Genomic DNA, 57,671 nt, shown 5'->3' on the forward strand with positions numbered 1-57,671 from the left:
AACGCCTTGCACCGGCCGTCCACGGCCAGCCCCCGCTGACGGCTGAACTCCAGGAACATGCCGGGGCTGGCCATCACGGTCGCCCCGCCGGCCAGCGCCCGGTCGCACTCCCCCCGGCGCAGCGCCTGCACCGCGAGGTGCAGGGCCACCAGCGAGGAGGAACACGCCGTGTCCACCGTGACCGCCGGGCCCTCAAGACCCAGCGTGTACGCGATACGCCCGGAGGCGACGCTGGAGTGCTTGCCCGTGAGCAGGTGGCCCTCGAAGCCCGCGGGCGCGCGGTGCAGCGGGCCCGCGTAGTCCTGGGCGAAGGCCCCGACGAACACGCCGGTCAGGCTGGACCGCAGGGAGTCGGGGAGGATGCCGGCGCCTTCCAGCGCCTCCCAAGACGTCTCGAGCAGCAGCCGCTGCTGCGGGTCCATCGCCAGCGCCTCACGCGGCGAGATCCCGAAGAACTCCGCGTCGAAGTCCCCGGCGCCGTACAGGAACCCGCCCTGCTTGGTGTACGTCGTGCCGCGGTGTTCCGGGTCCTGGTGGTACAGCCCCTCCAGGTCCCAACCGCGGTCGGCGGGGAACTCGCCGACCGCGTCGCGGCCCTGCGTCACCAGGTCCCACAGGGCGCCGGGGGTGTCCACCCCGCCGGGGAACCGGCATGCCATACCGACGATCGCGACCGGCTCGGGGTGCTCGAGGGCGTGCAGCCGCTCCCGGGTCTTCCGCAGATCGACGGTGACGCGCCGCAGGTACTCGACCAGTTGCTGCTCGTCGTTTGCCACGTGTGCCAACCCCTCGGAAAGTGTGTGGACTCAAGCGAGTTCCTGGTCGATGAAACTGAGCAGCTCGCCGACCGAGGCCGTCTCCAGATGCGCGGTGTCGCCGCCCTCGCGGCCGGGGCGGGCCATCCGCGCCGCCAGGGCCTTCAGACGTGTCTCGAACTCGGCCCGCAGCTCCTCGCCGTCGGGCACATCGGTCAGCGCCGTCTCCAGCTTCTCCAGTTCCGCCAGGCCCGCGGGCGGCGCCTCGGCGGGTGCCAGTTCGGCGTGCAGGTGCCGGGCGACGCGCGCCGGCGTCGGGTGGTCGAAGAGCAGTGCGGGGGCCAGCCGCAGGCCCGTCGCCGCGATCAGCCGGTTGCGCAGTTCGACGGAGGTGAGGGAGTCGTAGCCCAGGTCCCGGAACGGCAGGTCCACGTCGACGGTGGCCGCGCCGCCGCGCCCCAGGACCACGGCCGTGTGCTCGCGTACCAGGTCCACTACGGCCCGCTCCTGTTCCGATCGCGGCAGTTCGGCGAGCCGTCGGCGCAGGTCCGGCGGGGCGGCGGTGGCCTGCCGCGGTGCCGCGAGGGGCACCAGGGACCGCAGCACGACGGGTGCGCCCTCCCCCTGGGCCCGGATCGCGGACAGGTCCCAGGCGGTCGGCACCAGGGTCGGCTCGTCGAGTGCGAGCGCCGCGTCGAGCAGCGCGAGGCCGTCCGGTGTGCTCAGCGGCACCAGGCCCGAACGCTTCATCCGCGCCCGGTCGGCCTGGCCGAGCACCGAGCCGCCCATGCCGTCCTCGTTCTGCCACCAGCCCCAGGCCAGCGACACCGCCGCGAGTCCACGGGCCCGGCGCTGCTGGGCCAGTGCGTCCAGGTAGGCGTTCGCGGCGGCGTAGTTGGCCTGGCCGGGGCCGCCGAGGGTGCCCATCACCGAGGAGAAGAGGACGAACGCGCTCAGGTTCTGGTCCGCGGTCAGCTCGTGCAGGTTCTCAGCGGCCAGTGCCTTGGGGCGCAGCACCCGGTCCAGGCGCTCGGGGGTCAGATCGGCGACCACTCCGTCGTCCAGGACGCCTGCGGCGTGCACGACCGCGGTCAGCTCCACGCCGTCGAGGACCGCGGTGAGCGCGTCCCGGTCGGCGGCATCGCAGGCCACGAGGTCCACGTGCGCGCCGAGGCCGGCGAGTTCCGCGACGAGTTCGGCGGCCGCGGGGGCTTCGGCGCCGCGCCGGCTGGTCAGCAGCAGCCGTCGTACGCCGTGTTCGGTGACCAGGTGGCGTGCGGTGGCCCGGCCGAGCGCCCCGGTGGCGCCCGTGATCAGCACGGTGCCGCTCTTGTCGTGCGTGCCGTCGGCGAAGGGCGCCGGCGGCATGGTGAGGACCACTTTGCCGAGGTGCCGGGCCTGGCTCAGGTACCGGAAGGCGTCCGCGGCCCGCCGTACGTCCCACACGGTCACCGGCAGGGGACCGAGCGCGCCCCTCGCGAAGAGGGTCATCAACTCGGCGAACATCGCGGCGATGCGCTCCGGCGCCACCTCGAGCAGATCGAACGCCTGGTAGCCGACGCCGGGATGGTCCTTCGCGACGGCGTCCACGGCACGGATGTCCGTCTTGCCCATCTCCACAAACCGGCCGCCCGGGCCGAGGAGACGCAGGGACGCGTCCACGAACTCACCGGCCAGCGAGTTGAGCACGACGTCCACCCCCGGGGCGAACCGCTGCTCGAACTCCAGGGTCCGCGAGGAGGACAGCTGGTCCTGCCCCAGTCCCAGGTCCCGCAGCGCCGACCACTTGCCCGTCCCGGCCGTGGCCCGCACCTCGGCGCCCAGATGGCGGGCCAGTTGGACGGCGGCCATCCCCACCCCGCCCGCGGCGGCGTGGATCAGCACCTTCTCCCCGGGGCGCAGCCCCGCCAGCTCCTTCAGGGCGTAGTACGCCGTGAGGAACACCAGCGGTGTCGCGGCGGCCTGCGTGTCGCTCCACCCGTCGGGTACGGGGGCCAGCATGCGGTGGTCGGCCACCGCGGTGGGACCGAAGGCGCCGGGGAACATGCCCATCACCCGATCGCCCGGCGCGAGCCCGGTGACCTCGCCACCGACCTCGGTGACCACGCCCGCGCCTTCCTGGCCGAGCAGTCCGGCCTCGCCCGGATACATCCCGAGGGTGCTGAGCACGTCGCGGAAGTTCACCCCCGCGGCGCGGACGGCGATCCGTACCTGGTGCGGGGCGAGCGGCTCGGACACCTCCGGGCAGGGCAGCAGCGCCAGCGCGTCGAGGGTGCCCCGCCGGGGGGCCGAGAGGCGCCAGGCGTCCGTCCCGGCGGGTGGGACGAGACCGGTCGGGCGGGTCAGCCGCGGTACCCGCGCACTGCCGCGGCGCAGGGCCGTCTGCGGCTCGCCGGTGGCGAGGGCCGCCGCGAGCGCGGCGTACGACTCCCGCGTCCCGTCCACGTCCACCAGCGCGAACCGGCCCGGGTGTTCGGACTGCGCGGAGCGCACCAGGCCCCATACGGCGGCCGCGTCGGGGGCGGGCGTCTCGCCGGGCTCGGTGGCGACGGCGCCGCGGGTCACCACGACGAGGCGTGCCTCGTCCCCGGGTGCCACGCCGAGCCAGCCCTGCACCAGGGTCAGTGCCTCCTGTGCCTGTGCGGCGACGCCCACGGCGACATCGGCGGGGAGCGCCACCGGCTTCGTCCCCGCGGCCGCGAGCGCCGCGCCGAGTGCGTCGACGGCGGCCGCACGGTCCCCGGCGGTCGTGGCGGCGTACAGCGCGACCTCTGTCAACGGGCGTTCGTCCAGGGGGCGTTCGGGCCAGTCGATCCGGTGCAGCGCGTCCTGTGCCGGGCCGCGCAACTGGCCCGCGGTCACCGGGCGCAGGACCAGTTCGTCGATCGTGGCGACCGTGCGTCCCTCGCCGTAGACGGTGACGGCGACCGTGTGCGCTCCGGTGCGCCGCAGCCGTACCCGCACCGTGTCCGGGCACGGTGTGTGCTGTGTGACACCGGTGAAGGAGAACGGCATCAGCGCGCCGCCGCTCTCGGCCGCGAGGTGCGCGACACCCGCGTGCAGCGCGGCGTCGAGCACCGCGGGGTGCAGGCCGACCGGCTGCGCCGGTGCCTGGCGGGGCAGACGCACGTCCGCGAACACGTCGTCGCCGCCGCGCCAGGCCGCGCGCATCCCGCGGAACGCCGGGCCGTACCCGTGGCCGAGCCGGTCGAGCCGGTCGTACAGCTCGTCGGCCGGCGTCGCCTCGACGCCGGCCGGCGGCCACGGCCCCAGCCAGGCGTCGGCGGCGGTCTCGGAGGCGCTGTCGAGGAACCCGTCGGCGTGCCGGGTCCACGGCATGTCGGCCCGCGGCCGTGAGCACAGGGTCAGCGGGCGGCGGCCGTCCTGTTCGGCTCCCGCCACCAACTGCACCGTGACGGCGCCGGACTCGGGCAGCGTCAACGGGGCGTACACAGTCAGTTCGCCGACGCGCGGGAGGCCCAGGTGCAGTCCGGCGTGCAGCGCGAGGTCGACCATCGCGGCGCCGGGCAGCACCACCGACCCGTGCACCGCGTGGTCGTTGAGCCAGGGCTGGGCGCGCCGGGACAGGCTCGCGGTGAAGAGCACTTCCCCGGAGAGGGCCGACTCCACCGCCGCCCCCAGCAGCGGATGGTCCGTCGCGGTGAGCCCGAGCCCCGTGGCGTTCGCCGCGGCCCGCGCGGGCGCCAGCCAGTACCGCCGGCGTCGCAACACGGTCGCCGGAAGATCCACGCGCCGGGCCCCGGCGAACCGTCGCGCCCAGTCCACGGCGACCCCCCGGGTGTGGGCTCGGCCCAGCGCCTCGGCCAGCGTCGCGCTCTCGTCGCGGTCGGCGCGCAGGGTCGGGACGAAGGCGGCGTCACCCTCCTCGGCGAGGCAGGCGTCGCCCAACGCGGACAGCACGCCGTCCGGCCCGGCCTCCAGGAAGGTGCGGGCGCCCTCGGCGTACAGCCTGCGCACCGCGTCGTGGAAGCGGACCGGGGCCCGTACCTGGGTCACCCAGTAGTCGGCGTCGAACTCCGTGCGCGGTTCACCGGTGACCGTGGAGACCAGCGGGATGCGCGCCGTGTCGTACCGCAGGGTCCTCGCGACGGCGCGGAAGTCCGCCAGCATGCCGTCCATGAGGGGCGAGTGGAACGCGTGGCTGACCCGCAGCCGTTTGGTCCTGCGCCCCTGGTTCCGCAGTTCGTCGGCGACGGCGGCCACCGCCTCGTCCGTGCCGGAGACCACGGTCGCCCGTGGGCCGTTGAGTCCCGCGATCGAGACGTCGTTCTCGCGCCCGGCCAGCAGCGGCGCCACCTCCGCCTCGCTCGCCTCCAGCGCCACCATCGCACCGCCCTCGGGCAGCGCCTGCATCAGCTTGCCCCGGGCCGCGATGAGCGCGCACGCGTCGGCGAGGGACAGCACGCCTGCCGCGTGCGCCGCGGCGATCTCGCCGATCGAGTGCCCGGCGACGAGGCCGGGGCGTACCCCCCAGTGTTCGAGCAGCCGGAACAGGGCCGTCTCGACGGCGAACAGCGCGGTCTGGGTGTACGCGGTCCGGTCCAGCAGCGGCCGGCCGTCCGGGCCGGTCTCGCCGTCGAAGACGACGGCGCGCATCGGCCGGTCCAGATGCGGGTCCAAGTGTGCCCAGACCTCTTCCAGGGCCTGCGCGAACACCGGTTGGCTGTGCGCCAGTTCGCGCCCCATCGCCAGGCGCTGGGCGCCCTGGCCGGTGAACAGCAGGGCGAGCGGCCCCGGCGTCCCCCGGACCACACCCTGGGCCAGGCCGGGCACGGACGCGCCCTCGGCCAGGGCCCGCAGCCGTTCGACCACCTGCGCGTCGAGCCGGTCGTCCGCCCCGTGCACCAAGGCGGCCCGGTGTTCGTACTGGGTCCGGGTGACGGCGAGCGAGAGTGCCACGTCGGCGGGGTGCGTCTCGGGCCGGCGGACGAGGAGTTCGTGCAGGTGTCCGGCCTGGGCGGCCACCGCTTCGGGGGACTTGCCCGACAGCAGCCAGGGCACCGGCCCGAGCGGGTGCCGGGCGGGCTGCTCGGGAGCCCGGGGTGCCTGCTCCACGATGAGGTGCGCGTTGGTGCCGCTGATGCCGAAGGACGACACGGCGGCCCGGCGCGGCCGGCCGGTGCGCGGCCAGGAGACCTGCTCGGTCAGCAGCGCCATGCCGCCCGACGACCAGTCGACGTGCGGGGTCGGCTCGTCGACGTGCAGGGTGCGCGGCAGGACACCGTGCCGCATGGCCAGCACCATCTTGATCACACCGCCGACTCCGGCGGCGGCCTGGCTGTGGCCGATGTTCGACTTCAGCGAGCCGAGCAGCAGGGGCCGGTCGGGGGTGTGCCCGCGTCCGTAGGTGGCGAGCAGGGCGCCCGCCTCGATCGGGTCGCCGAGGGCGGTGCCGGTGCCGTGCGCCTCGACGGCGTCCACCTCGTCGGCACTCAGGCGGGCGGCGGTCAGCGTCTGGCGGATCACGCGTTCCTGGGAGGGGCCGTGGGGTGCGCTCAGGCCGTTGCTGGCGCCGTCCTGGTTGACGGCGCTGCCACGGATCACGGCGAGCACCGGGTGGCCGAGCCGTGTCGCGTCCGAGAGCCGCTCCAGCAGGAGCATGCCGGCGCCTTCGGCCCAGGCGGTGCCGTCGGCCGCGGCCGCGAACGCTTTGCAGCGGCCGTCCGGCGCGAGACCGCGCTGCCTGCTGAACTCGACGAACATGCCCGGATTGGCCATGACCGTCACACCGCCGGCCAGGGCCATCGTGCACTCGCCCTGCCGCAGCGCCTGCGCCGCGAGGTGTACGGCGACCAGCGACGAGGAGCAGGCCGTGTCGATCGTGACGGCGGCACCGCGCAGGCCCAGCGTGTAGGCCACCCGGCCGGAGGCGACGCTCGGGGTGTTGCCGGTCAGGAGGTAGCCGTCGGCACCCTCGACCGGTTCGTGCAGGCGCGGTCCGTAGTCCTGCGCCATCGCGCCGACGAACACCCCGGTGCGGCTGCCGCGCAGCGACGCCGGGTCGATGCCGGCCCGCTCGACGGCCTCCCAGGAGGTCTCCAGGAGCAGCCGCTGCTGCGGGTCCATGGCGAGTGCCTCGCGCGGCGAGATGCCGAAGAACTCCGGGTCGAAGCGGTCGGGGTGGTCCAGGAACCCGCCCTGGGCGAGATAGGTGCGTCCCGGCCGGTCCGGGTCGGGATCGTACAGCTCCTCCAGGTTCCAGCCCCGGTCGGTGGGGAAGTTCCCGATCGCGTCCACTCCCTGGGTGACCAGCTCCCACAGGTCCTCGGGCGATGCCACCCCGCCGGGGTAGCGGCAGCTCATCGCGACGATCGCGATCGGGTCGTCGCCGTGGGCGGTCCGCGTGCTCTCCTGGTCGGCACCGTCGGGGTCCGTCCGCCGCCCCGCCGAGCGCAGGTGGTCGATCAGCGCCTCGGGCGAGGGGTGGTCGTAGACGAGCGACGCGGGCAGGTCCAGGCCCGTCGCGGCGCACAGCGAGGCGCGGAACTCGATGGCGGTGTGCGAGTCGAACCCCAGGTCCTTGAAGGTGCGGCCGAGATCGACCGCGTCAGGGGTGGCATGGCCGAGCGCGAGCGCCACCTGGGTGCCGACCAGCTCGCGCAGCAGCCGGTCCTGGTCGGTCCGGCTCAGTGCGGCGAGCCGGCCGGGCAGCGTGGCGGGCGCGGTGTCCGAGGGCGCGCCGGTCCGCGGAGCGGGGGTCTCCGAGACCGGCGCGCCGGAGGGCCGTCCGGTCGCCGCGGCGAGGGGACGGCCGGCCTGGGGCAGCGTGTCCAGCCAGTGGCGCTCACGCTGGAAGGCGTAGGTCGGCAGCGTGGTGCGCCGCGGCTCGTGGGCGGCGAACGCAGGGCCGAAGTCGACGTGGGCGCCGTGCACATGGAGTCCGGCGAGTGCGGTGAGGAACGTACGGGCCTCGGGCCTGCCGTCACGCAGCGCGGGTACCAGGGCGGCCGGGTGGTCCTGCGTGCCGCCGTCGAGGCCCGCGCGGACCATCGGGACGAGCACGGCGTCGGGCCCCAGCTCCAGCCAGCGCGTGACGCCCCGCTCGGTGAGCGTGCGCACCCCGTCGGCGAACCGTACGGCGCCGCGCACATGGCGCACCCAGTACTGGGGTGAGCACAGCCGGTCCCCCGCGATCTGCCCGGTGAGGTCGGAGACGACCGGGATCCTCGGCGCACGGTAGGTGAGGCCCCGGGCGAGGTCCCCGAACTCCCGCAGCATGCCGTCCATGTGCGCCGAGTGGAACGCGTGGCTGGTGCGCAGTTCCCTGGTCCTGCGGCCACGGTCACGCCAGTGCCGGGCCACCGCGTGCACGGCGTCGCGGTCGCCGGAGACGACTACGGCGGCGGGCCCGTTGACGGCCGCGATGCCGGCCCGCGCCGCGTACGCGTCCAGGGCAGCGGCGACCTCCTCCTCGCCGGCCTCGATGGCGACCATGGCGCCGCCGGCGGGGGCGTCCTGCATGAGGCGTCCGCGGGCCGCCACCAGCGAGCAGGCGTCGGGCAGATCGAGGACACCCGCGGCGTGGGCGGCGGCCAGCTCACCGACCGAGTGGCCGATCAGCGCGTCGGGGACGACGCCGAACGCGTCGGCCGCCAGGCGGTACAGGGCGCTCTCCAGGGCGAACAGGGCCGGCTGTGTGTAGCGGGTCTGGTCGAGGGCCGCGGCCGGCGCCGTGCCGGGCGCGGCGAACAGGACGTCGCGCAGGGGGAGTTCGAGGTGCGGGGCGAAGTGGTCGCACGCCTCGTCGAGGGCGTCGGCGAACGCCGGGTAGGACGCGTACAGTTCGCGTCCCATGCCGGGGCGCTGGCTGCCCTGCCCGCTGAAGAGGAACGCGGTCGAGCCCGCGGGGGCTGCCCGGCCCGTGACGGTGTGGGCGGCGGCCGCGCCGTCGGCGACGGCACGCAGCCCCAGGTCGAACTCCGCCGCCGTCTCGGCCAGGACCACGGCCCGGTGGTCGAACACGGTCCTGCCGGTGAACAGCGAGTGCCCCACGTCCGCCGGGCGCCGGTGCGGGTCGGTGGCCACGAAGTCGCGCAGCCGGGCCGCCTGGTCGCGCAGCGCCGCCGCGCTGCGGCCGGACAGCAGCCACGGCACCGGGCCGGACGGTGCCGCCGCGTGGGGCGTGGTGGCGCCGGCGGTGCCGGTGCCGGTTTCCGGCGGGTCGGCCAGGACCAGGTGGCAGTTGGTGCCGCCCATGCCGAAGGAGCTGACGCCCGCCAGCAGCGGCTTGTCCGGGTGGGGCCAGGGACCGAGCCGGTCATGGACGCGCAGGTTCAGTTCACCGAAGGGGATCAGCGGGTTGGGCCTACGGAAGTTGAGGCTGGGCGGGAGGCTGCGGTGACGGATGCTCAGCGCGGTCTTGAGGAGTCCGACGATGCCCGCCGCGCCCTCCAGATGCCCCACGTTGGTCTTCGCCGAGCCCACGAGCAGCGGGTCGCCGCCGGTGCGCGGCGTGCCGAGCACCCGGCCGAGCGCGGCCGCCTCGAGCGGGTCGCCGACCTTGGTCCCGGTGCCGTGCAGTTCCACGTACTGCACGTCGGCGGGGTCCACCCCGGCACGCTCGTACGCCGTGCGCAGCACCTGCGCCTGGGTGTGCTGCCCGGGCACGGTCAGCCCGTCGGTGGCGCCGTCGTTGTTCACCGCGCCGCCGAGGATGACGCAGTACACGGGGTCTCCGTCCGCGAGCGCGCGTGCGAGCGGTTTGAGGACGACGAGGCCGCCGCCCTCGCCCCGGACGTAGCCGTTGGCCCGCGCGTCGAAGGTGAAGCAGCGGCCGTCGGGCGACAGCCCTCCGAAGCGGGCCATGCCCACGGCGCTGTCCGGTACGAGATTGAGGTTCACCCCGCCGGCGAGCGCGACCTCTGACTCCCCGCCGCGCAGGCTCTCGCAGGCGAGCTGGACCGCGACGAGGGAGGACGACTGGGCCGTGTCGACGGTCATGCTGGGGCCGCGCAGCCCCAGGGCGTACGAGACACGGTTCGCGATGATGCCGCGGTGCAGCCCGGTGACGGTGTGCGGGCCGGTGTTCCCGATGCCCTCGCGGTGCCACAGGGTGGCGTAGTCGTCCCAGATGGCGCCGACGAAGACACCGGTGCGGCTGCCGCTCAGGGAGCCCGGCACGATGCCGCCGTCCTCCAGGGCCTCCCAGGCCAGTTCGAGCACGAGGCGCTGCTGCGGGTCCATCGCCGCTGCCTCCCGGGGGGAGATCCCGAAAAAGCCCGCGTCGAACGTGTCGACGCGGTCGAGGAACGCGCCGAAACGGGCGTTCGCCGTGGCCGGCTCCCGCCGGGTGACCTCCGCGTGGTCCCATCGATCGGTGGGCACCTCGGCCACAGCGTCGGCGCCGCTGCGCAACAGGTCCCAGAAGGCGGCCGGTCCGGGCGCCTCGGGCAGCCGGCAGGACAGTCCGACGACCGCCACGGCGTCGCCGGTGCGCGGGGGTCGAGGTGCGGTGACGGAGTCTCGTGTGCTCGGCATGGCGGTCTGCGTCTCCCGGACTATGTGTGGAGCAGGTCGGAAACCGTGGCCGCGATCTTCTTGTCGGCCAGCATGGTCGCGTGCTCGACGTCGAACGCGAGTTCCCGGCCGACGGAGACCTGGTCGGCGCCCACGCCGGCGGCCCGGATCCCGTTGAGGCCGCTCGCGGGGCTGGAGGAGCTGATCGCCGTCGCGGACCGCCACCGTTCGAAGGGGTCCAGGTCTCCGGCGGCGGCGAGGTAGCCCATGAAGGACCCGAAGGCGTCGAAGAGTTCCGCACGCCGGGTGCGGTCGAGTCCCGCGCGGGTGAAGGCGGGCTCACCGACCTCCCGCACCAGCCGGGTCAGCCCTTGTTTGAGCGGCCCCACCTGCGGAGTTCGCTCGTAGCAGCGGCGCCCGGCGTCCCGCGCGGCCTCGATGTCCTCGGCGGGCAGCACGGACGACATGAACCCGACGATCTTCTGGAACTGCCACAGCAGGGTCTGGGCGACCGTGATCTCGGGGTCGAAGAGGAGCAGCAGCGGCTCACTGCCCTGGAGTTCGGCGACGCGCTCGGCGAGCGTGGCGGCGAACACCGAACCGGCGCAGTACCCCATCACCGCGCGCACCTCCGGACGCTCCCGCGCCACTTTCCCCGCCCAATGGTCCACGTACTCCTTTCCCGACCATTCGGCAGCCGCTTCGACGGCCGGCGGAATGGATTCCCAAACGGTCAGGTCGGTCGTGAGGTTGGCGACCAGATCCGAGAAACGTGCCTCCGGCCTGCCGGTCGTGTCAAAATCCACGGCAAGCACGACCGCGCCCGAATCGTCACCGTCCGCCAGCACTTTCCACTCGCCGGACTCACTCATCGAAACTCCTCGGTCGAGAGAACATCGGCCCCGGTTCGGGAGCGTAGAGGGGGCCGTCGGACGGGTGCGAGGTTTCCGATCCCCTATCCATCCCCTATCGTTCCCGGCTCGGGTGGCAAGGGGCGAGGTCCGCCGGATTAGGGGTACTGGCCACCTCGTGTTCCTCCTACGCTCGGGCGCAGTCGTCCCCGCCGTCGCAGCAGCCCGCATCTGGAGGATTCCGTGAACCGTACGGCGAATATCGCGCCGCATTCGGCCTCGTGGCCAGAGCGCGAGCTGACCCTGGCCGGCCGGAAGGAAGAGGCGCTCTGGCTTCTTGAGCGGCTCGCTCCCGAGAGCGCACCCAACAACCTGCCGCTCGCTTTTCAAGTGGACGGCAGGCTCAGCATTTCGGCGCTTCAGGAAGCATTCACCGTCCTCCTTCGACGCCATGAGGTCCTGCGCACCGTCTATTTCGCCGCCGGCGCCGATCTGACGAAGACCGTGCTGAGTTCCGAGGAATTCAGGGTGGACATCGAGGAGGTCGACGACTTCGCTCCCGCGCCGGATCGCCTGGCTGAGTCTCTGACGCCTTTCGTCGCCCGCCGGTTCACCTTCGACGGACGCCCTCTGGTACGGGCCGCGCTGCTTCGCCATCCCGGCGGGGACGTCCTGTGTTTCGTGTTCCACCACCTCGTCTACGACACGATCTCGAGCACCGTCCTCCTCGAAGAACTGACCTCCGCCTACGAGAGCACGGTCCAGGGCCAGGCGCCGGACGCCGGCCTGCTCGTGCCGGCCCGGATCCTGCGGGAGACCGAGCCGAGCGAGGAGAGCGTCGCGTTCTGGCGGGAGCGGATGGCCGGCTTCGACCCGCAGACCCTGGAGCTGCGCGTCGGGACACCCGGGGGGACGGAACCGACGCTGGTCGGCGCCCAGGTCACCCACACGCTGTCGCCCGAGGCGGCGGCGGCCGTCAAGCGGCTCCAGAAGGAGCTGCGTGCTCCCGAGGCGGTCGTCCTGCTGGCCGCCTACTTCCTGCTGCTCGCCGCGCACGGCGCGGGCCCCGACATCACCGTCGGATCACCGGTGAACGTCCGGCCCCCCGAGGCGCAACGGGCCATCGGCTACCACGTCAACGTCCTGCCGCTGCGGGTCCGGGTGGACCACAGCGAGAGCTTCCGGTCGCTGGTGCGCACCACCCGGGACACGTTCTTCGACGCGCTCGTGCACTCCCAGGTGCCCGTGGACAGCATCTCGGGCCTGGTGCCACGCGCGAACTCCTCGTGGCGGGACACCCTGTTCCGGCATCTGTTCAACTACGTACCGGACTTCGGGCTGCCCGACTTCGACATCGCCGGTCTGCGGGCCAGGCCGCTGGTGGCGCGCAACGGCTTCAGCAAGTTCGACCTCGAGTTCTTCGTGATGTCGTCCGACAGCGGCCTGCGCCTCATCGCCGTACACGACGCCACCGTGCTCGCCCATGACGATGTCAGCGCACTGCTGCACCGGTACGAGGCCCTCCTGCTGTCGTTCGCCGGGAGCGGTCCGGCGACGGAGGTGCCGACCGGGGAGCTGAGGATCTGGGGCGAGCGGGACCACGAGGTCGTCGCGGCGGCCAACGCGACGAGCGCCCCGCTGGATCCGGCGAGCGTGCTGGAGGCGGTGCACGGGCACGCGAGCACGGCGCCGCTGCGGGTGGCGGTGCAGCACGGACCGCGTGCCGTGACCTACCGCCGGCTCTGGGACGCGGCCGAGGCCACCTGCGAACTCCTGCGGGAGACCGGCGTCACCACGGGAGACGTCGTGGCCGTCGCCGCGGCCCGCAGTCCCGAACTCGTGGCCGCAGTCCTCGGCATCTGGCTGGCGGGCGGAGCCTATCTGCCGGTGGACCCGGAGCATCCGGCCGAGCGGGTGTCCTATCTGCTGTCCGACTCCAGGGCCGCGGTACTGCTCAGCGACCCGGGGTTCGACAGGACGGCCGGAAGCGGCATGGCGGCCCTGCGGCTGGTCCCGGTGGACGGGCCCGAGTCCCAGGGGTCCGTGGGCGAGCTGCGCCGGCGGCCCGCCCCCGACGATGCGGCGTACCTGATCTACACCTCCGGTTCGACGGGGCGTTCCAAGGGCGCGCTGATCACCCACGCCGGACTCGCCAACGTCGCGGCCCACTTCACCGAGCAACTGGGCGCGAGCAGCGACGACGCGATGCTGTGGATGACGACCTTCGCCTTCGACATGGCAGGCATCGAGCTGCACGTGCCGCTGTACTCCGGCGGCCGTATCGTGATCGCACCGGACGAGGCACGGACCCGGGGCGAAGTGCTGCGCGAGCTGATCGACCGCTACGAGCCCAGCATCCTCGAGGCCACCCCCACCACGTGGCGGCTGGTCCTGGACCAGGTCGCCGACCGGCTCGCGGGCCGCCGGGTCATCTGCGGGGGCGAGCCCGTCCCGGTCTCGCTGGCCCGTAGCCTCGTGCGGACCGGCTGCCAGGTGCATCACGCCTACGGGCCCACCGAGACCACCATCTGGTCGACGTCCTGCGTGGTGCCCGAAGACCTCGGTGATCACCTGGACGTGGGCCGTCCGATCCGCAACACCCAGGTCATGGTGCTCGACCCGAACGGTCGTGAACTGCCCGTCGGTGTCCGGGGCGAGGTGTGCATCGCCGGCCGCGGGGTGGCTCTCGGCTACCACGGCCGGCCCCTACTGACCGCGGACCGGTTCCGGGAGCACCCCGTGTACGGCCGCTACTACCGGACCGGGGACCTGGGCCAGTGGCGCGCGGACGGCAGTCTCGAACTGCTCGGCCGGGCGGACCGGCAGGTCAAGCTGCGCGGCAACCGGATCGAGCTGGGCGAGGTCGAGGCGGTCGTGCTCGGCCATCCGCGGGTGCGCGCCGCCGCCGCGCTCGTGACCGGCGATCTCAGTGCGGACGCCCGGCTCGTGGTGTTCGTCGAGACGACCGGCGAGGCGGACATCACCGGCGAGCTGTGGGAGCACGCGCGGGCCACCTTGCCGCGGTCGGCGATCCCCCAGGACTTCCTCGTCGTGGACGCGCTGCCCACCAACGCCAACCAGAAGGTCGACTACATCGCCCTGGCCCGTCTCGCCGGCGAGCGCGCGCCCGGGCGGGGCACCGCCGGGGCCGGACCGGAGCCGGCCGACGAGGTCGTACGTGAACTCCTGGCGCTGTGGCGCCGGTTGCTCGACCGCGACGACGTGACGGCGACGACGAACTTCTTCACGCACGGCGGTCACTCGCTGCTGGGCGCGCAACTTCTGCAGCACGTCGAGCGGTCCCTGGACGTCTCGGTGAAACTGGCGGACCTGTTCTCCGCCCCGACCCCGGCCGGCCTGGCCGAGCACATCCGCAGTGTGCGCGGCGGCGCGCAGTGACGCCGCCGTGGGCACCGACAACGTGAGGAACCCCGTCATGGAAACCGTCACCGAAGAGGTAACCGCTCCCCCGGTCCACCGGTCGGGCTCGTTCCGCGGCAACGGCTGGCTGGACATCCTGGCCCGCGATCCCGGCACTTCCGAGCTGTTCGTCTTCCCCCACCAGGGTGGCTGGGACGGCCCGAAGACCTTCGGCGACCCCGTCAAGGTCGGCGAAGGCTTCGACAACGTGCTCTGGCTCGGCGCCGGCGACTTCACGGGCAACGGGTACGCGGACATCGTCGTCATCTCCAAGGACGAGCAGGCCCTGGTCCATCTCAACCAGGGCGGCCTGAACGGCATGAGCACCTTCGCCGCCCCGCTGCGCTTCGGCGGGAAGCTGCCCGAGGTCACCTACGACACCATCGCGCTGGGCGACCTGACCGGCGACGGCCGGGCCGACATCGTGGGCCGCCTGCAGGGCACCGGCGAGGTGCACCGCATCGTCAACCGCGGTGCGGCCGGCGAAGAGGAGATATTCGCCCCGCCACTCCCCTTCGCCGTCCTCGACGAGACCGACATCCCGGTCGGCCTGGCGGACGTCACCGGCAGCGGGTACGAGGACCTTCTGGTCCTGCACGCGAGCGGCGAGCTCTCGGCGTACGAGGTCTACGCGCACGGCCGGGGCGAGGAGGGCGAGCCGGTCGGTGAGGGTGCCTGGCACGCGCTGGGCGCCGGGTGGGACCTGGCGACGAACCGGGTCCTGACCATCACCGACATCGACGGGGACGGGCATCCCGACCTGCTGGCTCTGCGGCACGACGGAACCCTGGTGGTCCACCGGCACAGCGGCGCCTTCGACGCCGACGCCCCCGGCGCCACGTTCCTGCCGCCGCAGTCCCTCGGTGACGGGTGGGGCCGGTTCGACATCATCAGTTGACCCGGACACCGGTGCCCGGTGGCGTGCCCCCCCCCACCACCGGGCACCGGCATGTCCGGACCAGGGCGACGGAGGCCGAGGGGACGGAGCGGCGGTTCGCCCGAGCTCTCTCAGCGAACAGGGGCAGCCGCGAGGATCTCGCCGACCAGCGGTGTGTTGTAGGCGTCGGAGACTCGCACGAGATGAGCGTGTTCGTCGGCCAGTTGTTCACCGCCGCCCATGACGACCGTGGCCGCGGGGTGGTCCGGGAGGTGCCGGCTCCTGCGGTTGTGCAGGCCGCGGCGCAGAGCCGCCGCCTCTGTCAGCGCCATCAGTTCCTGCTCGTCCAGGCCGGCCGCGCTGCCGCGCTCGCGTGCGGTGTCGATCAGCGCGGCGTCCACGTATCGGCGGATGCCTCGCTGCACGTCTCGGATCTCCGTCATCTGCCGAGATGCCACCCAGTGCAGGGACTTGGCGGGCCACCACCAGTGCAGGTCTTCTATCTGCACCTCTGGCTCGTCCGCCGTCACGGTGCGCCAGAGCGGATGGAGACGGCGGACGAGCCGCCAGGCGGTGACACGGGAGCCGACGGCGGGCACCGCGAAGCCGACGACCACGAGAAGCGCGCCCAACGAGGCACTCAGTGGTGCCAGGTCGTTGGCGAGCACGTCCAGGTCCACACCGCTCCAGCGGCCCACCATGCCGCCGAGCTTCGCGGCGCAGTACACCAGGATCGCCAAGGAGCCGTAGGCGATCAGCCACAGCCCTCTGGCCAGCCACGGACGTTCTGCCTGCAGCTCCGCCGCACAGCGGCGGCAGAGGGCGCCGAGGGAGGCCATGCAGGTGCCGAAGATGGCCAAATAGATGACCAGGAAGAGTTCTACGCCGGGATCGTCGGCGTAGACGGTGGTGAAGTCACTGGGATGTTCCACCTCGTAGGGGCGGTGGGTCGCGAAAGCCACGAGGGCGACCGTCCAGGCGGCCAGGGTGACGGCGATGATCCAGCGCGTGCGTTGCCGAGCGCGGGCGAAACCCGCCTTGCCATCGCTCAGCACCCAGCTCAGCAGCAGGACCCGGGCGCCGAGGACGAAGGCGACCGCGCTGGAATAGATGATGGCGATGGCCAGGTTGGCCACGCCGACCGCCTGATCGAACGCGCCGTACAGGCGAGGGCTGGACAACGTCATCACCAGGCCAACCGCGGCGATCATGCAGGAAACAAGGGCCAGGTTGGTGTTGGCACGGTCGCGCAGCCATGCCCGTGCCTTGTAGGTGGCCCCCGCCCAGGCGAAGCCTCCTATCGTCAGGTACAGGACGTCACGCACGACGCTGCGCTCCTCGCGGCGTGTGCTGCAGAACCGGGCCGAGCGTGGCGGCTATGTGCTGGGCCCTGCCGTGCAGAGCCGGGGACGGGGCAAGGTGGGGGCTGATCCGTTCCTCCAGCAAGCTGGCTACGATCTCGGCCTCCATCTCGGCGGGTTTGTCGTAGGCGTGGTGCCGCCAGAAGGCGGGGCCGATCCCCATGTGGCGCATGGCGACCCCGGTGTCCAGAGAGGGCGTCCACAGCGTGAGGGCCTCCTCGGCGACCGCGGGTTCCTTCTCGTGGCCCATGAGCAGATGCCCGAGTTCGTGCAGCTGCACGTGGACTTGGTGCCAGGCCGAGGTGTCCTGGTCGGCGCAGATCCATAACTCCCGCTCCAACAGGATGGTCATCCCGGAGGCGACACCGCCCAGCGGCATGGTGAGGGTGTGTACTGGTTGGCCCACCCGGTCGGCAACCAGATCGCAGACTTCCTCCAGACCGGCCTCCGGAGGAAGAAGAAGCTCGGCGACCACCGCTTCACAGCGTTTTCGTGCTTTCCTGATCTTCCGACTCATGCTCGCCCCGTATGTGCCAACGCCAGCGTCGCCGGCGTGGATTTTCCAGATACACAGAATGCCCTCGGGGATCCTTGGCCTGCTCGCCCGCGCTCTTTTCACGAGGGCTCACGCGGGTCTGCGGCCGGGTCAGCGGGAAGGCCCATCTGCTGCCGGAACTGGACGATGATCTCGGTGAGGCTGTCCTGCACCGCAGGCGGCAGACCGACCGCTCGCAGCGCGATGGCCCGTACGCGGGCGTCCCGCATCGCGGCCAGGACCGCGATCTCCTCCTCGGTCTTGGCCACCGCCTCCTCGCTCATCGTCCCGGACAGGAAGCCGTCGGGAACGCCGAAGAACCTGGAGAGCCTTTTCAGCAGGTCCAGGTCCGGCTTGCTGCGCCTGCCCCGCCGAAGCATGGAGAGATACTGCTCCGAGATCCGGACCTGCTCTGCGACGTAGGCGTTCGTGTACGGCTTGCCGGGAGGATGCATGTGTTCGAACAGGTAGTTGAGCCTGTCGGCGAGTCGGCCCTCAGCGGTCGGCACGGCCGGCGCCGTTCATGAGTGATGCCTCGGCCGACCCCCGCGGGTCTCCGCCGGGGCCGGTATCGAACACCACGTCCAGCGACAGCAGACCGCGGGAGCGAATGGACGGACGCCAACGCACCTGATCCCGCGGTACGGCCAAGGCCAGGCCCGGCATCCGGCGCAGCAACGTCTCGATGGCGATGGCGGTCTCCAGACGGGCCAGGGGTGCGCCCAGGCAGTAGTGGATGCCGTGGCCGAGGGCGAGGTGCCCTGCCGGGGCCCGGTGTATGTCGAGCCGGTCGGGCTGGTCGAAGCGGGTGGCATCACGGTTGGCGGAGGCCAGGGACAGCAGGACGGTCTCCCCGGCGGGAATGCGTACCGTACCGATCTCGATGTCTTCGGTAGGGAATCGGCGGATCGCGAGCGGTGCCGGCCCGTCGAACCGCATCAGTTCGTCCACCGCTTGCTCGATCAGACCGGGGTCCTCACGCAACTGGGCCGCTTGTCCGGGGTGGTCCAGCAAAGCGAGAACGGCATTGCCGATCAGATGGACGGTGTTCTCGAAGCCGGCGAACAGAATGAGGAAGGCCAGCGAGGTCAGCTCGGCCTCGGTGAGCCGGTCGTCTCCGTCGCAGGCGGCGATCAGATCGGTGAGCAGGTCGTCGCCGGGTTCGCGGCGCTTGTCGGAGACAAGGCGGGTGAAGAAGTGCCACAGGTGCGCGACCGCGTCTTTGGCCCGTTCCGGACGGGCGGGGTCGGGGGCGGTCAGCGCGTCGGTCCAAGCCCGGAAATCGGGGCGCGCGGAACGCGGAACGCCGAGCAGATCGCAGATCACGGCGATGGGCAGCGGAGCGGCGTAGGCGGCGATCAGGTCGGCGCGGCCGAGCGGGGCGACGGCGTCGATGAGTTCGTCGGCGATCCGCTGGATCGGTCCGCGCAGTCGTTCCACGCGGCGGCCGGTGAAGGCGGCGCCGACGAGGCGCCGCAGGCGCCGGTGGTCCGGCGGGTCCATGTTGAGGAGGTTGGCGTCCAGCGCGGGAGGAAGAGACATGCCTTGGTACTGGCCGGGCAGGGCGTTGCGGCGGTCGAGGGACAACCGCGGGTCCACGAAGGCCGCCTTGGCGTCGTCGTAGCGCGTCACGAGCCAGAACCGCCGGCCGTCCGGCCCGGTGACCGGGCACACCGGTGCCTCGTTCCGCAGTCGCGCCAGTGTCCCGTACGGGTCGGCGGACAGTGCCGCGGAGTCCTGGAGAGTGCCGTCCGGCATAGCGGGGTTACGTCCTTTCCTCAACTTCACGCCTGCGCCTCAGCTCGGCCGCTGCCCGTGGTTCAGACGGTCTTCGTATGATCCATTACCGTCACGAGTCACTGTCAAGGTCTGCGGTTCGAGCCTGGCCGAGACGGTTCGGTGGGCCTCCTGATCTTGTTGCCGCTCGATCTCCGCCGGACAGAACTCCGTCGGCGGTGACGATCCTCCGGCACACGGTCACGGAAGCGGCGTCGTGTCCGCCCGTCCCCGAGGGCGCGAGGTGGGCCGCGGACAGGGCCCGTCGGCGGGCTTGGTGAACACTTTGCTCCGCCGCCGGAGGGTCACGATTCAGCAGTCATCGCAGGTCGAGGCCCTCTGCGCCTTGTCATGTTTTCGTCAGACAGGGCCGCACCCACAGCCCGACTCAACTGGCAGTTGACATGTCTGCGCTTAGATCAAAGACTGTGATGGCACAGCGCTCGAGGAACCAGCAGTCATCGATCCCGCCTCGGAACGAGGACTTCCCTGCCGTCGCCCGGGAGGAGCATCACCCTCAGTTAAGGATCGTTCCCGACCAAAGGCCCTGAGTAGTGGAATCTCGTGCAGCAGAAGGACTCGGCCGAGCATTCACCACCCTCCGTCATATGACTGAGGTCACAGCGCCAGGGGCGGTCGGCCTGGCATTCGTGCGGCGACTTCGGCGCGGCGTTCTCATCGCCGCCCGCCCCCGGAGGGCGCCTTGGAGGAGTTGTGCGAGTCGGCGGCCGACTGCCACTCCCACTCCGTAATCCGCTCGATCGCCTCGGCCTGTTCCGCGAGGGTCACACCCCTGCGCAGGGACCAGAAGACGCACCTCCACAACCAGCCCGGCCGACTTCCCACACGAGGGCCGTGAAGCAAGCTGATCAGCGAACACCAGATCGATCCACCTGGCCGGCGGACCGCAGTGACACACCATCACCGCAGCTCACGACGGCCCTAAACAGTTAGCCAGTCACAGGGGGACCCAGGCAGTGAAACTGGTGGAACGGGAACTGCATCTCAGCTCACTCAAAAGCATGTTCGTGAACTCCATCGGCGGAGACAGCGGAGTGGCTGTTCTGACCGGACCGGTGGCGAGCGGAAAAAGCTCACTGGCACAGGCTCTCGTCGAGCACGCGCATGATCTCGGCGCGCTGGTCGTCCAGGCCCGGTGCTCGCCTTCCGAGGAGCAACTACGGCTCGAAACCGTACGGCAACTCGTCGACACGGTGCCGGAACCGAACAGCGTGATCGAAATCCCGCTCGGCCCCTCCTACAGTTCGCGTAGCTCAGCACAGGAAAAGACGCAGCATCGTCCCTCGCATCCCGGGCAGCTCACGGCACGCGATTTCTGCGGCTCGCTGCTCAAATTGTCCAGCGAACTTCCCGTGCTCGTGGTCGTGGACGATTTCGAATACGCCGACGAGGCTTCGGCCGAGTACCTCTCGTATCTGGTGCGCCGCATACGCAACTCAAGAATCATGGTCGTGATCGGGATCGGGAGCGGATCGGGACCCGACGCCATGCGCCGCACCGCCGAACTGCTGCGGAACCCCCACTGCTGTCTCATACGTCTGCGGCCCCTCTCCCGGATCGCCGTGCGCGACCTCCTCGTGTCACGGCTCGGCACCGGCATCGCGAAGCTGCTGGCCGACGAGTCCTACATGACCAGCGGAGGGAATCCACTGCTCCTTCACGCGCTGATCGACGACCTGATCTCGTCCGCCCAGGATCTGCGGCGCCCCGAGGACCTGAAACTGGTCGTGGCGGAGAACTACGAGCAGGCGGTGGTCACCTGCCTGTACGGCAGCGCACCGGGCCTGACCCGGGCGGCGACCGTCCTCGCGGTCCTGGGCAGCGCGCGTTTCCCCGAACTCGTCGAGCATCTGCTGGACCACGAGTTCGCCTCGTCCGAGCAGGCCGTCCAGCGGCTCACCGCGTCGGGCATCACCACGCCGGACGGCCGGTTCCGCCACCCGGTCGCCCGAGAGGCGGTACTCGCCGGCATCGACGGCGCCACCCGCACGGAACTGAACCTGCGGGCCGCACTCTGGCTGCACCAGAAGGCCGAGCCCGCACCGGAGATCGCCGGCCATCTGCTCGCGGCCGGCCGGGCGACCGAACGGTGGCAGATCACCGTGCTGCGCGAGGCCGCGGACGAGGCACTGCTGCGCCAGGACACGAAGCTGGCCATCTCCTGTCTGGAGCTGGCCCATGCCGCATGCACCGACGAGGCCGTACGCACAGAGCTGACCATAGAGCTGGCCGAAGTGGCGTGGCCCGACAGTCCGTCCATCGCCATGCGCCGGATGCTGCCCCTCCAGGCGCAGTTACGAGACCACGCGCTCGACAACCGGCACTCCCTGGCACTGGCCAGGACCCTGCTGCGCAGCGGCCGTTTCGACGCGGCGGAGGATGTGCTCGCACGGCTCGAACCGTCCCGCAGCGCACGCACATCGACGGACCTGTACATCTTCGACAAGTGGCTCGAGACGTCCTATCCCGAGTTCGGTCAGCGCTTCCGCAACGGCCCGGACGCCCCGTCGTCCCGCGTGCCGACGACACTGCCCACCGGCACCGAGGCGTATCTGCACGCCATCGAGATGCTCTCCGGAGTCCTGCGCTCGGACGCCCAGGACGAGGTCATCACCGTGGCCGAGGAGACGCTGCGCGACTACTCGGTCAACGACCGGACGATGGAGGCGGCCAGCACGCTCATCGCCGCGCTGTTCTACGCGGACCGCACCGACAGCGTGGCCGTGGAGTGCGAGCGGATCCTCGCCGAAGCCACCAAGCGCGGAGCCCCTGCCTGGGAGGCGGTGCTCTGCAGCCTCAAGGCCCAGATCGCCTTCCGGCAGGGGGACATGCCGGCCACCATGGAACTGGCCCGCCGCTCCCTGTCGGCCATGTCACCCCAGAGCTGGGGAGTCGGAATCGGGGTGCCGTTGGGGAGTCTCCTCATGGGAGCCGCGGTGGCCGCGGACCACGCCACGGCCGAGGAGGTGCTCCGTCACGAGGTGCCCGAAGCGGTCTTCGAGACGCGGTTCGGCATCCACTACCGCCACGCCCGCGGTACGTACTACCTGGTCACCGGTCGGCATCAGATGGCACTGAGGGAGCTGCTGACCTGCGGCGACCTCATGACGCAGTGGCAGATGGACGTCCCCAGCTTCGTGCCCTGGCGCCTGGACGCGGCCCAGGCGTATCTGCACCTCGGCCACCACACGGAGGCGGCGCAGTTGATCAACGAACAGATGCGTACGCACAAGTCGTTGAGCAGCAGGATCACCGGCATGGTGCTGCGCCTGCGGGCGGCCATGGAGCCGGCGGAGCGCCGGGGCATCCTGCTGCAGGACGCCGTGAAGCTCCTCGCCTCGACCGGGGACCGGCTCGAACTCGCGCGTGCCCTGGCGGACCAGACACAGGCCCATGCCGCCGCCGGCGACATGGTGGCCGCCGAGGAGAGCGAGCGGCGGGCCCTCGCCCTGATCGAGGACTGCGGTGCCGGGGCACTGCGGAACCTGCTGCAACGGCCGGGAACGGCCGAATACGGGCCGGCCGCGAACCGGCGCGACAGCCTGCTGCTGTCGGCCGCCGAACGCCGGGTGGCGGCGCTGGTGGCGCGCGGCTACACCAACCGGCAGGTGGCACGGCATCTGTACATCACCGACAGCACCGTCGAGCAGCACATGACACGCGTCTACCGCAAACTCAACGTCGCCCGCCGCGGGGACCTGCCCCAGTGGCTCGCCGACCTCGACGACGGGCCGTGACGCCCGCCGCGAACGGCGGTCACGGCCCGGCCGGGCCGGGGCACACGGGGCGACGATGGCCAGGGACCGCTTCGGGTCGCCCTTCTGCCGGATGGTCTCCCAGTACGGGGTGAGGTGCCGCAGGGTGTGTCGTCGGCCCGGTCGAAGACGACCATCAACCGCGGTACGCCGTCGAGTCGGTGCGGCGCTTCAGCTCGGAGCCGAGGCCGATGCGCCCGGGCCCAGTCATGGTTTGCTCAGGATCCAGATGTTGATCTCCCGTACTGGGCAGCGAGGTGGCGCTGCAGGTCGATGTGGCGAAACTGGTACACGGATCCGACCTGGCGCAGGATCCCGCGCTGCTTATGCGCGTCCCGCAGGAAGGACATCAAGGCGAACGGCAGTCGGTGCCGCACCGTCAGGTAGAGCCGGGGCAGAGTGAAGTGCAGCCACACCGACTTCGTCATTCCGACCAGGACTCCCAGAAGGAGGCCCACCAAGCTACCTGCCACGGCCCCGGTCCATGGGTCCACGAGCCAGCCTGCAGCCCCGCCCAGGAGCCCACCCACGAGGACAAGAGCGAAAAAGGTGTTGCGGTCAGGGCGGAGCACCTGACTCGGCCCCGTGACCGAGGTCAGGTCAGGTGTCTCCGGCCGGAGACCGACGGTCAGTACCCCCAGGAGTGCGCCCGCGATGGCCACCCTGGTCGTGTCCGCAGGGCCGGACGCCATGATGCGGGAGCCCTCCTTCAAGCCCTCGGCCAGGCCTCCGGGTTTTGTCCGTACACGGCCCCGGTGACGGCCAGAGCGATGAACGCGAGCAAGATCGCCCAGTAGCTTCCCACCGAGGCACCCCACACCAGCCTGGAGGGGGACAGGCGAAGCCCAGCACTGGGGACGACGGAAACCCCTCCGAACAGTTCAAGAAGTCTGGTGACGAACCGGCTGCCGTACCGGCTCACTCGCTGTCCCACACCCAATGTGAGGTCCGCCCAGTGCGCCTCGGCCCCGTATGCAGCGAGCGTCAAGAGCGCCACCCCTGCTGCGAGTGTGCCCCAAATTCCCCATTCGTCGAGCTTTCTGCTGAGGAGGAGTCCACCTACCAGCACGCCCGCAACTACGCCCGTGACCTTTCCCAAGGTCTGTGCCGAGACCAGACTGAGCAGGAATCCGACCGCGACTCCGCCCAGAACTGCGCCCAGGATCATGCTGGAGAGGCCTCCCGCGACCAGGCCCGCGACGGCACCCGGGATCCCGCCCAGGGCCAGACCCGCGACAAAGTGGGAAGGCGCGTGCGTGAGGTGTGGGAGTTCCCACCAGGCCAGGTCTGGGCTGCCGCTGTGCCGGTGCTCGAGAAAGTGAGCCAGGAAGACGAACGTCCGATGGGCCTGCTCCGCGCTCCAGCGGGGCGGACCGGGCGCGTCAGCGGCGTAGGGAGCCTGGATGAAGGCCCTGAACAAGTACTGGTCCACCGCTGAACGATGGGGAAACATCTGGCGATCGCACAGTTCGCTCGGGTGGGGTGCATGAACGCTGGGCGTTCCGGGACGGGCGTTGTAGATGGTACGGGCCAGCAACAGACCCTGCGGGGTGCTCAGTGCCTGCCCTACGGGTGAGGCGGTGCCCAGCTCGGAGGCCACGGCCTCCCACCGCCCGAGAGCCGGTGTACGTTCAGCTCCGGCGTTCCGGAGCAGACAGTCCGCCGCGTGGTCGGGTTCGACGGGGAGCAGCTGGATCGCGGCGGCACCGTTGAGGGGTACTCCCGGGTCGTGCCCGGTCATTGCCGTTCGATAGGAGGCAGTCCGAGAAGCCAGAACCACAGGCTGCCGGGGCGGCAGATCCCGGTTCAAGGCGTCCAGGAAGCGCCGGTGGAGGGCCGGAGGCAACTCGTCGAAGCCGTCGAGCAGTGCCATGACGCGACCCGTGTCCACCAGCCTTCGGGCCAGGTCCGCTGACGTGCCGTCGGAGATCGAGTCAGGGGCCGGTGCGTCCAAACCTGGGTAAGAGGTACGTAGTTGCTCGGCCATCCATGCGGCCAGCGGCTGGTTCAGCTGCCAGGAGGTGACGGAGAACAGCACAGGTACCGGTTCGTCACCGCTGTGCCGAGCGAGCAGATCCTGCAGTAGTCGTGTCAGCAGCACACTCTTGCCGGCGCCGGGCTAGTCGTAGCCCTTGTCCCCGTGCAGCTTGGCCGGGCGTCGGCGTCGTGGCCCGCGCGGTGAGCGGATCGGCGGGATGCCTCGCACGAGGGCTTGCATGGCTTGGCTGTCGTGGGTGTTGGCTGCGGATATCCCCACAGAGATGGGCAGGCCGCGGCGATCGACGATGAGGTGGATTTTCGATCCGCTCTTGCCACGGTCGGTCGGATTCGGTCCGGTCAGAGGCCCCCTCTGACCGCCCGGACGCTCACCGAGTCGATGGCACACCGCGCCCAGTCCAGCTCTCCCTGGCTGCCGAGTTCGTCGAGAATCAGCTCACCGTGGCGGAAATCCGGCGACTCCTGGCAACTGGCCATCACGCCGACGCACCTGCGGCACACCGGCCACGCGCTGAACTGGTCCCGCTGGCGCCGCCGTCACCAGGCCACCGCCCACCGCTGCCACTACCACCGTCGCACCCAAGGTCACGAATTCCCGCTACCTGACGTGGTGTCAGCCGAGTGCACTCCGAAACAGGCCACTGACCAGCAGCGATAGCGGACTGCGACTGGAGTGTTTACTCCAGCTGCAGATCGTGATCAGGTGCCGTGAGACGCTGCCTTCATGATCGCCAAACTGCAGTGCGTGGTGTTGGACTGTGTCGATGTCGTCGGGCTGTCCCAGTTCTACCAGTCGCTGCTCGGTGGCGTAGTGAACCAGCCGGATCCGCGGTGGTCACTCGGGGAGGGCTGGGCGACACTCCACACCGACAGCGGGTTCGTGCTGGCCTTCCAGCGCGTGGACACCTATCAGCCGCCGCGTTGGCCGGACTCCGCTCACCCTCAGCAGTTCCACCTCGATCTGGAGGTCAAGGACCTGGAACAAGCTCAGGGCGATGTCCTCGCGCACGGTGCCACGCTGCTCGACGCGGGTGATGGCCAGCGGAGTTGGCGCATCTTCGCGGACCCAGCAGGACATCCGTTCTGTCTCGTCCGGCACTGACAGGGGGACCCCGCACCGCATGCAGCACCTGCTGTCCCGGACCGTCTGGGATGCCGACGCCGTCCGTGATGACGTGCGCGAATACGTCCTTGAGCACCACCACGACGAGGCCCGGTGCCGGCCGTCGACGAGACCGGCGATGTGAAGAAGGGCACCCGCACCGTCGCCGTCCAGCGCCAGTACACCGGCACCGCGGACAGGATCGAGAACTCCCAGGTCGCCGTCTATCTTGTCAGCAGCACCATGAGCGAGGAGCAGACGCAAAATACCGGCAGCGCTTCGACGAGGGAATGCAGTCACTGATCGAAGACGTCAGGGCGGCTGCCAAAAAGGCAAGCACCCAGGACGAGGCGAGCGACCAGAACGCGGAATAGTGGCCCACGCCCCTGCTCCGCAGGGGTTCAGTACAGGCACCAGGACGCCGGCCGCGGCCCGGCTGCACCACTTCACGGGACGCGGTCCGGCGTCATTCCGGAGAAACGCGGAACTCGAATACGGGACGGTCCCACGGCACGGCGGGCGGGTCGGCGAGCGCGGTCCCGGTCCGCACCGCACCGGCGCGGCGGTAGAAGCCCTCGGCAGGTAGGTGCGACACGACCTTGACACGGTCGAGCCCGGCGGCACGGGCCTCGGACCGCATGTGCGCGACGAGCAGCCGTCCGATGCCCCTTCCCTGCGCCGCGTCGGCGACGAACAGCAGGTCGAGCTCCGGTGGGGCGAGGACGAGCGAGTAGAACCCGAGGACCGGGGCTCCCTGCTCGTCGGCGCCGACGGCTGCGAAGACGCGGTGGGCCTCGATGTAATCGGGCCCGACCCGGTAGCCCGCGACCGCGGCCGCGTACTGGCCCGCGTAGGCGCCCGAGCCGCGCACGAGCCGCGTGAGCCGTTTGGCGTCCCGTGCGACGGCCCTCCGTACCGTGACCGGCCGGCTGATCGGGGAAGTGCGTGAGCTCATCGGGCGAGTATGCCGCACCGGGGTGTGCTCGACGCCGGTCCGCGCCTGACCGACCCGCCCGGCACCCACGTCAAGAACATCCCCGGCACCGGCGAACGCGCCCGCGCGCAACGCGCCTCCGAAGGCCCCGGCCCGGCCGGCCGTCCGGGCACCCGCCTGCTCGGTGCACCCGATCTGCCCGCCGCCGCCCTCTCCACCAGCGTCGGCGGCATGGGCGCCCACTGGACCGGCGCCTGCCCCGCCCGGACGACGGCGAGCGCAATCCCTTCGTTGCCTCTCGGCCCTCTTCGACCGCGGACGGCCGGAAGGACCGACGGGTGGCCCCGATGCCGCTGGCCGTCCATCCGACGCCCCGACAGCGCCCACGCCTGGAGCGGCACCGACGTCGTCCTCGGCCGGCGGCGCACGACCCGCGCGGGGAGATCGCGGACCGCTGCCTGTGCCTGCGCGTCGTCCTGGACGCCGGCACCGTGACCGGGGTGACCGTACGGGACCTGGCCGACGGCGGGGAGAGGACCGTGACCGTCCGGGCGGTCGTCGTGGCCGCGGACGCCCTGCGGACCCCGCAGCTGCTGCACGCCTCCGGCATCCGCCCGCCTGCCCGGCGACGTCACCGCCCACCGCGCCGTCACCGGCCGCACCCGTGACGAGGACGGCGCCATCGTCCCGCAGAGCGGCGTCAGCTGGGTGCCCTACACCGACGCGCACCCCTTCCACGGGCAGGTGATGCGGCTCGACGCCTCCCCCGTCCCGCTCGCCGCCTCCCCCGTCCCGCTCGCCGCCTCCCTCGCCGCCGCGGACGACGGTGCCCTGGCGACGCGGCGCCCCGGCGGCTGAGGCGCTGGGTCCCAGGCCCGCAGTTCCCGGCCGCGGGGGTCGTCGATCCGGGTCCACTCGGCATCGATGCGCATCGTGGCCCGGCGCCCCGTGTCGTACGGGTCCCAGCCGGGGTCGCCGGTGGTGGCGAACCGGATCCAGGTGGCGTGCACGCGCGCCGCGAGATCCGCCGGGGGCTTGTCGGGGCCGAGCAGGCCGGTGGGGCCGTGCAGCCTCGGCAGGTGGGTGAGGTCGAAGACGAACGGCAGCTCGACCGCGTGCGCGGCGCCGAGCTGTCCGTCCAGGGCGTGCGAGCGCCAGGCGAACTCGTAGGCGAAGGTCGCGGACCCCGGGTGGGCGGCGTGGGCGGCGGCCAGGGCGCGGGTGCCCGCGCCGAACAGCGCGTCGCCCATGACGGCGGAGCGCAGTTCGCCGTGGGACGCCCCGGGCCGTGCCCGGCGGTACGTCTCGACGAGCCGCGCCGGGGCCGGGTGCGAGCGGGCCGCCGTGTCGTCCACGTCCCCGGCGGTCGAGGAGGCGTACCGGTCCACGGGAACCAGGTAGAGGCGGCCCTCCTCGGTGGTGGTGCCGATGAGCAGGTCGACGCCGGAGCCGTGTCCGGTGGCGACGGCGTCGGCGGGCTGGGTGTCCAGGACCAGGCTGAAGGGGCTCAGGCCGATCAGCGGGTCGTGGTGGGTGGCGGTGCGCAGGTCGATGCCCGCGAGCCGGGGGACGGCCGCCACCAGGCGTTCGTCGGAGAGGTCCGCGAAGGCGTCCGCGTGCGGCTCGACGCCCAGCACACCGGCGGCCGCCGAGGTGACGCGGGCGGCCTGTTCGGTGGTGAACGCGCCCAGGCCGCTGCCGCTCTGCACGATCGCCCGGCGGAACAGTCCGGCGGCCCCGGGCGTGGCGAGGACGCCGCCGACGACGGTGGCACCGGCCGACTGGCCGAAGAGCGTGACGTTGTCCGGGTCACCGCCGAAGCCGGCGATGTTCTCCCGCACCCAGCGCAGCGCGCCGACGACGTCGAGCAGGCCGCGGTTGGCGGGGGCACCCGGCAGATCGAGGAAACCGGCGATGCCGAGGCGGTAGTTGAGCGTGACGAGGACGACGCCGTCCCGGGCGAAGGCGGACCCGTCGTACAGCGCGGACCGCGTCGAACCGGCGACGAATCCGCCGCCGTGCACGAACACCATGACCGGCAGGCCGCCGCGCGCGGCCTCGGGTGTCCAGACGTTGACGGTGAGGTAGTCCTCGCCGCGGCTCCAGCCGGTGCCGAAGTAGGGGGTCATGTCGATGGTGCCGAGCCCGCGTTCGGACTGCGGCGCGTTGGGTCCGGGGGCCGTGGCGTCCCGTACGCCGTCCCAGGGCTCGTGCGGCCGGGGCGGCGCGAACCGGCCGGCTCCGCGGGGCGGGGCGGCGTAGGGGATGTTCAGGAAGACGGCGGTGCCGTCCTCCCGGCGCAGGCCGCGGACGGCGCCCTGTCCGGTGGTCACTACGGGGTGGTGGTTCATCTCTCGTGCCTTCCGCGTGCCGTGGGCTTCAGTGGTGCTCGGGGTACGGGGTGAAGGGCGCCCAGCCCTTGACGGCGAAGGTGCTTCCGTCGCGTACGACCTCGGTGGCGCCGTGGCCGCCCAGGTGGGCCGGGATCAGCAGGGCGTTGTTGTCGGCGGCCCAGCCCAGCACCTTGCGGCGGGTGGCGCGGGCTTCGGCCGGGTTCTCGCAGAAGCAGCTGTTGGCGTCCGGCTCCAGGATCTGTACCGGGCTGTGCAGCAGGTCGCCGACGAACACCGCGCGGTCCGTGCCGGAGGTGAGGGTCAGTACGGAGGAGCCGGGGGTGTGCCCGGGGGCCGCGTCCAGGCGCAGGTTGGCGTCGATCCGGTGGCTGTTCTCCCACAGCCGGGTCAGGCCGGCCCGGTGGACGGGGGCCACGCTGTCCTCGAAGACGTTCTGGTTGCCGCGGCCGAGCAGTGGCCGGTGGCCGTTCTCGGGGTTCCAGAAGTCGAAGTCGTCCTTGGGCATCAGGTAGGTGGCGTTGGGGAAGGTGGGGACCCACTGCCGGCCGTCCAGGTACGTGTTCCAGCCGACGTGGTCGACGTGGAGGTGCGTGTTGATGACGGCGTCCACGTCCTCGGGGCGGACGCCGGCCCGGGCGAGGGCGGCCAGGTAGTCCGTTTCGAGGTGGCTCCAGACCGGGGAGTAGGGACGCTCCTTGTGGTTGCCCACGCCGGTGTCGACGAGGATCGTCCTGCCCTCGCTGCGCAGCAGCCAGGTCTGGATCGCCGAATTCACGACGCCGGTCCCGGAATCCAGGAAGTGCGGGGCGAGCCAGTCGGCTTCCCAGATGTCGGCGGGGCTGTCCGGGAAGAACACGTCCGGCGTCATGCCGACGGGGCCGAAGTATTCCCATACCCGGGTGATGGAGACGTCGCCGAGGGTGATCTGCTGCATGGGGTGTCCTTGGTCGGTCGGAGGAGACGCACTCGGCCGGACGCGCGGCACCGCGCGGACGCCGGTCCGAGTGCCGCCCGGTGAAGGCCCGGGCGCTGCCTCCGACTTCATCGAGGACGCGGGCGCGGCACCAGACCCGCCCTTTCCTATCCACAGCCGGGTCAGGCTCGGTGCGACGAGGCGGCCCATACTCGGAGTCATGGGCGGAAAGACACAGCTCGGAGAGTTCCTGCGGACGCGGCGTTCCCAGCTGCGCCCGGCGGACGTCGGGGTACCCACCTACGGGGAACGACGGCGTGTGCCGGGGCTCCGGCGCGAGGAGCTGGCGCTGCTGGCGGGGGTGAGCGCCTCCTACTACACGCGGCTGGAGCAGGGACAGTCGCTGAGCGCGTCGCCCGAGGTGCTGGACGCGATCGCCGGGGCCCTGCGGCTGGACGAGTCCGAGCGGCGGTACCTGCACGACCTGGCCCGGGTGGACCGGCAGCGGCCCCGGGGCCGGCGTCCGGCGCCGGAGCGGGTGCCGGAGGAGACACGTCAGTTCCTGGACGTGCTCGGCGACGTCCCCGCGCTCGTGCTCGGCCGGCGCACCGACGTGCTGGCGTGGAACCGGCTGGGCCACGCCCTGTTCGCCGGGCACCTGGACTTCGCCGCCCCCGACCAGCCGGGGCGGCGTCCCAACATGGCCCGGCTGCTGTTCCTCGACGGCCATGTCCGTGACCTGTACGCGGACTGGCAGAGCAAGGCCAGGGCCATGGTCGGCAATCTGCGCCTGGTGGCGGCCCGGCACCCGGAGGACGCGGCGCTGCACGCGTTGCTGGGTGAACTGTCCGCGAAGAGCGGCGAGTTCGCCTCGATGTGGGCCGACCACCGGGTCCGGGCCTGTGCCATGGCCGGCTACGAGATGCGCCATCCGCTGGTCGGGCCGCTGACCGTCATCCAGCAGACCATGAGCAGCGGGCGAGGTCCCGCCGTCGTGGTCGCCACCACGGAGGCGGACTCGCCGTCGCGGGCCGCCCTCGCCCTGCTCGCCCAGGCCACCGGCGAGCGCGCCACCACCGAGGCCACCCCCCAGACCACCACCGAGACCACCACCGAGGCCACCCCCGAGGCCGCCCCCGAGGGTGCCGGCGAGGGTGCCGCGCGGGCCGGCCGGGACTGACGCCCGCGCCGTCCGCGGACGTTCTCCCTCGTCAGGCACCCTCACCCGGAAACTCTGAAAACGATTGTCATCGTGCTACGGTCGTCGCACGCTCAACCATTGACCCGCTCTTTACCCGGAGTGACCCCGTGCGCGTCCCTGCCCGTTTCCTGCCCGTCCCCGCGGTTCTCGCCTCCTCCGCCCTGCTCACCGGGTGCTTCGCGACCACGGAGGCCACCGGCACCGGCACCGGCGGCGGCGAGCGCATCCGCGTAGCGATGATGCAGCCGCCGCGGTCGGGCCTGTCCCCCCTCTCCGACGACGCGTTCAAGCTGTCCCGCTGGTCGACGGCCGAGACGCTCGTGAAACTGGACGCGGACGGTGACGCCGAACCGGCCCTGGCCACCGAGTGGAAGCAGTCCGGCCGGGCCTGGACCTTCACGCTCCGCGAGGACGTCACCTTCCACGACGGCACCGGGCTGACCGCCGAGGCCGTCGTCCGCTCCCTCACCAGGGCGGCCACCGCCTCCCCCAAGCCCCGCATCCTCGACGGCGTCGAGCTGACCGTGCGGGCGAAGGACGCCGGAACCGTGGTCGTCACCACCGCCGAGGGGGACCCTCTGGTCCCGCAGCGGCTCAGCTCCCCGCAGCTGTCGATCCTCGCGGCGAAGGCGTACCGGGGCAAGACGGTCGACCCGGTCGGCACCGGGACCGGTCCCTTCGAGCTGACCGAGGTCAACGGCACCTCCTCGGCCGCCCTGGACCGCTACGACGACTACTGGGGCGGCACGGCCAAGGCCCCCGGCATCGACGTGACGTTCGTGCCCGACGGCACCGCCCGCGCCGCCGCGCTGCGCAGCGGTGAGGCCGACATCGTCGAGGCCGTGCCCGTCTCGCAGGCCGCGCTGCTGGACGAGGAGCTGATCACCGAGGTCCCGATGCCGCGCACCAACACCCTCTACCTCAACACGGAGAAGGGCGCCTTCGAGGACCCCGCGCTGCGGGCGGCGGCCCGGGAGGCGATCGACGCCGAGTCGATCGTGAAGGGCGTCTACGAGGGCAGGGCCGACGTCGCCGAGGGACTGCTCGGGCCCGCGCTGCCGTGGGCGGCCGGCCTGCGCGAGCCGGTGAGCCGCGCGAAGGCGGGCGACCCGGACGGCCGGACCGTCACCATCGGCACCTTCACCGACCGTGCCGAACTGCCCGAGGTGGCCGCCGCGCTGCAACAGCAGCTCCAGAAGGCCGGGTTCAAGGTGAAGCTGGAGGTCCGCGAGTACGCCAACATCGAGTCCGACGCCCTGGCGGGCGCCTTCGACGCCTTCATCCTCTCCCGGGCCACCGTCCTGGACTCCGGCGACCCGGCCGCCTACCTCTACAGCGACTTCGCCTCCGACGGTTCCTTCAACATCCCCCAGCTCGCCGACCCGGCCGTGGACAAGGCCCTGCACAAGGCCGGTACGACGCCGACCGGTGACGCCCGGCGCCGGGCCGTCGTCGACGCCGAGGCCGCCGTGCTCGCCACCGACGCGGCCGTGCCGATGCTCCACGAGCGCGTGATCCAGGGTGACGCGGCCGACGTGGTCGGCGCGGCCCACGACCCGCGCGAGCGGGAGCTGGTCACGCTCGACACCCACGTCGAGTGAGGCCGTCCGCAGCGGGCGTGACCCGCGCCGTCTCCCTGGCCGCGGTCCTCGCCGCCGTCGGGCTGCTGCCCTGGCTCTCGGGCCGGGACCCGGCGCTGACCGTGCTGCGCGCCCGGTCCGCCGAGCAGGAGCCGACCGAGGAGGCCCTGGACGCGATCCGCCGGGACCTCGGCCTGGACGCCGGACCGCTCTCCCTGCTCGGCGACTGGGCGACCGGGCTGGTCCGCGGCGACCTCGGCACCTCGTGGGTGTCGGGGACGGAGATCCTGCCCTCGGTCGCCTCCGGGCTCCAGGTGTCCCTGGGGCTGATGGCCGCCGCGCTGACCGTGGCGGTGCTGCTGGCCGTGGCGCTGGTGGCGCCCGTACTGGTGCGGGGGCGGGGCTCGGGCGGGGCGTTCGCCGCCATGGCCGCCGCCGTGCCGGAGTTCCTCCTGGCCACCGTGGTGTTGCTGGTGTGCGGGGTGTGGCTGGGGTGGCTTCCGACGTCCGGCTGGCAGGGTCCCGCGTACATGGTGCTGCCCGCCCTCGCGCTCGGCGTCCCCGCGGGCGGCCTGCTCGGCCGGCTCGTGGCGGACGCGCTCCCCGCCGTGCTGGACGAACGGTGGGTGGAGCTGTGGCGGGGAGCGGGAGTGAGCCGCGCCCGGGTCTCGGCCGCCGCGCTGCGCCGCGTACTGCCCCCGCTGGTGCCGCAGTTCGGGATGGTCGCCGTCGGCCTGACCGGCGGGGCGGTCGCGGTGGAGGCCGTGTTCGCCGTGCCCGGCATCGGGCGTACCGCGCTGGGCGCGGCCAAGTCGCAGGACCTGCCGCTGCTTCAGGGCTCGGTCCTCGCCCTGCTCGCCCTGGGCCTGGTCACCGGCGCGCTGGCCGCCCTCGTACGGCGCCGGATGCTGGGGCCCGCCCTGCGCGAGGCCGGGCTGGTGCTGCCGCCCGCCCGCCCGGTCCGGGCGCACCCGGCGCTGCCGGCCCTCCTCGCCGCCGTGCTGCTGGTGGTGATCGGCTGGGGGCTGCTGCGCGACCCGTACGCCGTGGACACCACGGCCCGGCTGGCGGCGCCCTCCTGGGCCAACCCGCTGGGCACCGACGGGCTCGGCCGTGACGTGCTGGCCCGGCTCGGGCACGGGGCCGCCTCGACGGTCGGCACGGCGGCGGCCGTCTGCCTGCTGAGCCTGCTGGCCGGGCTGGCGCTGGGCTTCCTGCCCGGTGTGGCGGCGGGCGCGGCGGACATCGCCAACGCCCTGCCGCCGGTGATCGTCGGCATCCTGGTCGCGGCGGCGGCCGGTCCCGGCACCGGCGGCGCGGCCCTCGCCGTCGCGCTGATCTCCTGGCCGCCGCTGGCGGCGCACGCGGCGGCGCTGGTGCAGGAGGTGCGGGCGTCGGCGTTCCTGACCGCCCAACGCGCCATCGGCGCACCGCCGCTGTGGATCCTCACCCGGCACGTGCTGCCGTCCGTCGCCGCCCCGGTCGCCCGGCACGCCCTGCTGCGGCTGCCCGGCATCGCCCTCGCCCTGGCCTCCCTGGGCTTCCTGGGGCTGGGCGCCCAGCCGCCCGCCCCCGAGTGGGGCCTGCTCCTCGACGAGTCCCGGGCCTACATCGAACGCGCCCCCTGGGCCGCCCTGGCCCCGGCCGTCGCCCTGGCCCTGCTGGCCGGACTGGCCGTGTCGGGGGCGTCGTACGCGCAGGGCCGGGGCGCCCGGCGCACGTCCGGCCGCACTGTACGAAAGGAGACCGCCCATGCCGTCCGAGGCTCTGCTGTCGGTGCGTGACCTGCGGATCGCGTTCGGCCCGGTGGAGGTGGTGCGCGGGCTGTCCTTCGAGGTCCGGCCGCGTGAGGTGTTCGCCGTGGTCGGCGAGTCGGGCGCGGGCAAGTCGCTCACCGCCCGGGCGCTGCTCGGGATGGTGCCGCGCGGTGCGACGACCGGCGGCAGCGTGCGGCTGCGGGACGGTGCCGACCCCGTCGCCGGGCGCGGGCACCGGATCACCCTCGTTCCGCAGGACGCCCTGTCGGCCCTCTCCCCCGTCCACCCCGTGGGCGACCAGCTCGCCGCCGCCGTACGGTCGGTGCGGCGGGTCTCCCGCGGCGAGGCGCGCGCCCTGGCCGTGGCGGCGCTGGACCGGGTCGGCATCCCGGACGCCGCGCGCCGGGCCCGCGCCTACCCGCACGAGTACTCGGGCGGCATGCGGCAGCGCGCGGTGATCGCCATGGCGACGGTCAACGAGCCCGATGTCGTGGTCGCCGACGAGCCGACCACCGCGCTGGACGAGGAGCGCCGCGAGCAGGTGCTGCGGGTCCTGGCCGAGCAGCGGGAGGCGGTCGGCGCCGCGCTGGTCCTCGTCACCCACGACCTGGACGTCGTACGGGCCCACGCGGACCGCGTGCTGGTGATGTACGCGGGCCGCGCGGCCGAGACCGGGCCGGTCCGGCAGGTCCTGGACCGTCCGCGCGCCCCGTACACCGCGGGTCTGCTGGCCTCGCTCCCGCAGGACGGCCCCCGGCGCCGCCGGCTGCCCGCGCTGCCCGGCACCCCGCCCGCGCCGGACGCCCTCGGGCCGGGCTGCGCGTTCGCACCGCGCTGCCCGCTGGCGACGGACGTGTGCCACGACCACGAACCCGAACAACGCACCGTGGACGGCCGGCTGGTCGCCTGCCACCGCGCCGCCGACGTGCCCGACCCGCTCCGGGAGTTCGTGTGACCCACCCCCTGCTGGACGTCCGTGACCTGGTCGTCCGCTACGGCCCGGTGACCGCCGTGGACCGTCTCTCGTTCACGCTGGACGCCGGTGAGACCCTCGCCCTCAACGGCCCCTCCGGCTGCGGCAAGTCCTCCACCGCCCTCGCGGCGCTCCAGCTGCGCCGGCCCGACGGCGGGGAGGTCCGCTTCGAGGGGCGGGAGCTGACGTCCCTGACCGAACGGGAACTGCGTCCGCTGCGCCCGCGCATGCAGCCCGTCTTCCAGGACCCGTACGGCTCCCTCAGCCCCCGCCACCGCATCCGCGACGCGGTGGCCGAACCGCTGAAGCTGCACGGCATGTGGGACCGGACCGACGGTCCCGCCCGCGTGGCCGAGCTGCTCGACCGGGTCGGCCTCGACCCGTCGTACGGGGACCGGCGCCCGCACGAACTCTCCGGCGGCCAGTGCCAGCGGGCCGGGATCGCCCGCGCCCTCGCCTCCGGGCCGCGGCTGCTCGTCCTCGACGAGCCGGTGTCGGCGCTCGACGCCTCCGTGCGGGCCGGGGTGCTGAACCTGCTCGCCGACCTCCAGGACGAACTGGGCCTCGGGTACCTGTTCATCTGCCACGACCGGGCGGTCGTACGGCACTTCGCGGTCCGGGTGGTCGAGATGCGGGAGGGGCGGGCGGTCCGCGCCTGACGCCGGAACCGATCGTCCGGTCCGGCTCCCGGAGCGCGGCGGGTGAGCGCGGGGCGACGCCGGACGCGGGTCAGACGATCATGACCCGGCGTCCGCGCGCGTGGCCGGCCTGGCTGTCGGCGTGCGCCGCCGCGGCCTCGGCGAGCGGGTAGGACTTCTCGACCGGGATGTGCAGCCTGCCCCGCGCGATGAGGTCGACGGCCTCGGCGAGCGCGTCCGGCACGCTTCCGGCCACGCCGGAGAACCGGACCCCGAGATCCGGCGCGCCGAGGTCGGCGATGGAGATCACCTTCCGCGGATCCCCGGTCAGCTCGACGAGTTCGCGGAGCACGCCCGAGCCGGCCAGGTCGAGGGCCGCGTCGACAGGGCCGAGCCGGCGCACCCGCTCGACCCAGCCCTCGCCGTACGTCGTGGCGACGGCGCCCAGGCTCCGCAGGTACTCCTGGTTCGCGGCCCCGGCGGTGCCGATCACCGCGATGCCGCGGTCCCGGGCGATCTGCAGCACCGCTGATCCCACTCCCCCGGACGCGCCGCTGACGAGCAGCGTCTGTCCGGGCCGCACACCGACCTCGCGCAGGACGCGCAGCGCGGTCTCCACCACCGAGGGGTACCCGGCCGCCTCTTCGAACGTCAGCCCCTCGGGCATCCGGGCCCAGGCCGACAGCACGGCGAACTCGGCATAGGTGTCGGAGCCCTCCCCGAACACGCGGTCGCCGATCCCGACGCCCTCGACCCCCGCGCCGACCTCGTCCACCACCCCGGCGGCGTCCAGCCCGACTCCCGCGGGCAGCTCAGTCGGATGGGCCCCCAGGACCTGGCCCTCCCGGATCCTCCAGTCGACGGGGTTCACACCCGCCGCCCGCACGGCGACGCGTATCTGGCCGGGGCCCGCGTGGGGCTCCTCGGCGGCTATGAGACGCAGCACGTCCGGACCGCCGAATTCGGCGAAGCTCACTTTTCTCATGCCGGCGACCGTAGCACTAACCGTTAGCTTTTCGCATCTGTTCCATACTTGAGCTTGGTAGGGTCAGTGCATGACCGTGCCGACCGGACGCCGTGAGCGCAAGAAGGCCGCGACCCGCCAGAAGATCGCCGACACCGCGCTGCGGCTCTTCCTGGAGCGCGGGTACGACGCGGTGGGCATCCGTGACGTGGCCGCCGAGGCCGACGTGGCCGTCACCACGCTCTTCTCCCACTTCGCCTCGAAGGAGGCCCTGGTCTTCGAGCAGGACGACACCTTCGAGCAGCGCCTCACGCGAGCGGTCGCCGACCGGGCGCCGCACGAGCCGCTGATCCCCGCACTGCGCCGCGAGATCGAGGCCCTGGTGCGGCACTGCACGGCGGACAGCGCCGCTCCGGTCTGGCACCTGATCGACGAGACGCCCGCGCTGCGGAAGTACGAGGAGACGATGAGGCTGCGCCACGCGGAGACGCTGGCGACGGCCATCGCCGCCGACCCCGGGCTCTCCCGGTCCGTGACGGTGAGCCGGACGATCGCGAGGTTCGTGATCGACGCCCATGCGCTGGCCCGTGAGGCGGCCGATCCCGAGGCCGCGCTGGAGGAGATCTTCCGGATGATCGAGGCCGCCTGGGAGGTCACCCGTCCTTCCGGACACGGGTGAGCGGCCCGACGCGTGAGCCCGCCTCGCCAGGCCGCTGAACGGCCGGGCGGGGGCGGTCAGTCCGGGACCGACAGGCCGCTGAACGGCCGGGCGGGGGCGGTCAGTCCGGGACCGACAGGCCGCTGAACGGCCGGGCGGGGGCGGTCAGTCCGGGGCCGACAGGATCGCGCCCCGGGTGCCGTCCGCCGCGGGGAGAGCGTGGGCACGCGGCGCGTCCGCGAAGGGCACCAGGACGCGGGCGACACGCGGCGTCGACTCGCCCGCCCCCACGTGACGGGCCGGTGCGTCCAGCGCTCCGGCGCGAGGCCGGCCTACGCCGCCCGGTACGCCCGGAGGAAGGTCCGCACCCCCTCGACGATGAGCGGCCGCACGCGGGGATCCTCCGCGGCGTTGGCGGCGCCGAACCTGTTGAGCGCGACTCCGAAGGTCAGCGCGATGAACTGGTCGGCCGCGAGGCGGGCGTCGGGGACGTCGAGCAGCCCGGCCTCGGCGAAGGCGGCGAACCGCTCGGCGAGTGCCTCGTCAGGAGTGTCGGCCATCGGGTTCCCGCCCCGGTCCGACAGCGGGCCGGGGGTCGCGCGGACCAGTCGTTGCAGCGTCGCGTACTCCGCCGAGCCGAGCATGTCGGTCGAGATGCGCATGGAGAACTCGACCAGGACGTCTTCCAGACCGGCGGCTTCGGTGCGGTCGGTGAGGGTGTCGTCGAGGATGCGCCGGATCGTGCCGATCAGTGACTGGCCGACCGAGTCGACGACCGCGTGCAGCAGCGTCTGCTTGTCGCCGAAGTAGTCGTAGACCGTCCGCTTGGACACCTCGGCCCGGGCCGCGACCGCGTCGACGCTGGACCGGTCGAAGCCGTTGGCGAGGAACAACTCCCGGGCGGCGGAGAGGATCGCGGCCCGCTTCTGCGCGGACCCCTCACGCAGTGTCTTCGTGGTCGGCATGGACTCACCCTACCTCTTCTACACTGCACGGTGTAGTGTAGCCGCGGAACGACGACGCACCGTGCCCGGCGACGACGGCCACCGAGCCCGCGCCGGGCCGGCGACGAGGGAAAGGACGTTCATGACCGCGACAACCCTGGCTCCCCCGGTCCGTGTCGGGAAGCCCGCCGTCTGGGCTCTCGGCCTGCTGGCGGCCTCCACCGGGACCCTGGAGTCGGTGGTGACACCGACGCTCCCGCTGCTGCAACGCGAACTGTCGATGAGCCCCGCGCAAGGGGCCTTGCTCAGCATCACGATGCTCCTCACCGGCGCCCTCGTCACACCGGTCGCGGGCAGTCTCGGTGACCGCCACGGCGGGAAACGGGTCATGCTCCGGCTGATGGCGGTGGTGGCGACCGGCGGCCTGGTGTCCTCGCTGGCACCCAATCTGCCGGTGCTGCTGCTCGGCCAGGTCCTGGAGGGCGCGATGGTGGGCGCGATGCCGCTCTCGTTCATCCTGGTCCGCAAGCACCTCCCGGCCGGAGCGGCCCAGGTGGCCATCGGGGTGGTCAGCGGGCTGTTCGTGGGCGGCGGCATGCTGGGCACACTGATGGCCGGGCCCGTCGCGGAAGGGCTGTCCCGGCACTGGATGTTCGCGTTACCGACGATCGCGATCGTCGCGGCGACCCTGCTCGTGCACCGGCTGATGCCGGACGATCCGCCGGGCCGCGCGGACGCCAGGATCGACTGGCCCGGCCTGGCCCTCCTCAGCGGCATCCTGCTGACGCTCATGCTCGGGCTCGCGACGGCCCCCGAACTCGGCGGCCGGCCACTCGCACTGGGCGCCCTCGTCCTCGCCCTCGCCCTGCTCGTGACCGGATGGACCGTCGTCGAACGCCGGTCGCCCTCACCCATGGTCGACCTGCGCCTGGTGGCGAAGCCCGCGATCTGGAGCTCCTACGTGATCACGTTCGCCGTCTGCCTGGGCACGTCCGTGGCGATGTTCCTCGTCCCGCAGCTGTTCGCGGCCTCCGCCGACGGGTACGGCTTCGGGGCCGGCTCCACCGACATCGGACGGTACCTGCTGCCCGGCACCGTCGCGGGGGCGGTCAGCGGGCCGCTCGGCGGGGTCGTGGCGCGACGGTTCGGCGCACGTACCGCGGTCGCCGCCGGAATCGGCGTCATGACGGCCACATTGGTCGCCATGGCGTTCGTGCACACCGAGGTCTGGCACCTCGTCGTCGGCAAGACACTGGTCGCCCTGGCCAGTGGTGTCTGCATCACGGCGATGGTCGTCAAGACCGCCACCTCCGTCGATCACGGCAACACCGGCACCGCCACCAGCCTGGTCCTGGTGATCCGCGTGATCGGCATGGCCGCGGGCGCCCAGGTCAGCGGTGCCTTCCTCACCGCCGGGACCCTCCCCGGAGCGGACGACCCGGCCGAATCGGCCTTCGCCACCGGCTTCGTCATCGCCGGAGCCGTCACGGCGCTGTCCCTGCTCGCCGTCCGCGCGATGAACAAAGAAGTCAAGGCATGACACGGAGGAGTCAAGACATGACACAGGGGAAAGAAGCAATGACGCGAAAGGGACAGGACATGACCGCCACGCGCCCGTTGACGGGCATCCGTACCGCACGCGGGCGCGAGGTCCTGATATCGGGGGCCGGCATCGCGGGTTGCGCCCTCGCCTTCTGGCTGAACCGCCACGGGTACGCGGTCACGGTCGTGGAGAAGGCCGGCGCACCGCGTGACGGCGGTTACCCCATCGACGTACGCGGCACCGCGCTGGAGGTCGTCCGCAGGATGGGTCTCCTGCCACAACTCCGGGACGCCCACATCGACCTGCGCCGGATGACCTTCCTGGACGGGGACGGCGGCACGGTCGCCTCGGTCAGCCCGCAGGACGTCGTCGGCAGTGTCGCGGGACGGGACATCGAGGTGCGGCGCGGGGATCTGACCGGCGCCCTGTACGGGGCGGTCCGTGACGACGTGGAATTCCTGTTCGACGACTTCATCGACACCCTCGACCAGTCCGGCCACGGGGTCGACGTCACCTTCCGCGGGGGCGGCAGGCGTACGTTCGACATGGTCTTCGGCGCGGACGGTCTGCACTCCCGCACCCGGGAGCTCCTGTTCGGCTCCGAGGAGCGGTTCCACCGCTACCTCGGGTACTGCTTCGCCGTGTTCACCATGCGCAACACCCTCGGCCTCTCCCGCGAGATCACGATGTGGAACACCCCGGGCAGGGCCGCCGCGCTCTATGCCGTGGGGGACGACGACGAGGTGCACGCCTTCCTGAACTTCGCCCGCCCGGAACCACCGTTCGGCGCGATCCGTGCCCCGCAGGCCCGACAGGACCTGGTCTCCGCGGTCTTCGCCGACGCGGGCTGGGAGGTTCCGGGCATGATCGCGGCCATGCCCGACGCGGACGACCTGTTCATCGACGTGGTCAGCCAGATCCGGATGCCCCGCTGGTCCCGTGGCAGGGTCGCGCTGGTGGGCGACGCCGCGTACGCGCCCTCGTTCCTCACCGGACAGGGCACCAGCCTCGCGCTCGTCGGCGCGTACATGCTCGCCGGTTCGCTGGCCGCCGGCCGGGACGCCGCCGCGGGCTTCGCGGCCTACGAGGACACCACCCGCGGGTTCGTCACCCTGAACCAGGACCAGGTCGGCGCGGGCGAGGCCGCCCTCTTCCCCACCACCGCCCAGGCCCTGGAGCGGCGCAACACCATGCTGCGCGGCCTCGGAGCCCTGCCCTCCCGGGAGGAACGACCGGCCCACTCGGCCCTGACTCTGCCCGAGTTCGCGCCCCTGGGGTGACTCGGCGCATGCGCGCGCCTGACGTCACCGGGGAGGCGGAGTCTGATGATCCAAGGTTCCCTGAATTCAGGGTTATGTGTATCGTCAGGGCGTGCTGACTCTCGCTTCCGACATCGAGGTCCTGGCACGGTTCGGGCGCGCGCTCGCCGACCCGATCCGCTGCCGGATCCTGCTCGCCCTGCGTACGGCCCCGGCCTACCCCTCCGACCTCGCCGACGCCTTGGGAATCTCGCGTACCCGGCTGTCGAACCACTTGGCCTGTCTGCGCGACTGCGGCCTGGTCGTCGCGGTCCCGGACGGCCGGCGCACGCGCTACGAACTCGCCGACGACCGCCTCGGCCACGCCCTGGACGACCTGCGGACGGCCGTCGTGGCCGTCGCCGCGGACCGCACCTGCGCGGACACCGAGGAGAAGGGCTGCTGCTGAATGACCGCGCTGCCCCTCGCTTCCGGTCCCAGTCCCTCCCCTGAGGCTGGTCCTGGTCCCGACGCCAGTCCTGGTCCCGATGCGAGCACTTGTCCCGATGCGAGCACTTGTCCCGATGCGAGCACTTGTCCCGATGCCGGCCCTTGTCCCTGTTGCGGGGCCGGGGCCGGGCCCGACGCCGGCCCCGGCCCCGCTCGCCGTGACGCGCTGACCCGTCGCATACGGCTGCTGGTCGCCGCGACCATCGCCTACAACGTGATCGAGGCGGTCGTCGCCCTCACCGCGGGCACGATCGCCTCCTCGACCGCCCTGATCGGGTTCGGCCTGGACTCCGTGATCGAGGTGTCCTCCGCCGCCGCCGTCGCCTGGCAGTTCTCCGCCGGCGACCACGCCGTCCGCGAAGCGCGGGAGAGGACCACGCTCCGCGTCATCGCGGTGTCCTTCTTCGCGCTCGCCCTGTACGTCACCGTCGACTCCGTACGGGCGCTGACCGGCAACGGCGAAGCCGGACACTCGGTCCCCGGCATCGTTCTCGCCGCGCTCTCGCTGGCCGTCATGCCGTTCCTGTCCGCGGCCCAGCGCAAGGCCGGACGGGAGCTGGGCTCCGCCTCCGCCGTGGCCGACTCCAAACAGACACTGCTGTGCACCTACCTGTCCGCTGTGCTGCTGGTCGGCCTGCTCGCCCACCTCGCCCTCGGCTGGTCCTGGGCCGACCCCGCCGCCGCCCTCGTCATCGCGGTCATCGCGGTCAGGGAAGGCCGCGACGCCTGGCAGGGCAAGGGCTGCTGCGGGCGGCAGCCGGACACGTCCTCATGTGGCGTCCCCGGCTGAGGAGTTGCCGCCGAAGCAGGCGCGGACCCGGGACTTCAGCAGCTTCCCGGAGGCCGTGCGCGGCAGTTCGGGAGCCGCGCACCCGGTCAGGGTCGAGGCGGGCGCCCGCACGTGGGACGAGCACCGCACGCGGCACCTCTCCCCACGTGTCGTCGGCCACGCCGATCACCGCGCGGGCCGTAGCCAGGAGCAGCCATGGTCGGCGCCAACAGTCGCCACCGCTCACCTGTGCGGCATGCCGGAATCCGCGTCCGCGAGTGTCCCGAGGCCGGTCAGGGCGCCGACCGGGTCCAGGTCCGGGGTGCCCCGGGGCCACCAGTCGTCGCGGTCCGGCTCGGACTCGTAGGCGTACCACAGGCCGGTGCGGCCCAGGCGGAGCTGGAGGTGGCCGCTGGGGTGGGTGAGGCGGTTGCGCCACGGGCGGAAGGCGGGCAGGTCGGCGGCGAGCAGCAGGGGCCGGGCCCGGTCGAAGCGTCCGGCCGGCGGGTCCCAGGGTTCCTCCAGGACGCTGAGGCCCTCCGGGCCGCCCTGCCGCCAGGCGGCCACCGCGCGCGCCAGCTCGGCCGTGTCCCGGCCGGTCGCCCGGGCCAGGGAGGAGTAGAGGGCGCGGGTCGCCGCGGTCAGGCCGGAACCGGGGCGGGCGGCGGCCAGGCGCACGGCGTCCTGCCACAGCGTGAACCCGTCCACCGGGTCTCGCCCCGTGGTGAGCAGGGCGTGGGCGCGGGCGGCGGCGTCGGTGGCCAGCTGGTCCAGTGCGAAGGGGTCGGGACCGCCGGGGGCCGCCGGGTAGGCGGGCGGCTGTTCCGGGTGCGGGGGCGCGGGCAGCGGCGGCGGAAGGGGTGGGCGTACACGCGTGGCGAGGGCCTCGGTGGCGCGTACCCCTGGCAGGGGTTCCGGTTCCCGGCCCTGGACGGCGCGGGCCGCGCGGGCTGCACTCAGCCGGGACAGGGCGTCGAGCAGCTCCCGCTCGCCCCGGCCGCGCAGCAGGAGCAGGACGAACGGATCGGCGTCGAGCAGCCGTGCCGTCTGGTAGCAGAGGGCGGCGGCGTGCTTGCAGGGGTGGCCGGAGTCGGGGCAGTTGCACTCCGGAGCGAGGTCTCCGGGGCCGGGCAGCAGGGGGACGCCGCAGTCGGCCAGGGAGTGGGGCAGCTCCTTGTCGAGCAGGGCGGCGATGTGTCCGGGCCGCTCGGCGGCGGCGTCGAGGAACCGTTCCCAGTCCGCGTCGTCCAGCGTGCGCAGCCGTACCCGCACACGGTACGGACGGGGGCGGCTGCCCTGGACGTAGGCGAGGACGAGTCCGGGTGTGACGGTGATGGCGTCGACGTGGCCCCGCTCGGCGTACCCGCGTCCCCGCGCCAGCCGTCCGGCGTCCAGCGCGCCCTCCTCCAGCGCGGTGACCCACGCGTTGCCCCACCAGGTCTCGGCGAACCCCTGTCCGGCCGACGATCCCGGCGGGAACGCGGGGAAGGTGCGACGCAGCTCGCCGTCCCGGCCCGGGGCTGCCATGGAACGGGGGGTGCGTGGGGACGTGGACGTCGGTTCGGTGGCCGCCGACGCCCGGCCCGGGGCGGGGGGCGTGTCGTCGAGGGGGGCGGGGTCGCCAGAGACGCCGTAGTCAACGGGGGCACTGGGGGCACTGGGGGCACCGGAGTCAGCCGAGTGACCAGAGCCGCCGGAATCGCCCATGCCCCCCAGGTCGCTCACGTCGCCCAATTCGTCGAAGTCGCCCAAGTCGTCGAAGGGCGGGCGGAAGGCGTTCGCCAGCGCGGCCCGTACGGTGCGGGCGCGGGTGTCCGCGACGGTCTCGGGCCGGGCCGGGCGGCGTGCGGCAGCGGATGCGCGCGCGGGCGCGGGCACCTGGGACCGGCGTGCCTCCTGGCGGGCGGCCCGCAGCGCCTCTCGCGCGCCGTCCCCGGGACGGGCCCGCGTGGCGTCACCGCCGAGGGCGGCGACGGAGGAGGCGGCCGGGGTGGGCGGTGCCGCGTGCGCACCCCGGGCTTCGGTGACCGCCCCCGCGCTCCCGTCCGCGTCGGAGCCGGAGCCGGAGCCGGGGCCGGAGCCGGAGCCGGAGCCGGAGCCAAAGTCGGAGTCGGAGCCGGAGCCGGAGCCAAAGTGGGAGTCGGAGCCGGAGCCGGAGCCAAAGTGGGAGTCGGAGCCGGAGTCCGCGGACGTCATGTCCTCGTCTCCTCCGCGGTCGGCCGACGGCACCGTCCCGTCCCCGACGGGGGCGGCCGGTCCGGAGCCTCCCCTCGCGTCGACGTCGGCCGACGCGTCCCCGGGGCGAACTCGCGGGTTCCCGTGCGTGCCCGGCGCCACAGGTTCGCCGTCGGCGGGCGGCGTGGGGGCGGTGCGCCCCACGGCGGACACCGCACGGCGCAGTGCCGCGCGGGCGGCGTCGGCGGGGCGGGGGGCGTCGGCGGGGCGGGCGGCGTCGGCGGGCGGTCCCTGGGCCGGGTCGGCCGACGTCGGCGTCGGCGTCGATGTCGGCGTCGATGTCGGCGTCGGCTCCGCGGGCGGCGGCGTCGGTGCGGGCGGGGCCGGTTGTTCCCGCGTCGGCTCCGCCGCCCGTCCCCGTGCCGCGCGCAGGGCGCGGCGGGCCTCGTCGGCAGGACGGGGGGTCATGACGACCTCCGCAGGGACACCAGGTCGGACAACTCACGGTCGGTCAGTTCGGTGAGGGCCGACTCACCGGAGCCGAGGATCGCGTCGGCCAGTGCTCGCTTGGCGGTGAGCATCTCCGCGATGCGGTCCTCGACCGTGCCCTCGGTGACCAGGCGGTGGACCTGGACCGGCTGGGTCTGTCCGATGCGGTAGGCACGGTCGGTGGCCTGTTCCTCGACCGCCGGGTTCCACCAGCGGTCGAAGTGGACGACGTGGCCGGCCCGGGTGAGGTTGAGGCCGGTGCCCGCCGCCTTGAGGGACAGGATCAGGACCGGGGTGGCGCCGGCCTGGAAGCGGTCGACCATCCGCTCCCGCTCCGGCACCGGTGTGCCCCCGTGCAGCAGCTCGACGGGGACCGCGCGGGCGGTCAGGTGGGAGGTGAGGAGGCGGGCCATGCCGACGTACTGGGTGAAGACCAGGACCGAACCGTCCTCCGCGAGCACCGTGTCCAGCAGTTCGTCGAGCAGGGCCAGCTTGCCGGAACGGGCGGCGGCGCCGTCGCCCTGCTGCCGGTGGTCCTCCTTGAGGTACAGCGCGGGGTGGTCGCAGATCTGCTTCAGCGCGCCCAGCAGCTTCAGCACCAGCCCCCGGCGGGCGATGCCCTCCGCCGCCTCGATGACGGCCATCGACTCGCGCACCACCGCCTCGTACAGGGCCGCCTGCTCCCGGGTGAGCGGCACGGGGTGGTCGGTCTCGGTCTTCGGCGGCAGCTCGGGGACGATGCCGGGGTCGGACTTGCGGCGGCGCAGGAGGAAGGGGCGGACCAGGCGGGCCAGCCGGGCCACCGCCTCCTCGTCCTCGCCGGTCTCCACCGCGCGGGCGTGCCGGGCGCGGAAGGACTTCAGGGGGCCGAGGAGTCCGGGGGTCGTCCAGTCGAGGAGGGCCCACAGCTCGGAGAGGTTGTTCTCGACCGGGGTGCCGGTGAGGGCGACGCGGGCGGGGGCCGGGATGGTGCGCAGGGCCTTCGCCGTCGCCGAGTACGGGTTCTTGACGTGCTGTGCCTCGTCGGCGACGACCATGCCCCACGGCAGGTCGGCCAGGGTGGCCGCCGCCGAGCGCATGGTGCCGTAGGTGGTGAGGACGAAGCCGCCGGCCAGGCCGTCCAGGGTGCGGTCGGGGCCGTGGAAGCGGCGGACGGGGACGCCAGGGGCGAACCGGGTGATCTCCCGCTGCCAGTTGCCGAGCAGGGAGGCGGGGCAGACGACGAGGGTGGGCTCGGTGCGGGCCCGCTTGAGGTGCAGGGCGATGAGGGTGACCGTCTTGCCGAGGCCCATGTCGTCGGCGAGGCAGCCGCCGAGGCCGAGCGAGGTCATCAGGTCCAGCCAGGCCAGGCCCTTGAGCTGGTAGTCGCGGAGGGTGGCGGCGAGTCCCGGCGGCGGCTCGGCGGGGGCGAGGCCGGCGGTGAGCCGGTCACGCAGGGCCGCCAGGGTGCCTACCGGCACCGCCTCCACCGTCTCTCCGTCGACCTCCGCGCTGCCGGTGAGGGCCACGGACAGCGCGTCGACGGGGTCGAGGAGGCCCAGGTCGCGTGTGCGGGCGCGGTGGACCAGGGCCGGGTCGACCAGCACCCAGCGGTCGCGGAGGCGGACCACCGGGCGGTGGGCCTCGGCGAGCCGGTCCATCTCGGCCTCGGTGAGCGGGTCGCCGCCGAGCGCCAGCTGCCAGCTGAACCGGAGCAGGTCACCGCTCTCGAAGAAGCCGGTGCCGTCGGTCGCCGAACCGGGCGCGGAACGGACCACGGCCGTCGCGGTGAGGTCCTGGGCCAGGTCGCGGGGCCAGTGCACGGCGACGCCGGCGGTGGCCAGCCGGGTGGCCGCGATGCCGAGCAGGTCGGTCAGCTCCTCCTCGGAGAGGGCCAGCACGTCGGGCACGTCCTGCTCGGTGAGCCGGTCCAGCGGCGGCCAGACCCGGGCGGCACGCCGCACCGCGAGGGCCGCGTCGACCCGGGCGCGCGGGCCGAAGGCGGGGTCCGCCGCGCCCGACCACAGGTCCGCGGTGTCGGCCACCAGGGTCGGGTCGGCGAGGCTGTGCACCTGGACCACCGCGGCACCCGCCGCGCGCCCGCGCCCACTGTCGGCGTCACCCCTGCCCCCGCCCTCGCCCTGCCCCGAGGCATCGAACAGGTCGAACGGCGACAGGTCCAGGCGGAGCGAGATCCGCACGCCCGCGTCCATGCCGGCGGCGACCTCGGCGGCCCAGTCCCGCGCGCCGGGCAGCCGCTGGGCGGGGCGGGCGGCGAAGGGCAGGCCCATGGCGTACGGCGCGGCCGGGGTGCGGGGCAGCGTGTCGGTGACCGCGTCCAGGAAGGAGCGGATCAGCGCGCGCGGCTCGGGCAGCCGGAGCGGGCCCGGGCCGTCCAGCGGGACCGCGTGTCCCTCGGGCGGCAGGGCGGCGGCGATCGCCCTCAGGTGGGCGATGTCGTCCGGGTCCAGGGGGCCGGCCCGCCAGGCGTCGTGGCCGTCGGCGGTCAGGCCGGGCAGCAGCCGGCCGCGCGCGGCGAGCCGCAGAGCGTGCAGGGCGGCGGCGCCCCAGCAGGCGGTGGCGGGGTGGGCGGCCGGGTCGTGCCGGGCGCGCACCAGCAGGGGCAGGGCCTCCTGGACAGGGAGGGTCACCGCGGGGACGGTCCTGCGGCGCACGCGGGTGCCGTGGCGGCGCACGACGGTGAGCGGGGCCGCCCCGGGGGGCTCGATGGGCGGGGTGTCGTCGGCCGGGTCCCAGAAGGCGAAGCGTCCCTCACGCGGCAGCGGGGCGGGCAGGAAGACGGCGGCCAGCCGTACGACACCGGGTCCCGGGCCCGCCGTGGGCGTGTCCGGGACGTACGTGTCCGTTGTGTACGTGTCCGTTGTGTACGTGTCCGTTGTGTACGTGTCCGTCATACGTCCTGTCACCTCCCCTCCCGTTCGCCGGATCGACTGTCTACGACTCTACGGGCGGGGTCTGACAATCGGCTCCGGACGCCTGCCGGGACCCGGTCCTGACCGGTCGGGGACCGGTCAGGGAACGGTGCGCGAGACGACGTACACCATCGGGAGGTCCGGGTTGGCCAGGTTCACGACGACGTCCTGGGTCGGTGCCGGGTTCTTCTGGGTGCGGACCAGGCCCCACCACTGTCCCGGCGCCGAGAAGTCCCAGCCGGTGACCCGCTGGTCGCGGGCGCTGATGGAGATGTCGTCCCGCTCCAGGGCGCTCCGGTCGACGCCGATGCCCGCGAGGAAGGCGTCCAGACCGGCGCCGGTGGTCTCGAACTGGACGTACAGGCGGCTCGTCTTCCAGTTGTTGGTCTCGTAGTACGCGACCTTGCCGGCGGGGTGCGGGACCGGGACCTGGTAGAGGCGGCGCTGGAGCTTGGAGGGCCAGGCCTCGGTCAGCCCGGTCGCCGAGTACTTCTCCTCCTTGTCCCGGCCGCTGCTGCGGCTCTGTTCGGCGGAGATCAGCAGGTAGCCGGCCGGGATGCCGATCAGCAGCACGATGATGAGCAGGGTGAGCGCCCGGCGGCGGATCTTGTGCCGGCGGTCCTCGGCCGGGGTCCCGGGCTCCTCCGCGGGACCGTCCTGGAGCGGCAGGGGTTCCGTCACAGCGCCTCCCGTTCCGTACGGCGGGACTGTGCGTAGCGTTCGTACCGCTCATGGCGCTCCACGCGGCGGCGCTTGGCGCGGCGGAAGCGGCGGGCGACCAGACGGGCCAGGTCGGCGGCGCCGACCATGCCGGCCTCGGGGCCGAGCTGGGCGCGGACGATCCGGGCCTCGGGGCGGTAGCCGCGGCCGGTGAGCTGGCGCTTGAACGCGTCGCGGGCGGGGCCGATCAGCAGGTCGTCGGCGGCGCTGACGCCGCCGCCGATCACGAAGCAGGACGGGTCGAGGGCGGCGGCGAGGTTGGCGATGCCGACGCCGAGCCACTGGCCGATGTCCTGGAGCAGCTCGACGCACATGGCGTCGCCCTCGCGGGCCAGCTCGGTGATCATCGGGCCGGTGATGTCGCCGATGCTGCCCTTGACGTGCTCGATGATCCCGTACGCCACCGGGGAGTCGGCGGCGGCCAGCTCGCGGGCCTCTCTGACCAGGGCGTTCCCTGAGCTGTACTGCTCCCAGCAGCCGCGGTTGCCGCACGGGCAGCGGTGGCCGCCGGGGACGACCTGCATGTGACCGAACTCTCCGGCGACGCCGTACTTGCCGCGCTTGACCTGGCCGCCCTCCAGGATGGCGCCGCCGATGCCGGTGCCGAGGGTGATCATGACGAGGTGGTCCTCGCCGCGGCCGGCGCCGAAGCGCCATTCCGCCCAGGCGGCGGTGTTGGCGTCGTTGTCGACGAGGACGGGCACGGACAGGCGGCCGGAGAGACGGTCCCGGAGGGGTTCGTTGCGCCAGGACAGGTGCGGGGCGAACAGGACGCGGTTGCGGTCGGCGTCGACCCAGCCGGCCGCGCCGATGCCGACGGCGTGCACGTCGTGGCGGTCGGAGAGGTCCAGGACCAGTTCGACGATGGTGTCCTCGACGACCTTGGGGCTCTTGGACTTGTCCGGGGTCTCCGCGCGGACCTTCTCCAGGATGGTGCCGTCCGCGTCGACGACGCCCGCCATCACCTTGGTGCCGCCGATGTCGATGCCCACGGTGGGCACGCGGGGGGCCGTGAGGTGGGAGCGGCGTTCCCTGGTGCCGGCCGTGCGCAGCACGGTGGCCCGGCGGGAGCCGATGGGGGCGGTGAGGTCGCGGTAGGTGCTCATCGGGTGCGATTGTGCCGTACGGCCCTGGCGGGTGCCGAACGGCGCGGGTGAGGGGGTTGTCGGGGGGGGGCGGTCGGGTGCGGGTGGTTTGTGGCCGATCGCGCGGTTCCCCGCGCCCCTGGGGACGCTGCCGTGCCGTCCACCTCCGGCGGGCCGCCGGGACAGGAAGCGGGGGTTACCGACCGCCGCCGGGTGCGGGTACGTCGTGGCCGGGCGCGCAGTTCCCCGCGCCCCTGGGGACGCTGCCGTGCCGTCCGCCCCCGGCTGGCCGGCGGGACAGGAAGCGGGGGTTACCGACCGCCGCCGGGTGCGGGCGCGTCGTGGCCGGGCGCGCGGTTCCCCGCGCCCCTGGGGACGCTGCTGTGCCGTCCGCCCCCGGCTGGCCGGCCGGACAGGAAGCGGGGGTTACCGACCGCCGCCGGGTGCGGGTACGTCGTGGCCGATCGCGCGGTTCCCCGCGCCCCTGGGGACGCTGCCGTGCTGTGCGGGAAAAGCCGGCCCTCGGGGGGCTAGCGGCGGCGTAGTTCGTGGCGCAGGTCGTCCAGTTCGTTGCCGCCGGCCATCTGGCGGGTCAGCTCGTCCAGGGTGATCTCGTCGCGGGTGTGGTTGCCGACCATGGTGCCGCGCTTCAGGAGGACGAAACGGTCGCCCACCAGGTAGGCGTGGTGCGGGTTGTGGGTGATGAAGACGACGGCGAGGCCCTCGTCGCGGGCGGCCGCCACGTACTTCAGTACGACCCCCGACTGCTTCACGCCCAGCGCGGCGGTCGGCTCGTCCAGTACCAGCACCTTGGCGCCGAAGTACACCGCGCGGGCGATCGCCACGCACTGGCGCTCGCCGCCGGAGAGGGTGCCGATGGGCTGGTCGACGTCGCGCAGGTCGATGCCCATGCGGAGCAGTTCCGCGCGGGTGGTGCGGCGCATGAGGTCGACGTCCATGCGCTTGAACGGGGCGACGCCCTTGCGCGGCTCGGAGCCGAGGAAGAAGTTGCGCCACACCGGCATGAGCGGGACGACGGCCAGGTCCTGGTAGACGGTGGCGATGCCCCGGTCCAGCGCCTCGCGCGGGGAGGAGAGGCGGGTCTCCTCGCCGTCCAGGGTGAGGGTGCCGCCGTCGTGCTGGTGGAGGCCCGCGATGATCTTGATGAGGGTGGACTTGCCGGCGCCGTTGTCGCCGAGCACGCAGGTGATCTCGCCGGCGTGCGCCGCCAGGGACACCCCCTCCAGGGCGCGGACGTTGCCGTACTGCTTGCTGACGTCCGACAGTTCGACGAGGGGGGTACGACTCGATGTCCGCGTCACTTGGTGGCCTCCGCGCGCTTGCGGACCCAGGCGTTGAGCAGGGTCGCGAGGAGCAGCATCGCTCCGAGGAAGAACTTGAACCAGTCGGGGTTCCACTCGGCGAAGACGATGCCCTTGCTGGTCATGCCGAAGATCAGCGCGCCGACCGCCGAGCCGACCGCGCTGCCGTAGCCGCCGGTGATCAGACAGCCGCCGATGACGGCCGCGATGATGTAGATCAGCTCGTTGCCGACGCCCTCGCCCGACTGCACGACGTCGTACGAGAAGAGCAGGTGCTGACCGGAGATCCAGGCGCCGAACGCGACGCCCATGTAGAGGCCGATCCTCGTCTTCGTCACCGGAACACCGACCGCGCGGGCCGCGTCCTGGTTGCCGCCGACCGCGAAGATCCAGTTGCCGGCGCGGGTGCGCAGCAGGATCCAGCTCGCCACCGCGACCAGCGCCAGCCACCACAGGATGGTGATCTTGAAGCCGACGCCGCCGACGGTGAGCGTCGAGGCGAAGACGTCCTTGGCGGAGGCGAAGCCCTCCATGTCGGCGATGGTCTTGGTGGAGACGGTGTCGTCGATCAGCTTGGTGAAGCCGAGGTTCATGCCGATCAGCATCAGGTAGGTGCCCAGCGTGATGATGAAGCTGGGCAGCCTGGTGCGGCTGAGCATGAAGCCGTTGAAGGCGCCGAGGGCGAGGGTGACCAGCAGGGAGACGCCGACGCCGACCCAGACGTTCGCGGTCATCTGGTAGCTGAACATCGAGGACAGCAGCGCGGAGGAGGTCACCATGACGCCCGCCGACAGGTCGAACTCCCCGCCGATCATCAGCAGCGCCACGGGTACGGCCATGATGCCGATGGTGGAGGAGGCGTACAGGACCGTGCTCAGGCTGGAGGCGTGCAGGAAGCTGTCGGCGGCCAGCGCGAAGAAGACGAAGACGGCGATGGCGCCGACGACCGAGCCCAGCTCGGGGCGGCCGAGCAGCTTCCGCAGCGGCGAGCCCTGCAGAATCCTTTCGTCGGAGACTGTCGCTCCGGTGGCGCTCATCGGGTGCCCCGTTCCGTGTAGTCCGCCAGCGCGTCGGCGTCGTCCTCGGTGATGATCTGCGGGCCGGTGAGCACGGGCTGCCCGCCGCCGAGGACGTCGGCGTTGTACCGGTAGAGCCACAGCAGGTCGACCGCCTCGTAGCCCTGGAGGTAGGGCTGCTGGTCCACGGCGAAGCCGAGGCTGCCGTCCTTCAGGCCGGCCGCGACCTTGGCGTTCAGGTCGAAGGTGTCGATCTCGGCGTCGCTGTTCGCACCCTGCTTGGCCTTGACGGCGGTGTCCGCGTACGGGGCGCCCAGCGTGACCACGGTGTCCACGCTCTTGTCGGTCTGGAGCTTGGCCTCGATGGCGGACTGCACGTCCGGCATGCTGGTGCCGGTGACGTAGAGCCGCTGGAGCTTGCCGTCGAACGTCTTAGCCACACCGTCGCAGCGCTGCTCGTGGCCGACGTTGCCCTGCTCGTGCAGGACGCAGACGGCGCTCTCGCGGCCCCGCTCGTTCAGCTCCTCGCCGACGGCCTCGCCGGCGATCGTCTCGTCCTGGCCGATGTGGGTGAGCGCGCCGAACTCCTTGGATTCGGCCGAGCCGGAGTTCACGGTGACCACCGGGATGCCGGCCTTCACCGCGCGGGCGACGGCGGCCTTCATGGCGTCCGGCTTGGCCAGCGTGACGATGATCCCGTCGACCTTCTTGTCCACGGCCGCGTCGACGAGTTGGGCCTGCTGCTGGGCCTCGTCGTCGTGGGAGTACAGGAAGTTGATGTTGTCCTTGACGGCGGCCTGCTCGGCGCCGCTCTGGACGATGTCCCAGAAGGTGTCGCCGTCGCCCGAGTGCGTGATCATCGCGACGGTCCAGCGGGGCGTGTTCACCGCCGCCTTCCCCTGGGCCGCGGCGGCCTTGCGGGCGTCCTCGGCGCGCTTGCCGCCGGTGCTGCTGCAGCCGGCGAGGGAGAGTGACAGTGCCCCTGCCAGCGCGATGCCTGTCCAGGTCCGAAACCGTGCCACGAGGCGGTGCCCTTCTTGCTGTGTGCTGTCTTGCGGTGGTCTGTAGTGGTTCTGTCCTACGTGAGGACCGCTGAGCCCACCAACCCAAACGCCCTATTGTCGGGCATGCCTCCCGGCCGCGGCACGCCGGGGGCGGATGTGAGGTTCAGGACCGCACCAGCAACTGGAACTCGAACGAGTACCGGGACGGCCGGTAGGTGTGGGTGCCGTACTCGACCGCGCGGCCGCTGTCGTCGTACGTGGCGCGCTGCATGGTGAGCAGCGGGGCGCCCTCGTCCTCGCCGAGCCGCTCGGCCTCGGCGGCGGTGGCGGCACGGGCGCCGATGGACTGGCGGGCGCTGTGCAGGGTGATGCCCGCGCCGCGCATGAGCCGGTACAGCCCGGTCGCCTCCAGCCGGCCGGTGTCCAGGTCGAGGAGGCCGGGCGGCAGGTAGTTGCGCAGGTACGCCATCGGCTCGCCGTGGGTCAGCCGCAGCCGCTCCACGCGGTGGACCTCGCTCCCCTCGGCCACCCCGAGCGCGGCCCCGATCTCGGCGGACGCCGGGACGATGTCGTTGACCAGGACCTTCGTACCGGGACGCTGCCCGGCCGCCGCCAGGTCGTCGTAAAGGCTGCTCAGCTCCAGGGGGCGCTTGACCCGGCTGTGGACGACCTGCGTGCCGACGCCGCGGCGGCGCACCAGCAGGCCCTTGTCGACCAGCGACTGGATGGCCTGGCGAACCGTGGGCCGGGACAGCCCGAGCCGGGCGGCCAGCTCGATCTCGTTGCCCAGCAGACTGCCCGGGGTCAGGGCGCCGCGCTCGATGGCCGCCTCCAGCTGCTGCGACAGCTGGAAGTACAGCGGCACCGGACTGGTCCGGTCCACACCGAGGCCGAGCGTCACGGTCGGGTCAGCTTCTGGTTTCGACACGGGGCGAGCGTAGCTCTGTGAGCTGTTGACGGGAAGTTGTGTAGTCCGGTTGTCAGGACATACCAAGGGGAGGGAGGGGCGGTGGTCAGCAACTGTCCTCCGGGCCGCCGACGAGTCACCGCGTCGCAGGCCAGCAGCGCCAGCCGCACGCGGTTGTCGAGGTGCAGCCAGGCGAGGGCGCATGAGACATGGGCCTTGACGGTGGCGACATCCAGGAAGAGCTCGGCCGCGATCCCGGCGCCGGTCAGGCCCCGGCCGCGTGTGACATCAGCGCGCAGGTCGCGGCGGACGACAGGACGGGGTCGCCTGCGGCGGTCGCGCACGGCCTCGAAGGGTCCCGGCGGGCGGGGTGTCTGCCAGAACGCCGTCCGGGCGGGTGCGGCCGACCAGCGCCTCGGCCTCGACGCGGTACGCGGCACCCGCACCGCCGGCCACGCGTCCCGGACTCCGGCCACGCAGGGCAGATCCGCGGCCGACGGGCGGACGCGCCCCTGTGCCGCGGGCGGGCAGCGCACGCCACCTCCAGGTGTGCGCACGGAGGCGGGGCGGAGAGCGCAGGTCCGCCCGTGCGTCACCGGTCGGCCCATCGGAGCGTGGGCGCCGTGGTGGCGCTGGGCCGCAGGACAGCTTTCCGGAGCCTCAACGGACTTGGCGGGAAATTCTCCGAGTTTGTCATTGACATGCCACCATCTACGCGCGTCATCATGAGGGGCATGAGATTCCCCCCACGCGCCACTCGCATCGGCGCCGCAGCCGCCGTCCTGTCCGCACTCCTCGTCGGCGGCACCGTCGCCACAGCATCCCCGGCCGCCGCCGCGGTCGGCAGCATCTGTTACAGCGACCTGCCCTCTCAGGCTCACGACACGCTCGAACTGATCGAGCAGGGCGGGCCCTACCCGTACTCCCAGGACGGCACCGTCTTCCAGAACCGCGAAGGCATCCTGCCGAGCCAGTCCTCTGGCTACTATCACGAGTACACCGTCATCACTCCTGGTTCCTCCACGCGGGGAGCTCGTCGGATCGTCACCGGCGAGGAGTATCAGGAGGACTACTACACGGCCGACCACTACGAGTCGTTCGATCTGATCAGTTACAGCTGCTGAAGAAGCCTGTGCCGTTGCGCCGGAAACCCGTGCGCACTCGGGCTTCCGGCGGCGAACACCGCACACAGGACTCTCGTCCCGCGGACCCCCCACGCACACCGGCCGCGGGGCGAGGCCGCAGTCGGCGGGCGTCGCGAGGCCGACGGCCCGCTCCGGTGCCCGCTCGGAAGCTCCGGCACCGGCCCATCCCGTGCAGACGCCCGCCAGTGCCGCACCGCCAACGGACTGGCACTGCCCCACCGCGCGATCTGACGGGCCTCTCCCCCTCCTGGCCGGTCAGCCCGCACACACGGACCGACGGACTCAGCCACCGCGCCAGCAGCGGTCGCCCGAAGTCACCGCCGCGCCGGGGGACGGACCCATGTCCGTCGATCGCCGCCCGCGAGGCGATGAGCGGGGCAGGCGGCTGTCCGACAGGCCGCCGAACGCGAGGCTCCGCGAATCGGTCAGGCGACGGGGACGACGGGACGGATCAGACTGTCGGCGGTGACGTACTTCTCGCCTTCGCGGTTGTGGACGTGTGGTTCTCCGAGGGTGAAGCCGCCCGCGGAGTCGAGTTCCGCCATGTCCTGGTCGGTGAGGCCGAGGTGGAGGGCTTCCAGGTTGCTGGACATCGCCTGTGCGGTGGGTGCGGAGGTGATGGGCACCAGCGCGGTGGGCGAGCGGTGGGCGCGGTGGAGGACCCAGGCGAGACCGACCTGGGCGGGCGTGGCACCGTGCCGGCCGGCGACCCTGCCGACGGCCTCGCGCACGGCCAGGTCGGCGGGGGTGGGCCGGTTGCTGGCGGACCAGTGCAGCAGGCGGGCCTCGTCACCCCCGGTCCCCGGGTGGGTGCCGGTGAGGAAACCACTGGACAGGGGTGACCAGGCGCCGAAGCCGATGCCGAGGGCCTCGGCCATGGGGATGATCTCGCGTTCGGCGCCGCGTTCGGCGACCCCGTACTCGGCGGTGACCGCGGCGATGGGCGCCCAGCCGTGCCGCTCGGCGAGGGCCTGCCCGCGGGAGACCCGCCACGCGGGGAAGTTGCCCAGACCGCCGTAGCGGACCTTGCCCGAGCGGACGAGGTCGTCGAGACCTCGCAGGATCTCCTCGATGGGGGTGACCGCGTCGTGGGCGTGCAGCCAGTACAGGTCGACGTAGTCGGTGTTCAGGCGGCGCAAAGTGCCGTCGATCGCCGCCATCATGGCCTTGCGGCTGTTGCCGACACGGGCGTGGCCCTCGGTGCGGGTGGAGCCGACGGCGTACTTGGAGGCGATGACGAAGTCCTCGCGGTCCTTGCCCACCAGTTCACCCACGAGCCGTTCCGACTCGCCGCCCTGGTAGCCCTCGGCGGTGTCGATGAAGTTGCCGCCCGCCTCGGCGTACGCCTCGAACACGGCGCGGGCGCCGGCGACGCCCTCCCCGGGACGGCTGCGGCCGTCTATGCCTTCGTGGGTACCCAACAGGCCGCTGCCCAGTGAGATCTCGGAGACGCGCAGACCGTTGTTACGGCCGAAGAGCCGGTATTTCATGAGGAGTGCTCCTGTGCGGGAGGGGTCGTGCCGACGGAGGCTCCGCCGTCGACGACCAGGGAGGTTCCGGTGATGTAGGCGGCCTCGTCGCCGGCGAGGAAGAGGGCCGCGCGGGCGATGTCGTCCGGCTCGCCGAGCCGGGGAACGGGGAACGAGGTGGCCATGGCTTCGGCCATCGGAAGGACGCCCTCCTCGGCCAGCATGGAGGTGCGGACACCGCCGGGATGGACGGCGTTGGCGCGCACCCCGTCATGGCCGTAGGTGACGGCGACATGGCGGATGAGGGAGCTCAGGGCCGCCTTGGCCGGCTGGTAGGCGGCGTTGGCGGGCAGAGTGATCTCGTTGCCGTTGGTCGCCGAGATCGCGACGATCGAGCCCGTGCCGCGCTGCCGCATGCCGGGCAGCACGCTGCGGATGCCGTGGAACGCGCCGGTCAGGTTGACCTGGAGCGAGTCGGACCATTCGCGTTCGGTGAGGTCCGCCAGGGCGGGCCGGGTCATGG

General features: G+C 72.7%; 39 protein-coding genes and 4 pseudogenes (1 of these 43 running past the window's edge). 17 read left to right on the top strand and 26 right to left on the bottom strand.

Annotated features, from left to right (window positions below):
• From J7I94_RS19615 to J7I94_RS19625, 3 genes are all read right to left on the bottom strand, one after another.
• Nucleotides 1–776: beta-ketoacyl synthase N-terminal-like domain-containing protein (locus tag J7I94_RS19615; RefSeq protein WP_215168442.1), on the bottom strand; the 776-nt coding region annotated here is incomplete at its 3' end.
• Between the two features lie 30 nt (nt 777–806).
• Nucleotides 807–10,253, bottom strand: a complete 9,447-nt coding sequence (locus tag J7I94_RS19620; RefSeq protein ID WP_215168443.1) for a type I polyketide synthase — start codon at nt 10,251–10,253, stop codon at nt 807–809.
• Between the two features lie 20 nt (nt 10,254–10,273).
• Complete coding sequence (locus J7I94_RS19625; RefSeq protein ID WP_215168444.1) at nt 10,274–11,104, bottom strand: hypothetical protein; 831 nt, start codon at nt 11,102–11,104, stop codon at nt 10,274–10,276.
• A 222-nt stretch (nt 11,105–11,326) separates the two neighbouring features.
• On the opposite strand from J7I94_RS19625, the gene J7I94_RS19630 reads away from it, so the two are divergent.
• Together J7I94_RS19630 and J7I94_RS19635 are read left to right on the top strand one after the other, a co-directional pair.
• The gene (locus tag J7I94_RS19630; protein ID WP_215168445.1) at nt 11,327–14,482 is read left to right on the top strand and encodes an amino acid adenylation domain-containing protein; all 3,156 of its coding nucleotides are present in this window, start codon (nt 11,327–11,329) and stop codon (nt 14,480–14,482) included.
• 37 nt (nt 14,483–14,519) lie between these two features.
• Nucleotides 14,520–15,401: a VCBS repeat-containing protein gene (locus J7I94_RS19635; protein ID WP_215168446.1), complete on the top strand. Its 882-nt coding sequence runs from the start codon at nt 14,520–14,522 to the stop codon at nt 15,399–15,401.
• Nucleotides 15,402–15,511: 110 nt separating this feature from the next.
• On the opposite strand, the gene J7I94_RS19640 is transcribed toward J7I94_RS19635, so the two are convergent.
• The 4 genes from J7I94_RS19640 to J7I94_RS19655 all read right to left on the bottom strand — a co-directional run bounded on the left by J7I94_RS19640 (nt 15,512) and on the right by J7I94_RS19655 (nt 19,034).
• Nucleotides 15,512–16,705 carry an MAB_1171c family putative transporter gene (locus J7I94_RS19640; RefSeq protein WP_215168447.1) on the bottom strand — a complete coding sequence of 398 codons (1,194 nt, stop codon included), beginning with the start codon at nt 16,703–16,705 and terminating at the stop codon, nt 15,512–15,514.
• Nucleotides 16,698–17,258, bottom strand: a complete 561-nt coding sequence (locus J7I94_RS19645) for a hypothetical protein (RefSeq protein ID WP_215168448.1) — start codon at nt 17,256–17,258, stop codon at nt 16,698–16,700. Before J7I94_RS19645 ends, J7I94_RS19640 begins: the two co-directional genes overlap by 8 nt.
• A 98-nt stretch (nt 17,259–17,356) precedes the next feature.
• A complete protein-coding gene (locus J7I94_RS19650; RefSeq protein WP_308114628.1) occupies nt 17,357–17,785 on the bottom strand; it encodes a helix-turn-helix transcriptional regulator in 429 nt (142 codons plus the stop codon).
• Nucleotides 17,772–19,034: a cytochrome P450 gene (locus tag J7I94_RS19655; protein WP_215168449.1), complete on the bottom strand. Its 1,263-nt coding sequence runs from the start codon at nt 19,032–19,034 to the stop codon at nt 17,772–17,774. The genes J7I94_RS19650 and J7I94_RS19655 overlap by 14 nt, the downstream gene beginning before the upstream one ends.
• Nucleotides 19,035–20,038: 1,004 nt before the next feature.
• On the opposite strand from J7I94_RS19655, the gene J7I94_RS19660 reads away from it, so the two are divergent.
• Nucleotides 20,039–22,810, top strand: a complete 2,772-nt coding sequence (locus J7I94_RS19660) for an AAA family ATPase (protein WP_308114632.1) — start codon at nt 20,039–20,041, stop codon at nt 22,808–22,810.
• A 236-nt stretch (nt 22,811–23,046) separates the two neighbouring features.
• On the opposite strand, the gene J7I94_RS19665 is transcribed toward J7I94_RS19660, so the two are convergent.
• From J7I94_RS19665 to J7I94_RS19675, 3 genes and pseudogenes are all read right to left on the bottom strand, one after another.
• Nucleotides 23,047–23,301 carry a hypothetical protein gene (locus J7I94_RS19665; RefSeq protein ID WP_215168451.1) on the bottom strand — a complete coding sequence of 85 codons (255 nt, stop codon included), beginning with the start codon at nt 23,299–23,301 and terminating at the stop codon, nt 23,047–23,049.
• Nucleotides 23,302–23,537: 236 nt separating this feature from the next.
• Nucleotides 23,538–24,935 (bottom strand): annotated as a pseudogene (locus tag J7I94_RS19670) (NACHT domain-containing protein); the annotation flags it as partial.
• A 15-nt stretch (nt 24,936–24,950) separates the two neighbouring features.
• A pseudogene (locus J7I94_RS19675) lies at nt 24,951–25,261 on the bottom strand (transposase); the annotation flags it as partial.
• A 289-nt stretch (nt 25,262–25,550) separates the two neighbouring features.
• Between J7I94_RS19675 and J7I94_RS19680 the strand changes: the two are divergent.
• On the top strand, nt 25,551–25,928 hold the full coding sequence (locus J7I94_RS19680) for a VOC family protein (protein WP_215168453.1): 378 nt from the start codon (nt 25,551–25,553) through the stop codon (nt 25,926–25,928).
• Between the two features lie 7 nt (nt 25,929–25,935).
• Nucleotides 25,936–26,162 (top strand): annotated as a pseudogene (locus J7I94_RS19685) (transposase); the annotation flags it as partial.
• 232 nt (nt 26,163–26,394) lie between these two features.
• Here the strand turns inward: J7I94_RS19685 and J7I94_RS19690 are convergent.
• Complete coding sequence (locus tag J7I94_RS19690; protein ID WP_215168454.1) at nt 26,395–26,883, bottom strand: GNAT family N-acetyltransferase; 489 nt, start codon at nt 26,881–26,883, stop codon at nt 26,395–26,397.
• 326 nt (nt 26,884–27,209) lie between these two features.
• Here J7I94_RS19690 and J7I94_RS19695 point away from each other — a divergent pair, with 326 nt between their 5' ends.
• The gene (locus J7I94_RS19695; protein WP_215168495.1) at nt 27,210–27,530 is read left to right on the top strand and encodes a GMC family oxidoreductase N-terminal domain-containing protein; all 321 of its coding nucleotides are present in this window, start codon (nt 27,210–27,212) and stop codon (nt 27,528–27,530) included.
• A gap of 45 nt (nt 27,531–27,575) precedes the next feature.
• On the opposite strand, the gene J7I94_RS19700 is transcribed toward J7I94_RS19695, so the two are convergent.
• Together J7I94_RS19700 and J7I94_RS19705 are read right to left on the bottom strand one after the other, a co-directional pair.
• Nucleotides 27,576–29,213 (bottom strand): carboxylesterase/lipase family protein, encoded by a 1,638-nt coding sequence (locus tag J7I94_RS19700; protein ID WP_215168455.1) that lies wholly within the window; start codon nt 29,211–29,213, stop codon nt 27,576–27,578.
• 28 nt (nt 29,214–29,241) lie between these two features.
• Nucleotides 29,242–30,150 (bottom strand): MBL fold metallo-hydrolase, encoded by a 909-nt coding sequence (locus tag J7I94_RS19705; RefSeq protein WP_215168456.1) that lies wholly within the window; start codon nt 30,148–30,150, stop codon nt 29,242–29,244.
• 199 nt (nt 30,151–30,349) lie between these two features.
• On the opposite strand from J7I94_RS19705, the gene J7I94_RS19710 reads away from it, so the two are divergent.
• The 5 genes from J7I94_RS19710 (at nt 30,350) to J7I94_RS19730 (ending at nt 36,299) form a co-directional block, all read left to right on the top strand.
• The gene (locus J7I94_RS19710; protein ID WP_215168457.1) at nt 30,350–31,309 is read left to right on the top strand and encodes a helix-turn-helix domain-containing protein; all 960 of its coding nucleotides are present in this window, start codon (nt 30,350–30,352) and stop codon (nt 31,307–31,309) included.
• Nucleotides 31,310–31,437: 128 nt separating this feature from the next.
• Entirely contained in the window at nt 31,438–32,931 is a 1,494-nt protein-coding gene (locus J7I94_RS19715) for an ABC transporter substrate-binding protein (protein WP_215168458.1), read from the top strand.
• Nucleotides 32,928–34,694 carry an ABC transporter permease subunit gene (locus tag J7I94_RS19720; protein ID WP_215168459.1) on the top strand — a complete coding sequence of 589 codons (1,767 nt, stop codon included), beginning with the start codon at nt 32,928–32,930 and terminating at the stop codon, nt 34,692–34,694. Before J7I94_RS19715 ends, J7I94_RS19720 begins: the two co-directional genes overlap by 4 nt.
• Nucleotides 34,663–35,622 (top strand): ABC transporter ATP-binding protein, encoded by a 960-nt coding sequence (locus J7I94_RS19725; protein WP_215168460.1) that lies wholly within the window; start codon nt 34,663–34,665, stop codon nt 35,620–35,622. The genes J7I94_RS19720 and J7I94_RS19725 overlap by 32 nt, the downstream gene beginning before the upstream one ends.
• Nucleotides 35,619–36,299 carry a dipeptide/oligopeptide/nickel ABC transporter ATP-binding protein gene (locus J7I94_RS19730; RefSeq protein ID WP_215168461.1) on the top strand — a complete coding sequence of 227 codons (681 nt, stop codon included), beginning with the start codon at nt 35,619–35,621 and terminating at the stop codon, nt 36,297–36,299. Before J7I94_RS19725 ends, J7I94_RS19730 begins: the two co-directional genes overlap by 4 nt.
• A gap of 70 nt (nt 36,300–36,369) precedes the next feature.
• Here J7I94_RS19730 and J7I94_RS19735 read toward each other — a convergent pair whose 3' ends face one another.
• Nucleotides 36,370–37,263: an NADP-dependent oxidoreductase gene (locus J7I94_RS19735; protein ID WP_215168462.1), complete on the bottom strand. Its 894-nt coding sequence runs from the start codon at nt 37,261–37,263 to the stop codon at nt 36,370–36,372.
• A gap of 70 nt (nt 37,264–37,333) precedes the next feature.
• Between J7I94_RS19735 and J7I94_RS19740 the strand changes: the two genes are divergently transcribed.
• Nucleotides 37,334–37,921, top strand: a complete 588-nt coding sequence (locus tag J7I94_RS19740) for a TetR/AcrR family transcriptional regulator (RefSeq protein WP_215168463.1) — start codon at nt 37,334–37,336, stop codon at nt 37,919–37,921.
• A gap of 311 nt (nt 37,922–38,232) precedes the next feature.
• On the opposite strand, the gene J7I94_RS19745 is transcribed toward J7I94_RS19740, so the two are convergent.
• Nucleotides 38,233–38,865 (bottom strand): TetR/AcrR family transcriptional regulator, encoded by a 633-nt coding sequence (locus J7I94_RS19745; protein ID WP_215168464.1) that lies wholly within the window; start codon nt 38,863–38,865, stop codon nt 38,233–38,235.
• A gap of 121 nt (nt 38,866–38,986) precedes the next feature.
• Here J7I94_RS19745 and J7I94_RS19750 point away from each other — a divergent pair, with 121 nt between their 5' ends.
• From J7I94_RS19750 to J7I94_RS19765, 4 genes are all read left to right on the top strand, one after another.
• Nucleotides 38,987–40,384, top strand: a complete 1,398-nt coding sequence (locus tag J7I94_RS19750; RefSeq protein ID WP_215168465.1) for an MFS transporter — start codon at nt 38,987–38,989, stop codon at nt 40,382–40,384.
• Between the two features lie 59 nt (nt 40,385–40,443).
• A complete protein-coding gene (locus J7I94_RS19755; RefSeq protein WP_215168466.1) occupies nt 40,444–41,667 on the top strand; it encodes an FAD-dependent monooxygenase in 1,224 nt (407 codons plus the stop codon).
• A gap of 91 nt (nt 41,668–41,758) precedes the next feature.
• Nucleotides 41,759–42,094 carry a helix-turn-helix transcriptional regulator gene (locus tag J7I94_RS19760; RefSeq protein ID WP_215168467.1) on the top strand — a complete coding sequence of 112 codons (336 nt, stop codon included), beginning with the start codon at nt 41,759–41,761 and terminating at the stop codon, nt 42,092–42,094.
• Nucleotides 42,095–42,301: 207 nt separating this feature from the next.
• Complete coding sequence (locus J7I94_RS19765) at nt 42,302–42,925, top strand: cation transporter (protein ID WP_251075417.1); 624 nt, start codon at nt 42,302–42,304, stop codon at nt 42,923–42,925.
• Here J7I94_RS19765 and J7I94_RS38450 read toward each other — a convergent pair.
• The 9 genes and pseudogenes from J7I94_RS38450 to J7I94_RS19805 all read right to left on the bottom strand — a co-directional run.
• Nucleotides 42,905–43,097: pseudogene (locus J7I94_RS38450) on the bottom strand (p-hydroxycinnamoyl-CoA synthetase); the annotation flags it as partial. The gene J7I94_RS19765 and the pseudogene J7I94_RS38450 overlap by 21 nt on opposite strands.
• 50 nt (nt 43,098–43,147) lie before the next feature.
• Nucleotides 43,148–45,547, bottom strand: coding sequence for an SWIM zinc finger family protein (locus J7I94_RS19770; RefSeq protein ID WP_251075405.1), 2,400 nt, complete (start codon nt 45,545–45,547; stop codon nt 43,148–43,150).
• On the bottom strand, nt 45,544–48,462 hold the full coding sequence (locus J7I94_RS19775) for a DEAD/DEAH box helicase (protein ID WP_215168469.1): 2,919 nt from the start codon (nt 48,460–48,462) through the stop codon (nt 45,544–45,546). Before J7I94_RS19775 ends, J7I94_RS19770 begins: the two co-directional genes overlap by 4 nt.
• 117 nt (nt 48,463–48,579) lie before the next feature.
• Complete coding sequence (locus J7I94_RS19780; protein ID WP_215168470.1) at nt 48,580–49,161, bottom strand: sugar kinase; 582 nt, start codon at nt 49,159–49,161, stop codon at nt 48,580–48,582.
• Nucleotides 49,158–50,306 (bottom strand): ROK family glucokinase, encoded by a 1,149-nt coding sequence (locus tag J7I94_RS19785; RefSeq protein ID WP_215168471.1) that lies wholly within the window; start codon nt 50,304–50,306, stop codon nt 49,158–49,160. Before J7I94_RS19785 ends, J7I94_RS19780 begins: the two co-directional genes overlap by 4 nt.
• Before the next feature lie 509 nt (nt 50,307–50,815).
• Nucleotides 50,816–51,607 (bottom strand): ATP-binding cassette domain-containing protein, encoded by a 792-nt coding sequence (locus J7I94_RS19790; RefSeq protein WP_215168472.1) that lies wholly within the window; start codon nt 51,605–51,607, stop codon nt 50,816–50,818.
• A complete protein-coding gene (locus J7I94_RS19795) occupies nt 51,604–52,644 on the bottom strand; it encodes an ABC transporter permease (RefSeq protein WP_215168473.1) in 1,041 nt (346 codons plus the stop codon). Before J7I94_RS19795 ends, J7I94_RS19790 begins: the two co-directional genes overlap by 4 nt.
• Nucleotides 52,641–53,645, bottom strand: a complete 1,005-nt coding sequence (locus tag J7I94_RS19800; RefSeq protein WP_215168474.1) for a sugar ABC transporter substrate-binding protein — start codon at nt 53,643–53,645, stop codon at nt 52,641–52,643. The genes J7I94_RS19795 and J7I94_RS19800 overlap by 4 nt, the downstream gene beginning before the upstream one ends.
• Nucleotides 53,646–53,790: 145 nt before the next feature.
• The gene (locus J7I94_RS19805; RefSeq protein WP_215168497.1) at nt 53,791–54,528 is read right to left on the bottom strand and encodes a GntR family transcriptional regulator; all 738 of its coding nucleotides are present in this window, start codon (nt 54,526–54,528) and stop codon (nt 53,791–53,793) included.
• 740 nt (nt 54,529–55,268) lie between these two features.
• Here J7I94_RS19805 and J7I94_RS19810 point away from each other — a divergent pair.
• Complete coding sequence (locus tag J7I94_RS19810; RefSeq protein ID WP_215168475.1) at nt 55,269–55,658, top strand: ribonuclease domain-containing protein; 390 nt, start codon at nt 55,269–55,271, stop codon at nt 55,656–55,658.
• A gap of 446 nt (nt 55,659–56,104) precedes the next feature.
• Here the strand turns inward: J7I94_RS19810 and J7I94_RS19815 are convergent, their stop codons facing one another.
• Nucleotides 56,105–57,169 carry an aldo/keto reductase gene (locus J7I94_RS19815; protein ID WP_215168476.1) on the bottom strand — a complete coding sequence of 355 codons (1,065 nt, stop codon included), beginning with the start codon at nt 57,167–57,169 and terminating at the stop codon, nt 56,105–56,107.
• Nucleotides 57,166–57,671: the 3' portion of an SDR family NAD(P)-dependent oxidoreductase gene (locus J7I94_RS19820; RefSeq protein WP_215168477.1), read on the bottom strand. The gene runs 280 nt beyond the window's last position; 506 of the gene's 786 nt are visible here — the last part of the coding sequence; its start codon lies off the right edge, out of view — the gene reads right to left on this strand; it ends in the stop codon at nt 57,166–57,168. The genes J7I94_RS19815 and J7I94_RS19820 overlap by 4 nt, the downstream gene beginning before the upstream one ends.

Source organism: Streptomyces sp. ISL-12, assembly GCF_018614415.1.
Taxonomy (GTDB): Bacteria; Actinomycetota; Actinomycetes; order Streptomycetales; family Streptomycetaceae; genus Streptomyces.

Excerpts from the sequence above, each read along its gene's own strand:
- J7I94_RS19620 (WP_215168443.1), bottom strand. The coding sequence starts at position 10,253 with ATGCCGAGCACACGAGACTCCGTCACCGCACCTCGACCCCCGCGCACC.
- J7I94_RS19625 (WP_215168444.1), bottom strand. The coding sequence starts at position 11,104 with ATGAGTGAGTCCGGCGAGTGGAAAGTGCTGGCGGACGGTGACGATTCG.
- J7I94_RS19635 (WP_215168446.1), top strand. The coding sequence starts at position 14,520 with ATGGAAACCGTCACCGAAGAGGTAACCGCTCCCCCGGTCCACCGGTCG.
- J7I94_RS19645 (WP_215168448.1), bottom strand. The coding sequence starts at position 17,258 with ATGAGTCGGAAGATCAGGAAAGCACGAAAACGCTGTGAAGCGGTGGTC.
- J7I94_RS19655 (WP_215168449.1), bottom strand. The coding sequence starts at position 19,034 with ATGCCGGACGGCACTCTCCAGGACTCCGCGGCACTGTCCGCCGACCCG.
- J7I94_RS19680 (WP_215168453.1), top strand. The coding sequence starts at position 25,551 with ATGATCGCCAAACTGCAGTGCGTGGTGTTGGACTGTGTCGATGTCGTC.
- J7I94_RS19690 (WP_215168454.1), bottom strand. The coding sequence starts at position 26,883 with ATGAGCTCACGCACTTCCCCGATCAGCCGGCCGGTCACGGTACGGAGG.
- J7I94_RS19695 (WP_215168495.1), top strand. The coding sequence starts at position 27,210 with ATGCCGCTGGCCGTCCATCCGACGCCCCGACAGCGCCCACGCCTGGAG.
- J7I94_RS19700 (WP_215168455.1), bottom strand. The coding sequence starts at position 29,213 with ATGAACCACCACCCCGTAGTGACCACCGGACAGGGCGCCGTCCGCGGC.
- J7I94_RS19705 (WP_215168456.1), bottom strand. The coding sequence starts at position 30,150 with ATGCAGCAGATCACCCTCGGCGACGTCTCCATCACCCGGGTATGGGAA.
- J7I94_RS19710 (WP_215168457.1), top strand. The coding sequence starts at position 30,350 with ATGGGCGGAAAGACACAGCTCGGAGAGTTCCTGCGGACGCGGCGTTCC.
- J7I94_RS19725 (WP_215168460.1), top strand. The coding sequence starts at position 34,663 with ATGCCGTCCGAGGCTCTGCTGTCGGTGCGTGACCTGCGGATCGCGTTC.
- J7I94_RS19735 (WP_215168462.1), bottom strand. The coding sequence starts at position 37,263 with ATGAGAAAAGTGAGCTTCGCCGAATTCGGCGGTCCGGACGTGCTGCGT.
- J7I94_RS19740 (WP_215168463.1), top strand. The coding sequence starts at position 37,334 with ATGACCGTGCCGACCGGACGCCGTGAGCGCAAGAAGGCCGCGACCCGC.
- J7I94_RS19745 (WP_215168464.1), bottom strand. The coding sequence starts at position 38,865 with ATGCCGACCACGAAGACACTGCGTGAGGGGTCCGCGCAGAAGCGGGCC.
- J7I94_RS19750 (WP_215168465.1), top strand. The coding sequence starts at position 38,987 with ATGACCGCGACAACCCTGGCTCCCCCGGTCCGTGTCGGGAAGCCCGCC.
- J7I94_RS19755 (WP_215168466.1), top strand. The coding sequence starts at position 40,444 with ATGACCGCCACGCGCCCGTTGACGGGCATCCGTACCGCACGCGGGCGC.
- J7I94_RS19770 (WP_251075405.1), bottom strand. The coding sequence starts at position 45,547 with ATGACCCCCCGTCCTGCCGACGAGGCCCGCCGCGCCCTGCGCGCGGCA.
- J7I94_RS19775 (WP_215168469.1), bottom strand. The coding sequence starts at position 48,462 with ATGACGGACACGTACACAACGGACACGTACACAACGGACACGTACACA.
- J7I94_RS19785 (WP_215168471.1), bottom strand. The coding sequence starts at position 50,306 with ATGAGCACCTACCGCGACCTCACCGCCCCCATCGGCTCCCGCCGGGCC.
- J7I94_RS19795 (WP_215168473.1), bottom strand. The coding sequence starts at position 52,644 with ATGAGCGCCACCGGAGCGACAGTCTCCGACGAAAGGATTCTGCAGGGC.
- J7I94_RS19810 (WP_215168475.1), top strand. The coding sequence starts at position 55,269 with ATGAGATTCCCCCCACGCGCCACTCGCATCGGCGCCGCAGCCGCCGTC.
- J7I94_RS19815 (WP_215168476.1), bottom strand. The coding sequence starts at position 57,169 with ATGAAATACCGGCTCTTCGGCCGTAACAACGGTCTGCGCGTCTCCGAG.